At 73.6% G+C, this 57,241-nt stretch carries 49 protein-coding genes, 3 pseudogenes and 1 riboswitch; of the genes and pseudogenes, 38 read left to right on the forward strand and 14 right to left on the reverse strand.

Annotation, left to right across the window (positions count from 1 at the left end):
* The first annotated feature begins 262 nt into the window (after positions 1–262).
* The 14 genes from mraZ (at position 263) to ftsZ (ending at position 17,149) form a co-directional block, all read left to right on the forward strand.
* A complete protein-coding gene (gene mraZ, locus D0D15_RS17610) occupies positions 263–694 on the forward strand; it encodes a division/cell wall cluster transcriptional repressor MraZ (RefSeq protein ID WP_026153053.1) in 432 nt (143 codons plus the stop codon).
* A 179-nt stretch (positions 695–873) separates the two neighbouring features.
* A complete protein-coding gene (rsmH, locus tag D0D15_RS17615) occupies positions 874–1,833 on the forward strand; it encodes a 16S rRNA (cytosine(1402)-N(4))-methyltransferase RsmH (RefSeq protein ID WP_094005921.1) in 960 nt (319 codons plus the stop codon).
* Between the two features lie 100 nt (positions 1,834–1,933).
* Positions 1,934–2,683: a cell division protein FtsL gene (ftsL, locus tag D0D15_RS17620; protein ID WP_094005922.1), complete on the forward strand. Its 750-nt coding sequence runs from the start codon at positions 1,934–1,936 to the stop codon at positions 2,681–2,683.
* On the forward strand, positions 2,683–4,572 hold the full coding sequence (locus tag D0D15_RS17625) for a peptidoglycan D,D-transpeptidase FtsI family protein (RefSeq protein WP_115944580.1): 1,890 nt from the start codon (positions 2,683–2,685) through the stop codon (positions 4,570–4,572). The genes ftsL and D0D15_RS17625 overlap by 1 nt, the downstream gene beginning before the upstream one ends.
* Positions 4,573–4,683: 111 nt before the next feature.
* Complete coding sequence (locus D0D15_RS17630; RefSeq protein ID WP_162830600.1) at positions 4,684–6,273, forward strand: UDP-N-acetylmuramoyl-L-alanyl-D-glutamate--2,6-diaminopimelate ligase; 1,590 nt, start codon at positions 4,684–4,686, stop codon at positions 6,271–6,273.
* The gene (locus tag D0D15_RS17635; protein WP_115944581.1) at positions 6,270–7,739 is read left to right on the forward strand and encodes a UDP-N-acetylmuramoyl-tripeptide--D-alanyl-D-alanine ligase; all 1,470 of its coding nucleotides are present in this window, start codon (positions 6,270–6,272) and stop codon (positions 7,737–7,739) included. The genes D0D15_RS17630 and D0D15_RS17635 overlap by 4 nt, the downstream gene beginning before the upstream one ends.
* Complete coding sequence (gene mraY / locus D0D15_RS17640; RefSeq protein ID WP_094005925.1) at positions 7,736–8,824, forward strand: phospho-N-acetylmuramoyl-pentapeptide-transferase; 1,089 nt, start codon at positions 7,736–7,738, stop codon at positions 8,822–8,824. The genes D0D15_RS17635 and mraY overlap by 4 nt, the downstream gene beginning before the upstream one ends.
* 190 nt (positions 8,825–9,014) lie before the next feature.
* Positions 9,015–10,412, forward strand: coding sequence for a UDP-N-acetylmuramoyl-L-alanine--D-glutamate ligase (gene murD, locus D0D15_RS17645; RefSeq protein ID WP_162830601.1), 1,398 nt, complete (start codon positions 9,015–9,017; stop codon positions 10,410–10,412).
* Entirely contained in the window at positions 10,399–11,829 is a 1,431-nt protein-coding gene (ftsW, locus tag D0D15_RS17650; RefSeq protein WP_094005926.1) for a putative lipid II flippase FtsW, read from the forward strand. Before murD ends, ftsW begins: the two co-directional genes overlap by 14 nt.
* 6 nt (positions 11,830–11,835) lie before the next feature.
* Complete coding sequence (gene murG / locus D0D15_RS17655; protein ID WP_094005927.1) at positions 11,836–12,939, forward strand: undecaprenyldiphospho-muramoylpentapeptide beta-N-acetylglucosaminyltransferase; 1,104 nt, start codon at positions 11,836–11,838, stop codon at positions 12,937–12,939.
* The gene (murC, locus tag D0D15_RS17660) at positions 12,936–14,345 is read left to right on the forward strand and encodes a UDP-N-acetylmuramate--L-alanine ligase (RefSeq protein ID WP_115944582.1); all 1,410 of its coding nucleotides are present in this window, start codon (positions 12,936–12,938) and stop codon (positions 14,343–14,345) included. Before murG ends, murC begins: the two co-directional genes overlap by 4 nt.
* A complete protein-coding gene (locus D0D15_RS17665) occupies positions 14,346–15,140 on the forward strand; it encodes a cell division protein FtsQ/DivIB (RefSeq protein WP_094005929.1) in 795 nt (264 codons plus the stop codon).
* Positions 15,141–15,181: 41 nt separating this feature from the next.
* Positions 15,182–15,676 (forward strand): DinB family protein, encoded by a 495-nt coding sequence (locus tag D0D15_RS17670; RefSeq protein ID WP_094005930.1) that lies wholly within the window; start codon positions 15,182–15,184, stop codon positions 15,674–15,676.
* 189 nt (positions 15,677–15,865) lie between these two features.
* Positions 15,866–17,149 carry a cell division protein FtsZ gene (gene ftsZ, locus D0D15_RS17675; protein ID WP_115944583.1) on the forward strand — a complete coding sequence of 428 codons (1,284 nt, stop codon included), beginning with the start codon at positions 15,866–15,868 and terminating at the stop codon, positions 17,147–17,149.
* A gap of 24 nt (positions 17,150–17,173) precedes the next feature.
* On the opposite strand, the gene D0D15_RS17680 is transcribed toward ftsZ, so the two are convergent.
* Positions 17,174–18,007, reverse strand: a complete 834-nt coding sequence (locus D0D15_RS17680; RefSeq protein WP_094005932.1) for a hypothetical protein — start codon at positions 18,005–18,007, stop codon at positions 17,174–17,176.
* A gap of 77 nt (positions 18,008–18,084) precedes the next feature.
* Here D0D15_RS17680 and pgeF point away from each other — a divergent pair, with 77 nt between their 5' ends.
* The 6 genes from pgeF to D0D15_RS17710 all read left to right on the forward strand — a co-directional run bounded on the left by pgeF (position 18,085) and on the right by D0D15_RS17710 (position 22,245).
* On the forward strand, positions 18,085–18,786 hold the full coding sequence (gene pgeF / locus D0D15_RS17685) for a peptidoglycan editing factor PgeF (protein WP_094005933.1): 702 nt from the start codon (positions 18,085–18,087) through the stop codon (positions 18,784–18,786).
* A complete protein-coding gene (locus tag D0D15_RS17690; RefSeq protein WP_094005934.1) occupies positions 18,783–19,517 on the forward strand; it encodes a YggS family pyridoxal phosphate-dependent enzyme in 735 nt (244 codons plus the stop codon). The genes pgeF and D0D15_RS17690 overlap by 4 nt, the downstream gene beginning before the upstream one ends.
* A gap of 65 nt (positions 19,518–19,582) precedes the next feature.
* Positions 19,583–20,203 carry a cell division protein SepF gene (locus D0D15_RS17695; protein WP_094005935.1) on the forward strand — a complete coding sequence of 207 codons (621 nt, stop codon included), beginning with the start codon at positions 19,583–19,585 and terminating at the stop codon, positions 20,201–20,203.
* A gap of 178 nt (positions 20,204–20,381) precedes the next feature.
* Positions 20,382–20,666, forward strand: a complete 285-nt coding sequence (locus D0D15_RS17700; protein WP_026153057.1) for a YggT family protein — start codon at positions 20,382–20,384, stop codon at positions 20,664–20,666.
* A 53-nt stretch (positions 20,667–20,719) separates the two neighbouring features.
* A complete protein-coding gene (gene wag31 / locus D0D15_RS17705; protein ID WP_094005936.1) occupies positions 20,720–21,550 on the forward strand; it encodes a DivIVA-like cell division protein Wag31 in 831 nt (276 codons plus the stop codon).
* A gap of 77 nt (positions 21,551–21,627) precedes the next feature.
* Positions 21,628–22,245: a hypothetical protein gene (locus D0D15_RS17710; protein WP_094005937.1), complete on the forward strand. Its 618-nt coding sequence runs from the start codon at positions 21,628–21,630 to the stop codon at positions 22,243–22,245.
* A 66-nt stretch (positions 22,246–22,311) separates the two neighbouring features.
* Here the strand turns inward: D0D15_RS17710 and D0D15_RS35965 are convergent, their stop codons facing one another.
* Together D0D15_RS35965 and D0D15_RS17715 are read right to left on the reverse strand one after the other, a co-directional pair.
* Complete coding sequence (locus tag D0D15_RS35965; protein ID WP_162830602.1) at positions 22,312–22,464, reverse strand: hypothetical protein; 153 nt, start codon at positions 22,462–22,464, stop codon at positions 22,312–22,314.
* A 108-nt stretch (positions 22,465–22,572) separates the two neighbouring features.
* A complete protein-coding gene (locus D0D15_RS17715) occupies positions 22,573–23,331 on the reverse strand; it encodes an ArsR/SmtB family transcription factor (RefSeq protein ID WP_115944584.1) in 759 nt (252 codons plus the stop codon).
* 94 nt (positions 23,332–23,425) lie between these two features.
* On the opposite strand from D0D15_RS17715, the gene D0D15_RS17720 reads away from it, so the two are divergent.
* From D0D15_RS17720 to D0D15_RS17755, 8 genes are all read left to right on the forward strand, one after another.
* Positions 23,426–24,748 carry an MFS transporter gene (locus D0D15_RS17720; protein WP_115944585.1) on the forward strand — a complete coding sequence of 441 codons (1,323 nt, stop codon included), beginning with the start codon at positions 23,426–23,428 and terminating at the stop codon, positions 24,746–24,748.
* 271 nt (positions 24,749–25,019) lie between these two features.
* Complete coding sequence (gene ileS / locus D0D15_RS17725; protein WP_094005940.1) at positions 25,020–28,190, forward strand: isoleucine--tRNA ligase; 3,171 nt, start codon at positions 25,020–25,022, stop codon at positions 28,188–28,190.
* A gap of 58 nt (positions 28,191–28,248) precedes the next feature.
* Positions 28,249–29,826 carry a penicillin-binding transpeptidase domain-containing protein gene (locus tag D0D15_RS17730; RefSeq protein ID WP_115944590.1) on the forward strand — a complete coding sequence of 526 codons (1,578 nt, stop codon included), beginning with the start codon at positions 28,249–28,251 and terminating at the stop codon, positions 29,824–29,826.
* Between the two features lie 44 nt (positions 29,827–29,870).
* Positions 29,871–30,560, forward strand: a complete 690-nt coding sequence (locus D0D15_RS17735) for an ArsR/SmtB family transcription factor (protein WP_094005942.1) — start codon at positions 29,871–29,873, stop codon at positions 30,558–30,560.
* Positions 30,561–30,847: 287 nt separating this feature from the next.
* Positions 30,848–32,326, forward strand: coding sequence for a potassium/proton antiporter (locus tag D0D15_RS17740; protein WP_094005967.1), 1,479 nt, complete (start codon positions 30,848–30,850; stop codon positions 32,324–32,326).
* Positions 32,327–32,372: 46 nt separating this feature from the next.
* Positions 32,373–32,487: riboswitch (SAM riboswitch) on the forward strand.
* Positions 32,488–32,522: 35 nt separating this feature from the next.
* Complete coding sequence (locus tag D0D15_RS17745) at positions 32,523–33,845, forward strand: aminotransferase class V-fold PLP-dependent enzyme (RefSeq protein ID WP_094005943.1); 1,323 nt, start codon at positions 32,523–32,525, stop codon at positions 33,843–33,845.
* A 72-nt stretch (positions 33,846–33,917) separates the two neighbouring features.
* The gene (lspA, locus tag D0D15_RS17750) at positions 33,918–34,493 is read left to right on the forward strand and encodes a signal peptidase II (RefSeq protein ID WP_094005944.1); all 576 of its coding nucleotides are present in this window, start codon (positions 33,918–33,920) and stop codon (positions 34,491–34,493) included.
* A complete protein-coding gene (locus tag D0D15_RS17755; protein ID WP_115944586.1) occupies positions 34,490–35,416 on the forward strand; it encodes an RluA family pseudouridine synthase in 927 nt (308 codons plus the stop codon). The genes lspA and D0D15_RS17755 overlap by 4 nt, the downstream gene beginning before the upstream one ends.
* 19 nt (positions 35,417–35,435) lie before the next feature.
* Here D0D15_RS17755 and D0D15_RS17760 read toward each other — a convergent pair whose 3' ends face one another.
* From D0D15_RS17760 to D0D15_RS17770, 3 genes and pseudogenes are all read right to left on the reverse strand, one after another.
* The gene (locus D0D15_RS17760; RefSeq protein WP_094005946.1) at positions 35,436–36,377 is read right to left on the reverse strand and encodes a LysR family transcriptional regulator; all 942 of its coding nucleotides are present in this window, start codon (positions 36,375–36,377) and stop codon (positions 35,436–35,438) included.
* A gap of 38 nt (positions 36,378–36,415) precedes the next feature.
* Positions 36,416–36,638, reverse strand: a pseudogene (locus D0D15_RS37835) (IS982 family transposase); the annotation flags it as partial.
* Between the two features lie 128 nt (positions 36,639–36,766).
* Complete coding sequence (locus D0D15_RS17770; protein ID WP_094005947.1) at positions 36,767–37,825, reverse strand: AsnC family protein; 1,059 nt, start codon at positions 37,823–37,825, stop codon at positions 36,767–36,769.
* 98 nt (positions 37,826–37,923) lie between these two features.
* Between D0D15_RS17770 and D0D15_RS17775 the strand changes: the two genes are divergently transcribed.
* From D0D15_RS17775 to D0D15_RS17785, 3 genes are read left to right on the forward strand one after another with little or no spacing between them, the layout of a single operon-like run.
* Positions 37,924–39,579, forward strand: coding sequence for a DUF885 domain-containing protein (locus tag D0D15_RS17775; protein ID WP_115944587.1), 1,656 nt, complete (start codon positions 37,924–37,926; stop codon positions 39,577–39,579).
* On the forward strand, positions 39,576–41,207 hold the full coding sequence (locus tag D0D15_RS17780; protein WP_115944588.1) for a DUF885 domain-containing protein: 1,632 nt from the start codon (positions 39,576–39,578) through the stop codon (positions 41,205–41,207). The genes D0D15_RS17775 and D0D15_RS17780 overlap by 4 nt, the downstream gene beginning before the upstream one ends.
* A 50-nt stretch (positions 41,208–41,257) precedes the next feature.
* Positions 41,258–42,298, forward strand: a complete 1,041-nt coding sequence (locus tag D0D15_RS17785) for an LLM class F420-dependent oxidoreductase (RefSeq protein ID WP_094005950.1) — start codon at positions 41,258–41,260, stop codon at positions 42,296–42,298.
* Here D0D15_RS17785 and D0D15_RS17790 read toward each other — a convergent pair.
* Positions 42,291–42,671 (reverse strand): nitroreductase family deazaflavin-dependent oxidoreductase, encoded by a 381-nt coding sequence (locus tag D0D15_RS17790; protein ID WP_094005951.1) that lies wholly within the window; start codon positions 42,669–42,671, stop codon positions 42,291–42,293. The two genes, D0D15_RS17785 and D0D15_RS17790, sit on opposite strands and share 8 nt — an antisense overlap.
* Positions 42,672–42,756: 85 nt before the next feature.
* Between D0D15_RS17790 and D0D15_RS17795 the strand changes: the two genes are divergently transcribed.
* Together D0D15_RS17795 and D0D15_RS36340 are read left to right on the forward strand one after the other, a co-directional pair.
* Positions 42,757–43,536, forward strand: coding sequence for a DNA-formamidopyrimidine glycosylase family protein (locus tag D0D15_RS17795; protein WP_094005952.1), 780 nt, complete (start codon positions 42,757–42,759; stop codon positions 43,534–43,536).
* Positions 43,537–43,578: 42 nt separating this feature from the next.
* Positions 43,579–43,752 carry a hypothetical protein gene (locus tag D0D15_RS36340; RefSeq protein WP_167481517.1) on the forward strand — a complete coding sequence of 58 codons (174 nt, stop codon included), beginning with the start codon at positions 43,579–43,581 and terminating at the stop codon, positions 43,750–43,752.
* Positions 43,753–44,079: 327 nt separating this feature from the next.
* Here D0D15_RS36340 and D0D15_RS17800 read toward each other — a convergent pair whose 3' ends face one another.
* The 3 genes from D0D15_RS17800 to D0D15_RS17810 all read right to left on the reverse strand — a co-directional run bounded on the left by D0D15_RS17800 (position 44,080) and on the right by D0D15_RS17810 (position 47,614).
* A complete protein-coding gene (locus D0D15_RS17800) occupies positions 44,080–46,461 on the reverse strand; it encodes a glycoside hydrolase family 65 protein (protein ID WP_094005953.1) in 2,382 nt (793 codons plus the stop codon).
* The gene (locus D0D15_RS17805; RefSeq protein WP_094005954.1) at positions 46,458–47,192 is read right to left on the reverse strand and encodes an HAD family hydrolase; all 735 of its coding nucleotides are present in this window, start codon (positions 47,190–47,192) and stop codon (positions 46,458–46,460) included. Before D0D15_RS17805 ends, D0D15_RS17800 begins: the two co-directional genes overlap by 4 nt.
* 71 nt (positions 47,193–47,263) lie before the next feature.
* Positions 47,264–47,614, reverse strand: coding sequence for an ArsR/SmtB family transcription factor (locus tag D0D15_RS17810; RefSeq protein WP_094005955.1), 351 nt, complete (start codon positions 47,612–47,614; stop codon positions 47,264–47,266).
* 51 nt (positions 47,615–47,665) lie between these two features.
* On the opposite strand from D0D15_RS17810, the gene D0D15_RS17815 reads away from it, so the two are divergent.
* Positions 47,666–49,081 (forward strand): amidase, encoded by a 1,416-nt coding sequence (locus D0D15_RS17815; protein WP_094005956.1) that lies wholly within the window; start codon positions 47,666–47,668, stop codon positions 49,079–49,081.
* Positions 49,078–49,901: pseudogene (locus tag D0D15_RS17820) on the forward strand (SCO6745 family protein). The gene D0D15_RS17815 and the pseudogene D0D15_RS17820 overlap by 4 nt, the downstream one beginning before the upstream one ends.
* 484 nt (positions 49,902–50,385) lie before the next feature.
* Here the strand turns inward: D0D15_RS17820 and D0D15_RS17825 are convergent.
* From D0D15_RS17825 to D0D15_RS17835, 3 genes are all read right to left on the reverse strand, one after another.
* Positions 50,386–50,640 carry a DUF6480 family protein gene (locus D0D15_RS17825; RefSeq protein ID WP_094005957.1) on the reverse strand — a complete coding sequence of 85 codons (255 nt, stop codon included), beginning with the start codon at positions 50,638–50,640 and terminating at the stop codon, positions 50,386–50,388.
* A gap of 7 nt (positions 50,641–50,647) precedes the next feature.
* Positions 50,648–53,152 carry an ATP-dependent Clp protease ATP-binding subunit gene (locus tag D0D15_RS17830; RefSeq protein WP_094005958.1) on the reverse strand — a complete coding sequence of 835 codons (2,505 nt, stop codon included), beginning with the start codon at positions 53,150–53,152 and terminating at the stop codon, positions 50,648–50,650.
* Positions 53,153–53,271: 119 nt separating this feature from the next.
* Positions 53,272–54,066 (reverse strand): SigB/SigF/SigG family RNA polymerase sigma factor, encoded by a 795-nt coding sequence (locus tag D0D15_RS17835; RefSeq protein ID WP_094005959.1) that lies wholly within the window; start codon positions 54,064–54,066, stop codon positions 53,272–53,274.
* 138 nt (positions 54,067–54,204) lie between these two features.
* Here D0D15_RS17835 and D0D15_RS17840 point away from each other — a divergent pair, with 138 nt between their 5' ends.
* From D0D15_RS17840 to D0D15_RS17850, 3 genes are all read left to right on the forward strand, one after another.
* Positions 54,205–54,609 carry a DUF4383 domain-containing protein gene (locus D0D15_RS17840; RefSeq protein WP_094005960.1) on the forward strand — a complete coding sequence of 135 codons (405 nt, stop codon included), beginning with the start codon at positions 54,205–54,207 and terminating at the stop codon, positions 54,607–54,609.
* A 235-nt stretch (positions 54,610–54,844) separates the two neighbouring features.
* On the forward strand, positions 54,845–55,669 hold the full coding sequence (locus tag D0D15_RS17845; protein ID WP_094005961.1) for a glycosyltransferase: 825 nt from the start codon (positions 54,845–54,847) through the stop codon (positions 55,667–55,669).
* Positions 55,666–56,901, forward strand: a complete 1,236-nt coding sequence (locus tag D0D15_RS17850; protein ID WP_094005962.1) for a glycosyltransferase — start codon at positions 55,666–55,668, stop codon at positions 56,899–56,901. Before D0D15_RS17845 ends, D0D15_RS17850 begins: the two co-directional genes overlap by 4 nt.
* Positions 56,902–56,954: 53 nt before the next feature.
* Here D0D15_RS17850 and D0D15_RS17855 read toward each other — a convergent pair.
* Positions 56,955–57,241 (reverse strand): annotated as a pseudogene (locus tag D0D15_RS17855) (manganese catalase); the annotation flags it as partial.

Genomic DNA, 57,241 nt, shown 5'->3' on the forward strand with positions numbered 1-57,241 from the left:
GCCCCCACCAGGCCCCGGAACGGGCCTCACGGGCCCTCCGAGGTACCCGGCGTGGGGGAGGCCCGGCGCGGCTCCCCACGATCTCCCCACTTCGCCCCCCTCGCGCTGACCTGCGTAAATACCGCGAGGATCGCCCGGTCGGGCAGCTTCGCGGCGTTGACTGTGGGGAAAAGTGGGGTACGGTGGTGCGCAGTGGGGCAGTAGGGATGCCCCAGGGGCCGCATCCGGTGGAGCACCGGGTGCGGTGGGGAGGTGAGTGCCGGTGTTCCTCGGCACGCACACCCCCAAGCTGGACGACAAGGGGCGGCTCACGCTGCCCGCGAAGTTCCGCGACGCGCTGGCAGGTGGGCTGATGGTCACCAAGGGGCAAGATCACTGCCTCTTCGTCTTCCCGCGCGCCGAGTTCGAGCAGCTGGCCCGCAAGGTCGCGGAGGCGCCCTTCACCAACGAGGCGGTGCGGGCCTACCAGCGGTACCTGTTCGCGGGCACCGACGAGCAGCGTCCGGACGGCCAGGGGCGCATCGCGATCGCGCCCGAGCTCCGGCGCTACGCCGGGCTCAACAAGGAGTGCGTGGTGATCGGGGCGATCACGCGCCTGGAGATCTGGGACGCCCAGCGCTGGGAGTCCTACCTGGAGGAACACGAGGACAGCTACGCGCAGGCCCAGGAAGAGGTCCTGCCGGGAGTCTTCTAGGTGACCCGCGCCGTCGGGGGGCGCGGGTGGCGACAGCAAGTGGGGGCGGGATCCGGCGACGGATGTCGTGAGGCCTCTGTCCGCTCAGTGGCCCTGGTGCACCTTCCCCGGCACCAGGTCCGCAGCGGGCGGGCGGGGACCTGACGGCATCCGCGCGACGGCTTAAGGGGGTGGGAGAAGTGGCAGCCGAAGCCGCGCACGTGCCGGTGATGACCGAGCGCGTGCTGGAACTGTTCGCTCCCGCGCTCGAGGGCCGCCCGGCCGTCGTGGTCGACGCGACCACCGGCCTGGGCGGGCACTCCGAGGCACTGCTCACCAGATTCCCCCAGCTGAAGCTCATCGGGCTGGACCGGGACCCGCACGCGCTGGAGCGCGCCGGCGCGCGGCTGGCGAAGTTCGGCGACCGGGCCGAGCTGGTGCACGCCGTCTACGACACCCTGCCGGACGTCCTCGACCGGCTCGGACTGTCCCGTGTGGACGGTGTGATGTTCGACCTCGGCGTCTCCTCGATGCAGCTCGACGAGGAAGAGCGCGGCTTCGCCTACGCCCGGGACGCCCCGCTGGACATGCGGATGGACCCCACCACGGGACAGACCGCCGCGGACGTCCTCAACACCTACGAGCCGGGCGAGCTGGTCCGGATCCTGCGCGAGTACGGCGAAGAGCGGTTCGCCCAGCGGATCGTCAAGGCGATCGTCGCGGAGCGGGCGCGGCAGCCGTTCGACCGCAGCGAGCGCCTGGTGCGGCTGCTCTACGACGCGGTGCCGGCCGCGAGCCGCCGCACCGGCGGGCACCCGGCCAAGCGCACGTTCCAGGCCCTGCGCATCGAGGTCAACGGCGAGCTGGAGGTGCTGCGCCGGGCGATCCCCGCGGCGCTGTCCGCGCTGGCGGTGGGCGGCCGGATCGTCGTGGAGTCCTACCACTCGCTGGAGGACCGGATCGTCAAGCAGGCCTTCGCGGAGCTGGCGAAGTCGCGGACCCCGCCCGGCCTGCCCGTCGAACTCCCCGGCCACGGGCCGGAACTGAAGCTGATCACGCGCGGCGCCGAGAAGGCGAGCGAAGACGAGATCGAACAGAACCCGAGGGCCGCGTCGGTGCGCCTGCGGGTCGCCGAACGGATCAAGGAGGCCGACGCATGATCGACAATCGCGCAGCCCCGGTCATGCGGCCAGCCCGGGTGCGTGGCCCGGGTGCGGGTGTCCCGCAACAGCACCGTCGCAAGACACAGGAGGCGGACGCATGACAGCGCCTACGCGGGCACGCAGGCAGGCCGGTGCCGAGCCGCGGCGGCGTCCGCGCCGTTCGGACGCACCCGCCGAGGAGGGCCTGGGCACACCGGTACCGGCCAGGCGCCGCCCCCGGCGGCAGCCCACCCGGCAGGCTCAGCGCACCACCGCCGCCGAGCGCGCCTACGCCCGGCGGGCCCAGCGCGCCGAGGGCCTGAAGCGCGCGCCCGAGCCCGAGCGCCAGAAGATCCGGCTGAAGCTGCGGCTGCCGCGTTCGCGCGCCACGTTCGTGATGCTGGTGATGGTGCTGCTCGCCGCGGGTGTGGTGGCGACGCTGCTGCTGTCCACCCAGGCGATCGCCGACTCCTACCGGCTCGAGCAGCTGCGCGACGACAACGCCGCCCTGGCCGAGCGGGTCGAGCAGCTGCAGCAGGACGTCAGCGGCGCGGAGTCGCCGTCGTCGCTGGCCGAGCGGGCCAAGGCGCTGGGCATGGTGCCCGCCAAGGACCCGGCGCACCTGGTGCTCAACCCGGACGGGTCGGTGACCGTGGTCGGCGAGCCGAAGAAGGCCGAGGGCGCCCCGGTCACGCAGGAGCCGGTGACGCCGGTGGTGCCGCAGGGCACGCCGGTCGGCGGCCGCCCGATCGAGGGTGACGTGCCGCAGGGCGACAGCCAGGTCGTCCAGCCGCAGGACCAGGCGCAGGTGCCGCCGTCCGGCGGGCAGACCCAGGCGCCGGGACAGCAGACCACGGGAGGGCAGTGATGGCGCGGCCGGGACGCCGCAGCTACGGCGCCCGCATGCGCCAGGTGGCCGGCCAGCCCAACGCCGCCACCGGCAAGGGGCGCTACGTCGGCGTGCGCGTGGTGCTCGTCGCGGTGCTGGTGCTGGCCGGGCTCAAGCTCGTGCAGGTCCAGGGCTTCCAGGCGGCGGCCCTGTCGGCGAAGGCGGAGAGCCAGCGCAGCACCACGATCCCGATCCCGGCCAAGCGCGGGTCCATTGTGGACCGCAACAACGTCAAGCTGGCGTTCACCGTGGAAACCCGCGCGCTGTCGGTGAACCTGCGCGCGATGCGCAAGGCGTGGGACGAGGTGGCGGCCAAGAACCCGGCGGGGGGCCAGAGCTTCGAGACCCGCGCGGCGGACGCGGCGCGGTTCATCGCCGCCAAGCTGCCCGGCCGGGTCACCCAGGCCGCGCTGCTCGCCGACTTCCGCAAGACCACGTCGTTCACCTACCTGGTCGACGGGGTCGAGCCGTCGATCGCCGAGGAGATCACCACCGCGTTCCCGGAGATCGGCGCCGAGGTGCGGGCCGCCCGCGAGTACCCGGGCGTCACGCTGGCCTCCAACGTCGTCGGCCTGGCGAACTGGCGCATGGACGACCCGGACGTGTCCAAGCACAGCCTGCAGGGCCTGGCCGGGCTGGAGTACACGCTCAACGCCGACCTGGCCGGCCGGCCGGGCCGCTACGTCGCCGACACCAAGCAGGGCAACGACAACGTGATCATCCCGGGCACCGAGCGGGACGTGCAGCCCGCCACCCCGGGCAACGATGTCGTGCTCACGCTCGACTCGGACACCCAGTACTTCCTGCAGAACGCGCTGGCCGACTACGTGCGGCAGTCGCGCGCCAAGGGCGCCAGCGCGGTCGTGATGGACGCGAAGACCGGCGAGATCTACGCGATCGCCGACGACTCCACGTTCGACCCCTACGACAACAAGACCTACACGCAGTCGCTGATGGACCTGCAGGCGGTGTCCACGCCGTTCGAGCCGGGCTCGGTGAACAAGATCGTGACCGCCACCGCGGCGATCGACCAGGGCCTGGTCACGCCCGAGTCGGTGCTGCAGGTGCCCGGCGCGCTGAAGGTCGCCGACCACACCGTGCACGACGCGTGGGTGCACGGCACGCAGAACTTCTCGGTCACCGGCATCTTCGCGAAGTCCTCCAACGTCGGCACGCTGCTGCTGGCCCAGCAGCTGGGCCCGGACAAGTACCTGGACTACCTCAAGCGCTTCGGCGTCGGGCAGAGCGCCGGGCTGGGGCTGTCCGGGGAGAGCCGTGGGTTCGTGCCGCCCCGCAACACCTGGACCGGCACCACGTTCGGCAACCTGCCGATCGGGCAGGGCCTGTCGATGACCGTGGTGCAGATGACCGCGATGTACCAGGCGATCGCGAACAACGGCCTGCGCGTGCAGCCGAGCATCGTCAAGGAGGAGATCCGCCCGGACGGCACCGTGGTGCCCAAGGCGGCGCCGCAGACCACGCAGGTGGTCAGCCCGGAGACCGCGACGACGGTGCGGAACATGATGCGCGCGGTCACCCAGACCGGGAAGAACGGCAACAGCGGCACGGCGCCCACGGCGGCGCTGGAGGGCTACCAGATCTCCGGCAAGACCGGCACCGGCCAGCAGGTCAACCCGGCGACCGGCGCGTACAGCGACACCCTGTACAACATCACCTTCGCCGGGATCCTGCCCGCGGACAGCCCGCGGTTCGTGGTGGGCATCCGGCTGGACGCCCCGGACACGACGCTGCCCGCCGGCCACTCCGCGGCGCCGCTGTTCCACGACATCGCCTCGTACCTGACGCAGCGGTTCCAGCTCCCGCTGTCCGAGGGCGCCGCGCCGTACGTGCCGCTCGTGCTGCCGTGACGGTCGCTGTCCAATCGAGACACAAGCGCTAGGAGTACCGGGCCGCAAGAGGGGAATCCCGGCTCGGTAACCTTCCGTGCTGTGTCGGTGGAAGCGTCTGGAAGCAGCACCATGTCGCAGGAAGCGAAGGGGCGGGTACCGGACAGCCCGGTGAAGGCGGCGGTGGCGCCGCCACGGCCGGCCCGCATCGAGCCGGTCCCGCTCACCACGCCGGTCGCGCGCGCGGCCGCGCGCCTGGTCGGCGAGCCGCGCTGGCCCGGCGACACGGTCGTCACGGGGGCCACCCTGCGGGCCCAGCACGTCCTGCCCGGCGACCTGTTCGCCGCGCTGCCGGGCGCGCGGGCGCACGGGGCCGACTTCGCCGCGGAGGCCATCTCGGCCGGGGCTGCGGCGGTGCTCACCGACGAGGCCGGAGCGGACCGGCCGGCGCTGCGTGAGGCGGGCGTCCCGGTGCTGGTGCACCCGGACCCGCGCGGGGTGCTCGGCTCGATGGCCGCCTGGATCTACGGCGAGCCGTCGCTGGAGCTGGCCGTGCTGGGCATCACCGGCACGTCGGGCAAGACCACCACCACCTACCTGGTCGAGTCGGGCCTGCGCGCCGCCGGGCACGTCACCGGCCTGATCGGCACCATCGAGACCCGCATCGCGGGGGAGCGGCTGGCCAGCGCGTTCACCACACCCGAGGCGCCGGACCTGCAGGCGCTGCTCGCGGTGATGGTCGAGCAGGGTGTGACGCACGTGCCGATGGAGGTCTCCAGCCACGCGCTCGCGCTGGGCCGGGTCAACGGCACCCGGTTCGCGGTCGGCGCGTTCACCAACCTCTCCCAGGACCACCTGGACTTCCACCGCGACATGGAGGAGTACTTCGCCGCCAAGGCGCTGCTGTTCGACGGCCGCTCCACCACCGAGGTGGTGTGCATCGACACCGCCTGGGGACAGGCGCTGGTCACGCCGCACACGATCACCGTGACCACCGAGCCGGGCGTGGACGCGAGCTGGACCGCCACCGACTTCGCCACCACGGCCACCGGCGAGCAGAGCTTCACCCTGCACTCGCCGTCCGGGCGCACCGCGCGGGCCACGCTGCCGCTGCCGGGCACGTTCAACATCGCCAACGCGCTGCTCGCCGCGGCGATCCTGGAGACGTGCGGCGTCAGCCTGGAGGAGACCGTCACCGGCCTGGCGCACGTCGAGGTCCCCGGCCGGATGGAGCGGGTGTACCTGGGCCAGGACTTCACCGCCGTCGTGGACTACGCCCACAAGCCGGCCGCGGTGGCGCAGGCGCTGGACGCGCTGCGCGCCCGCACCGAGGGCCGGATCATCACGGTCCTGGGCTGCGGCGGCGACCGGGACACCGCGAAGCGCCCGATGATGGGCGAGGCCGCCGCCAGACGCAGCGACGTCCTCATCGTCACCGACGACAACCCGCGGTCGGAGGACCCGGCCGCGATCCGCGCCGCGATGCTGACCGGCGCCCGCGCGGCCGGTCCCGGCTCCGGCGAGGTGCTGGAGATCGGCGACCGGCGTGAGGCGATCGTCCGGGCGGTCGGGCTGGCCCGCGCCGGGGACGTCGTGCTGATCGCGGGGAAGGGCCACGAGACCGGCCAGGAGGCCGCGGGCGTCGTGCACCCCTTCTCCGACCGCGACGAGCTGGCGGCGGCGATCCGGCACCGGCTCGAAGAGAACCAGGAGACCCGTTGATCCCGCTGACCCTGGAGCAGATCGCCGCCGTCACCGGCGGCCGGCTGCACCGCACCGACGGACGCGAGACGGTCACCGGCAGCGTCGAGTTCGACTCGCGCCGCCTCACCCCGGGCGGGCTGTTCGTGGCCCTGCCGGGGGAGAAGGTCGACGGGCACGCCTTCGCCGCCAAGGCGGTGGAGAGCGGCGCCCCCGGGGTGCTGGCCGCCCGCGAGGTGGACGCGCCCGCGGTGATCGTGCCGCCGCTGCCACCCGGCCAGGCGCACGAGCGCGCGCTCGCGCTGGCCGGCGACAAGGACGGCTCCGGCGCCGCCGTGCTGGCCGCCCTGGCGAAACTGGCCCGGCACGTGGTGATCGAGCTGTCCCGCGGCGGGCTCACCGTGGTCGGCGTGACCGGCTCGTCCGGCAAGACCTCCACCAAGGACCTGATCGCGCAGCTGCTCGAGCCGATGGGCCCGACGGTCGCGCCGCCCGGATCGTTCAACAACGAGCTGGGCCACCCGTGGACGGCCCTGCGCGCCGACGCGACCACGCGGCACCTGGTGCTGGAGATGTCCGCCCGCGGCCCGGGCCACATCGCCCACCTCGCGGAGATCGCCCCGCCGCGCATCGGCGCCGTGCTCAACGTCGGCAGCGCCCACGTCGGCGAGTTCGGCTCGCGCGAGGGCATCGCCAAGACCAAGGGCGAGCTGGTCGAGGCGCTGCCGTCCGCGGAGCAGGGCGGGGTCGCGGTGCTCAACCTGGACGACCCGCTGGTCGCCGCGATGGCGAGCCGGACCACGGCGCGGATCGTCGGCGTCGGCGAGCACCCGGACGCGCAGGTGCGCGCCGAGGACATCACCCTCGACGAGCAGGCCCGCGCCTCCTTCCGGCTGATCACCCCGGCCGGACAGGCGCCGGTGAAGCTGTCGCTCTACGGCGAGCACCACGTGGGCAACGCGCTGTCGGCCGCCGCCATCGCGCTGGAGCTGGGCGCGAGCGTCGAAGAGGTCGCGCAGCGCCTGTCGGCCGCCCAGCGCCGCTCCGCGCGCCGCATGGAGGTCACCACCAGGGCCGACGGCGTCGTGGTGATGAACGACTCCTACAACGCCAACCCCGAGTCGATGCGCGCCGCGCTCAAGACCCTGGCCTCGGCCAGCCGCGGGAAGCGGTCCTGGGCGGTCCTCGGTGTGATGGGCGAACTCGGTGCCGATAGCGTGTCCGCGCACGACGAGATCGGCCGCCTCGCGGTCCGGCTCAACATCAGCAGGCTCGTGGTGGTCGGGGACGAGGCGGCCGCGATGCACCAGGGCGCCAGCCACGAGGGTTCGTGGGGCGAGGAGTCCGTGCTGGTGCCCGACGCCGACGCCGCGATCGCCCTCCTGCGCGAGCAGCTGGAACCCGGTGACGTCGTGCTGGTGAAGGCTTCGAAGGTCGCCGAGCTCTGGCTCGTCGCTGACGCACTGCTCAAGGAAGGTGTTGCGTGATCAGCATTCTGATCGCGGCCGCGATCGGTCTCCTGGTCTCCATCCTGCTCACGCCCTACCTGATCCGGGTCTTCTCCCGGCAGGGCTTCGGCCAGGAGATCCGCGAGGAGGGCCCGCAGGGCCACAAGTCCAAGCGCGGCACGCCCACGATGGGCGGGGTCGCGATCATCATCGCGATGGTGGTCGGCTACTTCGCCGCGCACCTGATGAACTGGATCGGCTCGGGCAGCTCCGCCGACGACGGCCCGTCCGCGTCCGGCCTGCTCGTGCTGTTCCTCGCGGTGGGCCTGGGCGTGGTCGGGTTCCTCGACGACTTCATCAAGATCCGCAAGCAGCGCAACCTGGGCCTGAACAAGACCGCGAAGCTGGTCGGCCAGCTGGTGGTCGCGGTGGCGTTCGGCATCCTGGCGCTGCAGTTCGCCGACCGCTACGGCCTCACCCCGGCCTCGCGCAACCTCAGCTACGTGCGCGACCTCGCGCTGATCACCTTCCCCGCGGTGATCTTCGTGATCTTCTGCTACGTGGTCATCTCCGGCTGGTCGAACGCGGTGAACTTCACCGACGGCCTGGACGGCCTGGCCGGCGGCACCTCGGCGATGGTGCTGGCCACCTACGTGGTGATCGCGTTCTGGCAGGCCCGGCTGTCCTGCGTGGTGACCCCGCAGGCGGCCTGCTACGACGTGCGCGACCCGCTGGACCTCGCGGTGGTCGCGGCCGCCGCGGCCGGCGCGTGCGTCGGGTTCCTGTGGTGGAACGCCGCGCCGGCGAAGATCTTCATGGGCGACACCGGCTCGCTCGCGCTGGGCGGCCTGGTGGCCGGCCTGTCCATCACCACCCGCACCGAGCTGCTCGCCATCGTCATCGGCGGCCTGTTCATGGTCGAGATGATCTCGGTGGTGCTGCAGATCGCGGTGTTCCGCACGACGCGGCGGCGCCTGTTCCGGATGGCCCCGTTCCACCACCACTTCGAGCTGGCGGGCTGGGCCGAGACGACGGTGATCATCCGGTTCTGGCTGCTCGCCGCCATCTGCTGCATGTTCGGCCTCGGCCTCTTCTACTCCGAACAGCTGGGCGCGGGAGGCTGACAATGGTCGGAAGCGGTCTGCGTAGCGGTGCGGGTGGCGGAACCTCAGAAACCCCCTCGCTCCGGGATCGCCTCCTCATGAATGCCAATTCACCACGTCGGCGCTGTCCTCGCGAGGGGGCTCCTGAGAACCCGCGGCGGTGCCGGCTGACGGCCCACCCCGCGCGGCTCCGCCGCGCAGAAAGCGAGTGATGGTGTTCGCCGGACGCAACGTGCTCGTCGCCGGCGCCGGGGTCACCGGGCGCTCGGCGGTGCGGGCCCTGACCGAGCGCGGCGCCCGGGTGACGGTGACCGACGGCAACGCCGAGCGGCTGGCCGAGCTGGACGGCCTGGGCGCCGAGCTGGTGCCCGGCCTGGCCGAACCCCCGGCCGGGACCGACCTGGTGGTCACCAGCCCCGGCTGGCGGCCGACCGCGCCGCTGCTGGTCGCCTCGGCCGCCGCCGGGATCGAGGTGATCGGCGACGTCGAGCTGGCCTGGCGCGCCTCCCGGGACCTCCCGAACCCGGCCACCTGGCTCGCGGTCACCGGCACCAACGGCAAGACCACCACGGTCGGCATGCTGGAGTCGATGCTGCGCGCGGGCGGGGCGCACGCGCTGGCCTGCGGCAACATCGGCCTGCCCGTGCTGGACGCGGTGTTCTCCGGCTACGAGGTGCTGGCGGTGGAGCTGTCCAGCTTCCAGCTGCACTGGTCCTCGACGCTGGCGCCGCACGCGTCGGTGGTGCTCAACCTCGCCGAGGACCACCTGGACTGGCACGGCTCGATGGAGTCCTACGCGGCCGCCAAGGGCACCATCCACGCGCACTCCTCGGTGGTCGTGCACAACGCCGACGACCCGTGGTCGGTGCGGCTGGCCGGCGAGTACGCGCCCGCCGGGGCCAAGCGGGTCGGGTTCCGCCTGGACACCCCGCGCCCCGGTGAGCTGGGCCTGGTCGAGGACCTGCTGATCGACCGCGCCTACGGCCCGGACCCGCAGCACTCCGCCGACGAGCTGATCTCGGTGAGCGAGGTGCGCCCGGCCGGCCCGCACAACCTCGCCAACGCCCTGGCCGCGGCCGCGCTGGCCCGCGCGTACGGCATCGACCCCGCTGGGGTCGCCAAGGGCCTGCGCGAGTTCCAGCCGGGCGCGCACCGCGCGGTCGAGGTGGGCGAGTTCGGCGGCGTCCGCTACGTCGACGACTCCAAGGCCACCAACCCGCACGCGGCCGCCGGGTCGCTGCTCGCGCACTCCAGCGTGGTGTGGATCGCCGGCGGGCAGCTCAAGGGCGCCGCGGTCGACGAGCTGGTCGAGGTGGTCGCCGGACGCCTGCGCGGCGCGGTGCTGATGGGCGCCGACGCCCCGGTGATCGCCGCCGCTCTCGCGCGACACGCGCCCGATGTCCCCGTCCATCGGGTCGCTTCGGGTGACGATGAGGCCATGAACGAGGCGGTCTCGGTGGCCAGCGACCTGGCCCGGCCCGGTGACGTGGTGCTGCTGGCGCCCGCCGGGGCGTCCCTGGACATGTTCCGCAACTACGCCCATCGGGGCGACGCCTTCGCCGACGCGGTCCTGGCCCGTGCGACGGGGTCTGCCGATGACGGTCGTTGAGGAGCCGGACCAGAAGCAGGACCGCGAGCCGCGCAGGCGGGACCGGGGCGACCGGCAGAGCCCGGCGCGCGCCACATTCACCGCGCTGACCGCGTGGCTGTCGCGCCCGCTCGCCGACTTCCACCTGGTGCTGGCCCTGACCGGCCTGCTCACCTCGATCGGCATCGTGATGGTGCTGTCGGCGTCCTCGGTCGCCTCGGTCGACCCGGACACCGGCTCCGGCGTGTACGCGCTGTTCAAGAAGCACCTGATCTTCGTGCTCACCGGATCGGTGGTGTTCTGGGTGGCGCTGCGGATGCCGCTGAAGCGGACCCGCGCGCTGTCCTCGATGGCCGTGCTGGTGTGCCTGGTGATGCTGGCGCTGGTGCTGACGCCGCTCGGGTCGGCGGGCGGTGGCGCCCAGCGGTGGTTCGCCCTCGGTGGCTTCTCGGTGCAGCCGGTCGAGTTCACCAAGGTCGCCTTCGCGTTGTGGGGCGCGCACGTGCTGGTCACCAAGTACCACGTGCTGCACCAGTGGCGGCACCTGATGGTGCCGGTGGTGCCGGTCGCGCTGCTGATGTTCGCGCTGGTCATGGCCCAGCCGAACCTGTCCGGCACGATCACGCTCGGCGTGGTGCTGATGTCGCTGCTGTGGTTCGCCGGCGCGCCGAAACGGCTGTTCGCGGTGATCCTCGCCGGTGGCATCGCCGGGGCCGTGGTGCTGGCGCTGACCGCGTCCTACCGCATGTCGCGGGTGATGTCGTTCCTCTCGCCCGGCTCGGACACCAGCGGCGCCGCCTACCAGGCCACGCAGGCCAAGTACGCGCTGGCCGACGGCGGGCTGTTCGGCAAGGGGCTCGGGCAGGGCCCGTCGAAGTGGTCCTACCTGCCGAACGTGCAGAACGACTTCATCTTCGCGGTGATCGGCGAGGAGCTGGGCTTCATCGGCTGCATCGTGGTGATCGGCCTGTTCGTCGGGCTCGCCATCGTGGGCCTGCGCATCGCCATGCGTAACCTGGACCCGTGGATCCGGATCACCTCCGGCACGCTCACGGTGTTCACGGTGTCCCAGGCCGGGATCAACATCGGGTACGTCGTCGGGCTGCTGCCGGTCACCGGCGTGACGCTGCCGCTGATCTCGGCGGGCGGCACGTCGATCTGGGTCACCATGTTCCTGATGGGCCTGCTGGCCAACGCCGCCCGGCACGAGCCGGAGTCGGTGGCGGCGCTGCGGTCGCAGGGACCGGGTAAGTTCGGCCGTCTCCTGCGCCTGCCGGCGCCCGAGGTGTACCGGCCGCCGACGCGGCGGCGGGGCAGCGGCCGTGCGGCACCCCGCGGGGACCGGCCCTCGGCCCGCGGGGCACGATCGGCGCAGGCGCCCGAGCGCCGGCGCGCGGCGCCGGGCAGACGGGGAAGTTCAGTGCGGAGAGGGACGTAGGAGCAAGTGAGCAAGGCGGTTACCGGCGTGGCTCCCACCGTGGTGGTGGCGGGCGGCGGCACGGCCGGACACATCGAACCCGCGCTGGCGCTGGCCGACGCCGTGCGGCGGCTGCGGCCGGACGCCACGGTGGTCGCGCTGGGCACGTCCCGGGGGCTGGAGAACAAGCTGGTCCCGGCGCGCGGCTACCCGCTGGAGCTGATCCCGCCGGTGCCGCTGCCGCGCAAGCCGACCACCGACCTGCTGCGGCTGCCGCTGAAGATCCGGGATTCGGTCAAGCAGACCCGCGAGATCCTGGACCGGGTCGGCGCGGACGTCGTGGTCGGGTTCGGCGGGTACGTGTCGCTGCCGGCCTACTTCGCCGCGCGCGGCCGGGTGCCGATCGTGGTGCACGAGGCCAACCAGTCGCCGGGCCTGGCCAACCGCGTCGGGGCGCGCTTCGCGAAGCGGGTCGCGGTCGCGGTGCCCGGCACGCCCCTGCCGGGCGCGGAGGTCGTCGGCATCCCGCTGCGGCGCTCGATCACCTCGCTGGACCGGGCGGCGCTGCGGGCGGAGGCCCGGGCGCACTTCGGGCTCGACCCGGACGCGCCGACGCTGCTGGTGTTCGGCGGTTCGCAGGGTGCGCAGTCGATCAACAACGCGGTGTCCGGCGCGGCCAAGGAGCTGGCCGACGCCGGGATCGGCGTGCTGCACGCGCACGGGCCGAAGAACAGCCTGGTGGTGCAGGAGTTCCCGGGCCGCCCGGCCTACGTGCCGGTGCCCTACCTGGAGCGGATGGACCTGGCCTACGCGGCGGCCGACGTGGTGCTGTGCCGGTCGGGCGCGATGACCGTGGCCGAGGTGTCCGCGGTCGGGCTGCCCGCGGTGTTCGTGCCGCTGCCGCACGGCAACGGCGAGCAGGCGATCAACGCCCGGCCCGCGGTCGACGCCGGCGCGGCGCTGATGGTCCAGGACGCGGACCTGAGCCCGGCCAAGGTCGCCGAGCTGGTGATCCCGCTGGTCACCGACCCCGCCCGGGTTACGAAGATGGGGGCCGCGGCGGTCGGGCTGGGCCACCGCGAGGCCGACGAGGTGCTGGCGCGCATCGTCCTGGAGGTGTGCGGCAAATGAGCGAAGTCCCCGCCGAGCTGGGCCGGGCCCACCTGATCGGGATCGGCGGTGCCGGCATGAGCGGCATCGCGCGGATCCTGCTGGCGCGCGGCGCCCGGGTGTCGGGTTCGGACGCCAAGGACTCCCGCGCGTTCCTGACGCTGCGCGCGCAGGGCGCCGAGATCGGCATCGGGCAGCGCCCGGAGAACCTGGACGCGCTGCCCGGCGGCCCGTCCGCGCTGGTGGTGTCGACCGCGATCAAGGAGAGCAACCCGGAGCTGGTGGCCGCCCGCGAGCGCGGCATCCCGGTGCTGCACCGGGCGCAGGCGCTCGCGCTGCTGATGGCCGGGCACCGGGTGGCCTGCATCGCCGGCACCCACGGCAAGACCTCGACCACGTCGATGCTCACGGTCGCGCTGCAGCACTGCCGGCTGGACCCGTCGTTCGCGATCGGTGGTGACCTCAACGAGTCCGGCGCGAACGCGCACCACGGCGAGGGCGGGGTGTTCGTCGCCGAGGCCGACGAGAGCGACGGCTCGTTCCTGAGCTACTCGCCGTCGGTGGCGGTGGTGACCAACGTCGAGCCGGACCACCTGGACCACCACGGCACCGCCGAGGCCTACACCGCGGTGTTCACGCAGTTCACCCGCCGGATCGAGCCGGGCGGCCTGCTGATCGTGTGCGCCGACGACGAGGCCGCGAACGCGCTGGGCGACCACGCCGCGGCCGAGGGCGTGCGGGTGCGCCGCTACGGCCGCTCGGTGACCGGCGCCGGGGACGCGAAGGTGCTGGACTACCGGCCCGCCGACGGCGGCGGGGTCATCCGGATCGCGCTGGACGGCGCCGAGACCGACGTGCGGGTCGCGGTGCCGGGCGAGCACATGGCCTTCAACGCCGTCGCCGCGGTGCTGGCCGGCCTGGAGCTGGGCGCGCCGCTGGGCGGGCTGGCCGAGGGGCTGGCCGCGTTCGGCGGGGTGCGGCGGCGGTTCGAGTTCAAGGGCCGCGCCGCCGACGTGCGGGTCTACGACGACTACGCCCACCACCCGACGGAGGTCGCCGCGCAGCTGCGGGCGGTGCGGCACGCGGCGGGCGGGGGCCGGGTGGTCGTGGTGTTCCAGCCGCACCTGTACTCGCGCACGAAGCTGTTCGCCGCGGAGTTCGCCGACGCGCTCGGGCTGGCCGACGAGGTCGTGCTGCTGGACGTGTACGGCGCGCGGGAGGAGCCGGAGCCGGGCGTCAGCGGCGCGCTGATCGCGGAGCGGATCACCGGGGCGGGGGTGCACTACGAGCCGGCGTTCGACCGGGCCGTGACGCTGGCCGCCGACCTGGTCAAGCCCGGGGACCTGCTGGTCACCATGGGCGCGGGCGACGTGACCCAGCTGGGGCCGGAGATCCTGGCGGAGCTGGACCGGCGGGCCGGGGGCTAGGTGGCGACGCGAGCGCGGAGCGACGAGCGCAGCCGGCCGTCCACGCGGCGGTCGTCGTCGGCGGTGCGCAGCCGCCGGGGACGGCGCCCGCTGACCGCCCGGCGGCGCACCGGCACGGGCGTCTCGCGGCGCCGCGCGTTGCGGCGCCGGTGGGTGGCGACGCTGAGCGTGCTGACGGTGCTCGGGCTCGGGTACGTCGTGATGTTCACGTCGCTGCTGGGGGTACGTTCGGTGGAGGTGCACGGCGCGCACAGCGTGCCGGGGGACCAGATCCTGGCCGCGGCGGCGGTGCCCGATCTGAAACCGATGCTGCTGCTGGACACCGACGAGATCGCCGCCCGCGTCACGGCGATCCCCGGAGTGGCCACTGTGGACGTCTCCCGGTCGTGGCCCTCCACTGTGGACATCACGGTGACGGAGCGGTCGCCGATCGGGTTCGTGGCCGGCCGGGACGGCTTCCACCTGGTCGATTCCGGCGGCCTGGACTACAAGACGGTGCAGAACAAGCCGGAGCGCCTGCCGGAGCTGCAGGTGGCGGTGGTGTCGCCGGAGGACGCGGTGACGCGGTCGGTGGTCGCGGTGCTCGCGACGGTGCCGGAGCCGCTGAAGGGCCAGATCGCCGTGGTGCGGGCCGGCACCCCGGGCGGCGTGGAGTTCACGCTGACCACGGGCAAGACGGTCCGCTGGGGCGACGCGTCGAACGCCGAGCGCAAGGCCAGGGTGCTGGGCGTCCTCCTGACACGCGAGGGCCGGATCTACGACGTGGCGAGCCCCGAGCTGCCGACGGTCTCCTGAGGACGGAGACACCGGCGGGGACGCTGTGCGAAGCTGTGCGCATGATCAGGACGGAACCGCCCTTCGACGGCGGCGAGCGCGAGCAGCTGACCGCCTTCCTGGACTTCCTGCGCGAGGCCGTCGTGCTCAAGTGCGCGGGCCTGACCGACGAACAGGCCCGCCGCAGCCTGGTCCCGAGCGAGCTGACCACGATCGCCGGCCTGGTCGGCCACCTGACCTACGTGGAGCACTACTGGTTCGAGGCGGTGCTCGCCGGCCGTCCCAACCGGTGGGCGGAGAAGCTGGCGGACGACCGCGACGCCGACTTCCGCGAGGCGCTCACGGTCCCGCTCGCGGACCTGGTGGCCGCCTACCGCGCGCAGTGCGCCACCAGCCGCGAGATCGCGGCGGAGCTGGCGCCGGACACCCTGGTGTCCTTCAAGGACGGTTCGGTCAACCTCCGCTACGTGCTGATCCACATGGTGGAGGAGACCGGGCGGCACGCCGGGCACCTGGATCTGCTGCGTGAGCTGACCGACGGCCGGACCGGCGAATGAGGCGTCCGGCGCGGTGATTTTGCAACGCCACGGACGACACGCGGCGTGGCTACTGGATTCCGCTTCGCCGGATCCCTACCTTCGGCGGACGGAGTGGGGAGTTGACATAACTCTGAACCTTGAGTTTAGGTTGAGGGTTTTTCGCTCCCGGCGAGCGGTACGAGGAATCACGATAGGAAGGCGGACCCGATGACGCCCCCGCACAACTACCTCGCGGTGATCAAGGTCGTCGGCATCGGCGGTGGTGGCGTGAACGCCGTCAACCGCATGATCGAGGTCGGCCTCAAGGGTGTCGAGTTCATCGCGATCAACACGGACGCGCAGGCGCTGCTGATGTCCGACGCGGATGTCAAGCTCGACATCGGCCGCGAGCTGACCCGCGGCCTGGGCGCCGGCGCGAACCCCGAGGTGGGGCACAAGGCCGCCGAGGACCACCGCGAGGAGATCGAGGAGGTGCTCAAGGGCGCCGACATGGTCTTCGTGACCGCGGGGGAGGGCGGCGGCGCCGGCACCGGCGGCGCGCCGGTGGTCGCCTCGATCGCGCGCAAGCTCGGCGCGCTCACGATCGGCGTGGTGACCCGGCCGTTCACCTTCGAGGGCAAGCGCCGCGGCAAGCAGGCCGAGGACGGCATCCAGGCGCTGCGCAACGAGTGCGACACCCTCATCGTCATCCCCAACGACCGGCTGCTGCAGCTCGGCGACATCGGCGTCAGCCTGATGGACGCGTTCCGCTCCGCCGACGAGGTCCTGCTCTCCGGTGTCCAGGGCATCACCGACCTGATCACCACGCCGGGTCTGATCAACCTGGACTTCGCCGACGTGAAGAGCGTGATGTCCGGCGCGGGCAGCGCGCTGATGGGCATCGGCTCCGCGCGCGGCGAGGGCCGGGCGGTGCAGGCCGCGGAGAAGGCGATCAACTCGCCGCTGCTGGAGGCTTCGATGGAGGGCGCGCACGGCGCGCTGCTGTCCATCGCGGGCGGCTCCGATCTCGGCCTGTTCGAGATCAACGAGGCCGCCTCGCTGGTGCAGGAGGCCGCGCACCCCGAGGCGAACATCATCTTCGGGACGATCATCGACGACTCCCTCGGCGACGAGGTGCGCGTGACGGTGATCGCGGCCGGGTTCGACTCCGGCTCGCCCACCCACAAGAAGCTCGAGCCGCCCGCCGTGGGCACCCGCTCGACGACGGCGTCCGCCGAGGCCAGGCAGGTCCGCCAGCCGGCGCCCCCGGCAGCGACGCCGCCCGCCCCGCCCGCCGGTGGGGGCTTCCCGGTCACGCCGCCGCGGACGCCGCCGTCGGGCACCAGCTACGGCACGCCGCCCAGCGGGCTGCCGCAGCCCGGTGGCGGCAGCCGCAGCTACCCGGCGCCGCGCACGAGCACCAGCCAGGGCAGCCTGCCCAGCCGGGCCGTCCCGGTCACCGACGACCCGTCCGACGACGACGTGGACGTCCCGCCCTTCATGCGGCGCTGACCCCGCGCCGGGCCTGACCCGCGGTCAGGCCCGGTGGTGCTGTTCGAGTTCGTCGATGGCGCGGGACAGCGTCCAGCGTTCGTCCTCGGACAGCTCCCACGGCAGGTGGTCCCGCAGCGCGGCGTCGAGCCGCTCGGCGACCACGACCTCCAGGATGTCCGGCACCCCGGCGCCCATCAGCAGCTCGGCCAGCGGCACCGACCAGTGGGGGTGCGGGAACCGCGCCGCGTGGCGGCTGGCGCGCGCCTCCTGCCAGATCCGCCGCGTCGCCTCGGGCCCGTCGAACCGCACGGCGTCCTGCAACAACCGGCACCAGCCGAGGTCGGCCATGTCCATCGCCCCGCTGAACTCGCCCCAGAGGTCGGCCTCGCCGACCTCGCGGAACAACACCAGCGCTCCGGCTCGGTCGCCCGCCGCGTAGCGCGCGTCCGCCTCGTCCAGCTTGGCCTTGAGGCGCTGGCCCGCGGTCGCGCCGTGCTTCGCGAGGTACTCCTCGCGGTCGCGGGCGAGATGGGCGACCTCCGGCACCCGGCGGGTGACCTCCCACAGGTCCTCCGCCTCCTCGTCCGGGACGCCGTGCTCCAGCGCCCTCTCGAGCAGGGCGATCGCGCGGTCGTTGTGCTCGGCCATCTCCCCGGAGGAGAGGAATCCGATGTCGTCCAGGTGGCCGTAGGCGCCGGCGAGCGCGAACGCGCCCCGCACCGCCGGGTCCACCTCGTCCAGGCGCTCGTCCACGGCTTCGGCGATGCGGGTCCACTTCTCCTGGCCGGGCGGGGTGAACAGCGCGGCCAGCTCCGGCGGCAGCTTCCCGGAGGTGGCCAGCGCGCGGACGCTCGGGGGCACGGGTGGCAGATCCATGGCGGTGAGACCGGCCGAGCACGGTGTCCGGTTCCCAGTAGGCTCAGGGCAAACCAGGCGAGTGGAGGTAGTGGGACTTGCGCATCCGTCGGGTGGTCACGACCAGGGCGGGTGGCGTTTCGGCGCCGCCGTACGACACGTTCAACCTCGGTGACCACGTCGGTGACGATCCGGCCGCCGTCGCGGCCAACCGCAAGCGGCTGGGTACCGAGCTGGGTGTCGAGCGGGTCGCCTGGATGGAGCAGGTGCACGGCCGCACGGTCACCGTCGTCGACGGCAGCGAGACCGCGCCCGCCGAGGCCACCGACGCGCTCGTGACGAAGACCCCCGGCCTGCCCGTCGCCGTGCTCGTCGCCGACTGCGTGCCGGTCCTGCTCGGCGACCCGGAGAGCGGGGTCGTGGCCGCGGTGCACGCCGGCCGCGTCGGCGCCCGCGTCGGGGTGCTGCCCGCCGCGCTGGAGGCGATGGTCGCGGCCGGCGCCGAGATGGGCCGCATCGAAGTCCTGCTCGGCCCGGCGATCTGCGGCGAGTGCTACGAGGTGCCCGCCGGGATGGCCGCCGACGTCGACCAGCACCTGCCCGGCAGCGCGACCCGCACCCGCACCGGCAAGCCCGGTCTGGACCTGCGCGCCGGCCTGTGGCGCCAGCTCGCCGAGGCCGGGGTCGGCAAGGTCGGCGTCGACCCGCGCTGCACCGCCGAGGACCCCACGCTGTTCAGCTACCGGCGCGACGGCACCACCGGCCGCATCGCCGCGCTGACCTGGGCCGAGCCGGAATGAGCGACGAGCAGCGACGGGAGGGGATCGCCAAGGCGCTCGAAGCCGTCGAGGCGCGCGTCGCGCAGGCGTGCGCGGCGGCCGGGCGGCCACGGGCGCAGGTGCGTCTGCTCGCCGTCACCAAGACCTTCCCCGCCACCGACGCGGCCCTGCTCACCGACCTCGGCCAGACCGACCTCGCGGAGAACCGCGACCAGGAGGCCGGCGCCAAGGCGGCCGAGGTGCGCGTGCTGCGGCCGGAGGCGCGGCCGCGCTGGCACATGATCGGGCGGCTGCAGCGCAACAAGGCGCGCTCGGTGGTGCGGTGGGCCGACGAGGTCCAGTCGGTCGACTCGATCCGGCTTGCCGACGCGCTCGCCAAGGCGCTGCGCAACGCGCACGAAGCGGGGGAGCGGTCCGGGCCGCTGGACGTCCTGATCCAGGCCAGCCTCGACGACGATCCGTCACGAGGCGGCTGTCCGCTCCCTCGGCTGGGTGAGCTGGCCGATCACATCGCCGGGCTGGACGGGCTGCGGCTGCGCGGCCTGATGGCGGTCGCGCCGCTCGGCGCGGACCCCGCGCCGGCCTTCGCGCGCCTGGCCGGAGCGGCCGATGACCTCCGCCGGAACCACCCGGAGGCGGTCGAGCTGTCCGCCGGGATGAGTGGTGATCTGGAACCCGCCATCGCGCACGGTTCGACATGTGTGCGTGTCGGAACCGCGTTGCTCGGCGCCCGCGGTTTAGCCTCGCCGTAGCGAGATCACCCGGAAGTGAGCGATCGCGTCCGGGTAGTCAGGTGAGGGAGCGGCTAGGGAGAGGCATGAGCGCGCTGCAGAAGCTGAAGGCCTACTTCGGCATGATCCCGGCCGACAGTGACGGTTACGACGGCTACGACTCCTACGAGGCCGCCGACCGGTACGACGACGACTACCGGCGCGACTACGCCGACGAAGCCTACGACGGCTTCGACGAGGAGCCGCCGCCGCGTGCCCGCCGACGGTACCGCGACGGGTCCGGCTACGACGAGGAGGGCCCGCTCCGCGCGCGGCCACGGGCGCCGGAGCCGCCGGTGCACGGCGCGCTGGCGGTCGAGCGGCAGCCGGAGCCGGTGGCGCGGCTGCGGCCGGTACCGGAGCCGGCCCGGGCGTCCGCGCGGGACGCGCTGGGGCGGATCACCACGCTGCACCCCACGAGCTACGTCGAGGCGCGGGGGATCGGCGAGGCGTACCGCGAGGGCATCCCGGTGATCATCAACCTGACCCAGATGGAGAACGCGGACGCCAAGCGTCTCGTGGACTTCGCGGCCGGGCTGGCGTTCGCGCTGCGCGGCTCGATGGACAAGATCACCAGCAAGGTGTTCCTCCTCTCGCCGCCGGACGTGGAGGTGACCGCGGAGGAACGCCGCCGGATCGCCGAGGGCGGGCTGTTCCTCCGTCACTGAGGGCGACCACCCGGTCCGGAAAATGACCCGGAACAGGGTGATGGCCCAACTACTATTCGTAGCAATTTAGGCCGAACGGGTGAAACCGTTGGCTAAATCACAGTTCGATTACGTGACCCGGACAGACCGGGTGTTCCGGGTGCTCCCGGGGTCACGGTGATGTGGCAGAGTGGTGTTCGTGGATGCGGTCCGGCTAGTCCTCTACTACGTGCTGTTCGTCTTTTGGCTGCTGCTCACAGCACGTGTCGTGGTGGAGCTCGTGCGTGCCTTCGCACGGGATTGGCGCCCCGCCGGTGGGGTTGCGGTGACGCTGGAGACCATCTACACAGTGACCGATCCTCCGGTCCGCGTGGTGCGGAGGATCATTCCGATGGTTCGCATTGGCGGCGTCGGACTGGACTTATCGATTATGGTGCTGCTGTTGGTTGTGTTCATACTGATGCAACTGGCGCTTCCTGGGTGACTTCGGGGGAACCCAGGTGTCGGAGCAGGCCATGGAGTGCGTGAGGTGATCTGATGTCGTTGACCCCCGCTGACGTGCATAACGTCGCGTTCAGCAAGCCACCCATCGGCAAGCGGGGCTACAACGAGGACGAGGTGGACGCGTTCCTCGACCTGGTGGAGACCGAGCTCGCGCGGCTCATCGAGGACAACAACGAGCTGCGCCAGCAGGTCGAGCAGCTCGACGCCGAGCTCGAAGGCACCCGTGCCGACCTCGAGGCCGCCCGCGCCGGAGCCGGACCGCAGGAGCGCCGCCTGGCGCCCGTGCCGCCGCCCTCGGCCGCCGAGCAGACCCAGGCCCACCCGATGTCGGACGGCGGCGAGCCGAACGTCCAGGCGGCGAAGGTCCTCGGCCTGGCCCAGGAGATGGCCGACCGGCTGACCGCCGAGGCCAAGACCGAGTCCGACGGCATGCTGGCCGAGGCTCGCGCGAAGTCCGAGCAGCTGCTCTCCGACGCCCGCACCAAGGCCGACTCGATGGTCAACGAGGCGCGCACGCGAGCGGAGAACATGCTCAACGACGCCCGCACCCGCGCCGAGACGCTGGAGCGGCAGGCGCGCGACAAGGCGACGACCATGGAGCGCGAGGCGCAGCGCAAGTACACCGAGACCATGAACACGATGAACAGCGAGAAGACCGCGCTGGGCAAGAAGATCGAGGAACTGCGCACCATCGAGCGCGAATACCGCACGCGGCTGCGCGGGTTCCTGGAGTCCCAGCTGCGCGAGCTCGACGATCGTGGTTCCGCCGCGCCCGCGTCGGCGTCCTCGAACTCGGGACAGGCGAGCGCGGGATCGGGCAGCGGCCAGGGCTACTCGTTCGGTCCCCGCGCCGAGGCCGGCTGAGCTTCCCGGTGACGGTTCCGGCACTCCGCGTGGGAGGGTCGGAACCGTTCCGGGCGTGGTTCGTGTTGTAATTCACCGTGCTCTTCATCGTTCTGATCCTGGTTCTGGCCGCGCTGGGGCTGCTGATCGCGGCTCTGGTCACGGCGAACTCGCTGTGGGCGTGGATCTCGATCGGCCTGTCGGTCGCCGCCGGGCTGCTGCTGGTGGCCGACTTCGTGCGGCGCCGGGTGGCCCGTCGCCGCGCGGCCGCCGCGCTGGTGGCGGAACCGGATGAGGAGCCCGCGGCGGAGTCGTCGGCCGCCGCGGTGGACGAGGAGCCGTCGGCCGCCGAGGTCGCGGAGGACGCGGAGAAGCCGGCCGGGGAGCCGTCGACGGCGGACGCCGAGGTGGACGAGGCGCCGGTGGACCAGACCGCGCTGCTGCCGACCGCCGGTGAGCTGGTCGGCACCGCCGAGGAGGGCGAGCCGGGCGAGGAGCCCACGGCCCCGGCGGACGCGGAGATCGTGGACGAGCTGGACGCCGAGGTCGTGGTCGTGGACGAGCACCCGCGCTACCACCTGACGGACTGCGGCTGGCTCGCCGACCGCGACACGATCCCGATCTCCGTGAAGGAGGCCCGAGACCTCGGGTTCACGCCGTGCGCCCGCTGCACCCCCGACGCCCACCTGGCCGAGGCCCACCGCGCCAAGGCCTGAGGGAGGCTCACCGCGCGAAGGCCTGAGGCGCCTCCGGCCGAGGCCCACCGCGCGAAGGCCTGACGCTCACGCCATCCGCACGCCGAGGAGATCGGCGAGCGCGGTGGTGCCCGTGCTGGTCAGCCGTGCCCGGGCCGGTGCCGCGTCACCCAGCCCTGCTTCAGGAACACGCGCCGCGAGCGCGGCGTCCAGCGCGCCCGCTGCACCCCCGACGCCCACCTGGCCGAGGCCCACCGCGCGAAGGCCTGACGCACCTCCGGCCGAGCCGCCCCCGAAACCAGGATCCGAGCCCACGCGGCCCGATTTCCCCGAGGCGCTGCCGCGGCTTCAGCCGGCGACACGCACTCCCAGCCGTCCGGCGAGTGCGTCCGCTCCCGTGTCGGTCAGCCGGAGTGCCCGGTGCCCGGGCCGGTGCCGCGTCACCCAGCCCTGCTCCAGGAACCGCGCCGCGAGCGCCGCGCCCAGTCCGCCCGCCAGGTGGTGCCGCTGCTCGGACCAGTCCAGGCAGAACTTCAGCAACGGCCGCCGCCCGCGGGCGGCGGCCACGGCGTCCACGTCCAGCCCGAGCAGCGCCAGCACCTCCGGCGCCTCCGGCCCCAGGGCGTAGGGGTGCTCGGCCAGCGGCTGGGACAGCGCGTCGCCCGGGCGGCGGCTCGTGCCGGGGACACCGTCCGTCGTGACCAGCGCCCCGCGCTCCACCAGCGCCGCCGTCACCGAGACGCCCAGCCGCCCGGCGACGTGGTCGTAACAGGTCCGGGCGAACCGCAGCGCCCGCGCCCGCGTCCCCGATCGCAGCGAGGTGACCGGCCGGGCGGGGGAGAAGCGGGCGAGCGTTTCGAGGATCTCGACGGCGTCCGGCCGCAGCCGGTAGAAGCGGTGCCGCCCGGACCGCTCCGCCTCGACGAGCCCCGCCTCCCGCAGCTTCGCCAAATGCGCACTGACCCCCGGCGCGGACAACCCGGCCTCGGCCGCGAGCACGGACGCCGCGAGAGCCCGCCCGTCGGCCAGCGCCGTGAGCACCCGCACCCGGGCCGGATCCGCGAACAGTGCCGCGGTGCGCGCGATGTCGGCGTCCCCTCCACTCATGGCTCCAGCATGCCGCGCCGACACTTCCACCGGCGCCGAAGCGTCCCGGCACACTTCCACCCACCCGGAAACGAATCCGGGGTCTCCTGGACCCATGCCCGACAAGCGTTCCGCCGTCCTGCTCACCCAGTGCGCCGGCATGTTCCTGGTCCAGCTCGACGTCACCGTGGTCAACGTCGCCCTGCCGAGCATCGGCGCCCGCTTCCACGCCGGCGTTCCCGCGCTCCAGTGGATCGTCGACGGCTACACCGTCGTGCTCGCCGCGCTGCTGCTGTCCGGCGGGGCACTCGGCGACGTGCTCGGCCACCGCCGGGTCGTGCTCGCCGGCCTGGGGATCTTCGGCCTCGCCTCCGCCGGGTGCGCCCTGGCGCCGGACAGCGCGACCCTGATCGCCGCCCGCGTGGCCCAAGGCGCCGGGGCCGCGCTGCTGCTGCCCGGGACGCTGGCGGTGATCACCCGCACCTTCCCCGGCCGCCACGAACAGGCCCGCGCGCTCGGCGTCTGGGCCGGCGTCTCCGCGCTGGCACTGGCCGCCGGCCCGCTGCTGGGCGGGCTGCTGGTCACGGCCACCGGCTGGCGCTCGCTGTTCTGGATCAACGTGCCGCTGACCGCGCTGGCCGCCGCCGGCACCCTGCTCGTCCCGGCGGATCCGCCCACCACCGGCCGCGTGGACGTCAAGGGCGTCCTCACCGGCGCCACCGCCCTCGCCGCCCTGGTCTACGCGGTCATCGAGTCCAGCATCCCGGCCGCCGTCCTCGGTGTCGCCGCCGCCGCGGCGTTCCTCGCCGCCCGCCGGACCGGCCCGGCGCCGATGCTGCCGCTGACCCTGCTGCGGTCACGCACCTTCGCCGCGGCCAACGTCGTCGCCGGCGCGATGAACTTCGCCGGCCTCGGCACGATCCTGCTCGCCACCCTCTACCTGCAGGGCGTCCACCACGCCGGCCCGCTGACCGCCGCGCTGGCGATGCTGCCCGGATTCCTGCCGCTGTCGCTGCTCGCCCCGGTCACCGGGCGGCTCACCGCGCGGTTCGGCCCGCGGCCGGTCATGATCGCCGGGCTGCTCACCGGCGCGACCGGCCTGCTCGGCCTGCTGCGCGTCACCGGGCACAGCACGATCGCCGGCTCGTTCCTGCCCGCGTTCGCCCTGTTCGGCGTGGGACTGGGCCTGCTGACCGCGGCCGTCGTCGCCGCGGCGGTCGGCGGCGTCCCGGCCGGCCGGGCCGGCATCGCCAGCGGCGTCAACAACACCGCGCGCCAGGCCTGCGGCGCGCTCGGCATCGCCACGTTCGGCGCCATCGCGGGCAGCCCGGCCCAGCCCGCGGCGTTCCTGCACGGGCTGCACGCCGCCGCGGTGCTGGGCGCCGGGATGTGGCTGGCCGCGGCCGTCCTCACCGCCGTCGCCGTCGGCCGACCCTGAGCGAAACCGGCTTGCGGGAGGCGGCTAACCTGGACGGACACGGCGTCGATCCGGCCATCACCGGGGAGCCTCCGGAAGAACGGGACCGGGTGGTCCTCAGTAGAACCGGACGGGTACGGCCCGTCACAGCCGTCAACGAAGGGGCCCGCTCGGTGAGCGGGCAAACGGGGTGGTACCGCGGAAGCGCGCTCAGGTGGCGCCTTTTCGTCCCCGTGCTGGATCCGCCGAGGATCCGCCACGAGAGCGACGAGCACCCGCGAGGAGCGCACCGATGTACCCGAAGGCTCAGCTCGGCGACGGCCCGGCCGGCCAGGTCCCGTCCCAGCCGTCCTTCCCGGCGCTGGAAGACAGCGTGCTGGCCTACTGGGAGTCCGACCGGACCTTCCAGGCCACCATCGACGCGCGCGAACCGGGGACGAACGGCAGCAACGAGTACGTCTTCTACGACGGCCCGCCGTTCGCCAACGGCCTGCCGCACTACGGCCACCTCCTGACCGGTTACGTCAAGGACATCGTGCCGCGGTACCAGACCATGCGCGGCCGCCGCGTCGAGCGCCGCTTCGGCTGGGACACCCACGGCCTGCCCGCCGAGCTGGAGGCCGAGCGGCAGCTCGGGATCACCGACAAGTCGCAGATCGACGAGATGGGCATCGCCGCGTTCAACGACGCGTGCCGCGAATCCGTCCTGCGCTACACGAACGAGTGGCGCGACTACGTCACCCGCCAGGCCCGCTGGGTCGACTTCGAGCACGACTACAAGACGCTCGACATCACCTTCATGGAATCGGTGATCTGGGCGTTCAAGCAGCTGTGGGACAAGGGCCTGGTCTACGAGGGCTACCGCGTGCTGCCCTACTGCTGGCGCGACGAGACCCCGCTGTCCAACCACGAGCTGCGGATGGACGAGGACGTCTACGCCAGCCGCCAGGACCCGGCCGTGACGGTCGGGTTCCGCGCCGAGGGCAACGGCACCGAGCTGGACGGCACGTACCTGCTGATCTGGACCACCACGCCGTGGACCCTGCCGTCGAACCAGGCGGTCGCGGTGCACCCGGACGTGGACTACGCCGTGGTCGAGCGCGACGGGAAGCGCTTCCTGCTCGCCGAGTCGCGGCTTCCCGCCTACGCCAGGGAACTCGGCGAGGAGCCGGTCGTGGTGGCGCGCCACCGGGGCGCCGAGCTGGCGGGCGTGAAGTACGCGCCGCCGTTCCCGTACTTCGTCGGCGCCGAGAACTCGCACCAGGTGCTGCTGGCCGACTTCGTCACCACCGACGACGGCACCGGCATCGTCCACATGGCCCCGGCCTACGGCGAGGACGACAAGGCCGCCGGCGACGCCGCCGGCATCACTCCGGTCACCCCGGTGGACGCGCGCGGCCGCTTCGACGCGACCGTGCCGGACTACGAGGGCCAGCAGGTGTTCGACGCCAACGCCGACATCATCAAGGACCTCAAGTACGGCACCGGTTCGGCCGCCCGGCAGGGTGCGGTCCTGCTGCGGCACGAGACCTACGAGCACTCCTACCCGCACTGCTGGCGCTGCCGGAACCCGCTGATCTACCGCGCGGTGTCGTCGTGGTTCGTCAAGGTGACCGCGTTCCGGGACCGCATGGTCGAGCTGAACCAGCAGATCACCTGGTACCCCGAGCACGTCAGGGACGGCCAGTTCGGCAAGTGGCTGGAGAACGCGCGCGACTGGTCGATCTCGCGCAACCGCTACTGGGGCACGCCGATCCCGGTGTGGATGTCGGACGACCCCGCGTACCCGCGCGTGGACGTGTACGGCTCGCTCGACGAGCTGGAGCGCGACTTCGGCGTGCGGCCGACCGATCTGCACCGCCCGCACATCGACCAGCTCACCCGGCCGAACCCGGACGACCCGACCGGGAAGTCCACCATGCGGCGGGTGCCCGAGGTGCTGGACGTGTGGTTCGACTCCGGCTCGATGCCCTACGCCCAGGTGCACTACCCGTTCGAGAACGCGGAGTGGTTCGAGCACCACTACCCGGGTGACTTCATCGTCGAGTACATCGGGCAGACGCGCGGCTGGTTCTACACGCTGCACGTGCTGGCGACGGCGCTGTTCGACCGGCCGTCGTTCCTCACCTGCGTCGCGCACGGCATCGTGCTCGGCTCCGACGGGCAGAAGATGTCGAAGTCGCTGCGCAACTACCCGGACGTCAACGAGGTGTTCGCCCGGGACGGCTCGGACGCGATGCGCTGGTACCTGATGTCCAGCCCGATCCTGCGCGGCGGCAACCTGATCGTCACCGAGAAGGGCATCCGCGACGCGGTGCGCCAGGCCGTGCTGCCGCTGTGGAACTCCTACTACTTCCTCGCGCTGTACGCCAACGCCGAGGGCGTGGAAGGTCAGTGGCGCACCGATTCCACGCACGTGCTGGACCGCTACATCCTCGCCAAGACCGGTGAGCTGGTCACCGACGTGCAGTCCGCTTTGGACACCTGCGACATCGCGGGCGCGTGCGCGACCACCCGGGACTTCCTCGAGGTGCTCACGAACTGGTACGTGCGCCGCTCGCGCGAGCGGTTCTGGGCCGGCGAGAAGGACGCGATCGACACGCTGCACACGGTGCTGGAGGTGGTGTCGCGGACGATGGCGCCGCTGCTGCCGCTGACCACCGAGGTGGTGTGGCGCGGGCTGACCGGTGGCCGGTCGGTGCACCTGCAGGACTGGCCGCTGGTGGACGAGCTGCCCGCGGACGCGGCGCTGGTGACGGCGATGGACCGGGTGCGCCAGGTGTGCTCGTCGGCGCTGTCGCTGCGCAAGGCGAACAAGCTGCGGGTGCGGCTGCCGCTGGCGAAGCTGGTCATCGCGGCCGGTGACGCGGACGCGCTGGCGGACTTCACCGACATCATCGCCGACGAGGTCAACGTCAAGGCGGTCGAGCTGAGCACCGACGTCGCCGCGCACGGCCGGTTCGAGGTCGCGGTCAACGCCCGTGCCGCCGGGCCGCGCCTGGGCCGCGACGTGCAGAAGGTGATCAAGGCCGTCAAGGCGGGCGACTGGACCACCTCGCCGTCCGGCGCGGTGGTGGCGGCCGGCATCGAACTCGCCGAGGGCGAGTACGAGCGGCGCCTGGTCGCCAAGGAGGAGAGCGCGGCCGCGGAGCTGCCCGGCGGCTCCGGCCTGGTGCAGCTGGACACCGCGGTGACCCCGGAGCTGGCCGCCGAGGGCGTGGCGCGCGACCTGGTCCGCGTCGTGCAGCAGGCGCGCCGGGACGCCGGGCTCGACGTGGCCGACCGCATCGCGCTGACCGTGGACGCGCCGGAGGACGTGGTGGCCGCCGCGACGCTCCACCAGGAGTTCATCGCGGGCGAGACGCTCGCCGGCGAGGTGGCGTTCGCGCACGTCGACGGCGGGTTCTCGGGTGCGGTCGGCGACGGGGAGAAGATCACCGTGGCGGTAACGAAGGCACCCTGATGCCCGACAGACCGGGAAACACCAACAGGGGGTATCGCCGGTGACGTGGCGCAGGTGGGTGCTGGCGGGTGGCGCGGCCGCGGTCGTCGCGATCGTCGTGGCGGCCGTGGTCGTGGTGTGGGGTGGCTCCTCGCCGGAGAAGCCCCAGGCCAGTGGTTCGGGCGCGGAGGACGCCGGCACCGTGGCGGCCCGGTTCCTGCGCGCCTTCGCCGAGGGCGACGCCGACGCGGCCGCGGCGCTGACCGACGACCCGCGCGCGGCGAGCGTGCTGCTGGCCGACGGACGCCGCGGCCTGGCCCCGGTGTCGGTCGCGGCGCGGCTGGGCCAGGTCACGCCGGGCGCCACCCGGGCCACCGCGGCGTTCCAGGTCGGCTGGACGATCGCGGCCGGGCAGGTGTGGTCCTACGACAACACCCTCGACCTGGTCTCCGCCGACGGCCGCTGGCTCGTGCACTGGAGCCCGGCGGTGGTGCACCCGAAGCTGCGCACCGGGCAGCAGCTGGCGGTGCGCACGCGCGCGGGCAAGCTCGCGGTGGTCGACCGCAACGGCCGTCCGGTCCTGGCCTGGCAGTCGTCGGGCACGCGGGCGGCCGAGCCGGGCGCGGGGCCGCTGCTGGTGCCGGCGATGCAGCGGACGGTGTCCGAGCGGTCGCAGGACGGCTGGTCGGTGGTGAGCACCGACCTCGACGGCGCGGTGCAGGAGACGCTGTTCGGCCAGGGCGAGGTCGAGGTGGCGCCGCTGACCACGACGCTGAGCCTGCCCACGCAGGCGGCGGCGCAGCGGGCGGTCGACTCGGCGGCGGGCCCGGCGATGCTGGTGGCGATCCAGCCCTCCACCGGTGACCTGCTCGCGGTGGCGCAGAACGCGGCGGCCGGGGCCGAGCCGAAGGCGCTGAACGGCCTGTACGCGCCGGGGTCGACGTTCAAGATCGCCACGGCGGCGGCGCTGCTGGAGTCCGGCACGGCCACCGCGGACACGATCGCCGACTGCCCGGCGACCGCGCGCATCGGGCAGCGCACGATTCCCAACGACGACCAGTTCTCCTTCCCGCCGCTGCCGCTGCACTCGGCGTTCGCGCACTCGTGCAACACCACGTTCGCCCAGCTCGCCTCGACGTTGCCGGCCGACGCGCTGGCCGACGCGGCGAGCGGGTTCGGCCTCAACGCCGACTTCACCATCCCCGGCATCACCACCGAGGCCGGCAAGGTCGTGCCCAGCACGAGCGGGGCGGAGCAGGTCGAGTCGGCGATCGGGCAGGGCACGGTGCAGGCCAGCCCGTTCGGCCTGGCGCTGATGGCGGCGACCGTCGCGCGCGGCGACGAGGTGACGCCGCGGCTGTGGCAGGAGCTGGAGACCACGGTGAACACCGGCTACCGGGCGCCGTCCCGGGACGTGATCGCCGCGCTGCGGACGATGATGCGTGAGGTGGTCACCGGCGGCACCGCGACCGGGCTGCGGGACAACGGCGCCGTGTACGGCAAGACGGGCACGGCGCAGTTCGGCGACGGCAGCCGGTCCAACGGGTGGTTCGCCGGGTACCGCGACGACGTGGCGTTCGCGGTGCTGCTGCTCGGGTCGGATTCGTCGAAGCCGGCGGTGACCGTGTCGTCGGTGTTCCTGGGCGCGCTGGGCTGACGTTTCGGCCCGGGCCGATGCGTCCGGTGGCTACGGTGGCCGGTGTGGAGACGATCGCGCTGGCCGAGGTGGCCGCGGTGCTCGCCGACCCGAGCCGGGCGGCGATGTGCCTGGCGCTGCTCGACGGCCGCGCGTGGACGGTCGGTGAGCTGGCCCGCGCGGCGGGGATCGCCCCGTCGACGGCGAGCGAGCACGTCAGCCGCCTGCGGGAGGCCGGGTTCGTCGCGGGCGTGAAGCAGGGGCGGCACTCCTACGTGCGGATCGCCGACCCGCGGGTGGCCGAGCTGATCGAGCACCTGGCGCAGCACGCCGAGCACCGGTCCACCTCGGGCCTGCGCGGGTCCCTGCGCGCCCGGCGGCTGGCGTTCGCGCGCACCTGCTACGACCACCTGGCCGGGGCCGCCGGGGTGGCCCTGCGGGACGGCATGATCGGGACCGGGCTGATCACCGAGCGTGCCGGGCTGGCGCTGACCGCGCGCGGCCGCGAGGTGCTCGGTGAGCTGGGGGTGCGGATCCCCACGGGGCGGCGCCCGCTGCTGCGAGCGTGCCTGGACTGGACCGAACGCCGCGACCACCTGGGCGGCGCGCTCCCGGCGGCGCTGTTCACGCACGGAGTCGAGCAGGGCTGGTTCGAGCGGCGCCCGGACCGCGCGGTGCGGGTGACGCCCGCCGCGGCGGAGCCCCTGGCGCGCCTGGGGGTGGAATTACCGGCCGAGCGCCCGGGGACTGGGTGAGGTGTGGCTTGTCGGCGGCCCGGCCCTCGCCTCGCGTGGCCTTCGCTGGGAGCCGAGTCTGGGAGTCGCGGCCGGGTACTCCTCGTGACCGGCTGCGCACCTGCCGTCGGCGGCGCGGCGGACGGTGCTCGCCCCGGTACTCCGCGTGCGTGTCCGTGATCTCGTTGCCCGGCAAGGGGAACGGCAGCGTGACGAGCTCGTCGCGCTGCCGGGGGACCCACCGGGCGCGGCAGAGCGCCTGGCCTCCCTATTCTGAGAGCCGGAGAAACCGGGCAGGGGAGGTGCGGGTGGGCGAGCTGCCGGTCGTGCTGGGGCTGGGCTCGGCCGTCCTGCTGGCCGCCGTCCTCGCGGTCCGCTTCTCCACCCGCCTGGGCCTGCCGTCGCTGCTGCTGTACCTCGCGATCGGCGTGCTGCTCGGCGAAGCCGGGTTCGGCATCCAGTTCTCCGACCCGTTCCTCACCCAGGCGCTGGGCCTGGCCGCCCTGGTCATGATCCTCACCGAGGGTGGCCTGACCACCCGCTGGTCGGCGGTGAAACCCGCGCTGGGCCAGGGAGTGGCACTGTCCACAGTGGCGGTCGGGCTGAGCATCGCGATCACCGGGCCCGCCCTGCACTGGCTGCTCGGCCTGGACTGGCGGACCGCCCTGCTGTGGGGCGCGGTGCTGGCCCCCACCGACTCGGCCGCGGTGTTCTCCGTGCTGCGCAGCGCGGGCCTGCCGAAACGACTGGTGGGCGCCCTCGAACTGGAATCCGGCATCAACGACGCGCCGGCCTACATCGCGGTCGTCGTGCTGGCCCAGGGCACCCTGGTGGACTGGTCGCTGCCGCTGCTGGTGGTCTACGAACTGGGCGCGGGCCTGGCGCTCGGCCTGGTGCTCGGCTTCGCCGGGGCCTGGGCCCTGCGGCGCGCGGCGCTGCCCGCCACCGGTCTCTATCCACTCGCGACGGTCGCGGTGTGCGTGGTGGCCTACTCGTCCGGGCAGCTGCTGCACGCGTCCGGGCTGCTGGCCACCTACGTCGCCGCGGTGGTGCTCGGCAACGCCCGGCTGCCGCACCGGTCCGACACGGTGTCCTTCGCGGAGGGTCTCGGCTGGCTCGCCCAGATCGGGCTGTTCGTGCTGCTGGGCCTGTTCGCCTCACCCGGGCGGCTGCTGGAGTCGATCGTGCCCGGCCTGATCGCCGCCGCGGTCCTGCTGCTGCTCGCGCGCCCGGTGTCGGTGCTCGTCACACAGCTGCCGTTCCGCGTTCCGCTGCGCGAGCAGGTGTTCCTGTCCTGGGCGGGGCTGCGCGGCGCGGTGCCGATCGTGCTGGCGATGATCCCGCTGTCCGAGCAGATGGCCGGTGCGCAACGGCTCGTCGACGCCGTGTTCGTGCTCGTGATCGTGCTCACCCTCGTCCAGGGGCTGACGCTGGGCCGCCTCGCGCGGATCCTCCGGCTGCCCGGGGACGCGGAGCCGAAGGAGGTCCAGGTCGACGCCGCGCCGCTGGACGAGCTGCAGGCCGAGCTGCTCCAGGTCAAGATCCAGCCCGGCTCCCGCCTGCACGGCGTGTACCTGTCCGAGCTGCGGCTGCCGTCCGGGGCGTCGCTGAGCCTGATCGTCCGCGACGGCCGCAGCTTCACCCCGCAGCGCACCGACCGGCTGCAGCGCGGGGACCAGATCCTGATCGTGAGCACCGAGTCCGCGCGGGAGGCGGCCGAGCGGCGCATCCGCGCGGTGGACCGGGCCGGGCCGCTGGCGCGCTGGAAGGGCGAGTCCGGCACGTGAGACCCGCTGGCGCGCCGCGGGGACGATCGGTTACTGTGTCGGCGTAGGTCATGAGTGCCAGCGCCAAGCCCCGGCTCGCTGGCCGGCAACCCTCCTTCCGCGGTGGGGTGCCCCGGGTGAGGACCTGGCTCGTCGCGAGGTGCGGCGGGCAAGCGCGGACCCCGGTGCGGGTCCCCGGACCCGAGGAGCCGTTCCGATGACTCTCGCTCTCGATCGCGTCACCACCCCCGCCGTCACCGCAGCCGCGGCCGTTCCGCTGGTCACCGGCGGGGAGCTGGACTACGCCAACCTCGACCACGCGGCCAGCGCCCCGTGCCTGGAGTCCGTGCGGCGCGCGGTGGACGAGTTCCTGCCCCACTACGCCAGCGTGCACCGCGGCGCGGGGTTCGCCTCGCAGGTGTCCACAAAGGTCTACGAGCGGACCCGTGACGTGCTGCGCCGGTTCGTCGGCGCGCGGTCCTCGGACGCGGTCGTGTTCACCCGCAACACCACGGACGCGCTGAACCTGCTGGCCCGCAGCCTGCCCCGGCACACGTCGGTGGTGCTGTTCGACACCGAGCACCACGCGGCGCTGCTGCCGTGGCGCGGCCCGAACGTGCGCCGGATCCCGCTGCCGAACACGCGCCTGGCCGCGGTGTCCGCTGTGGACAGTGCGCTGGCGGAGTGCCCGGAGGGGCCGCGGCTGGTGGTCGTGACCGGCGCGTCGAACGTGACCGGCGAGCTGCTGCCGGTGGCCGAGATCGCGGCGGTGGCCCGGCGGCACGGCGCGCGCGTCGCCCTGGACGGCGCGCAGCTGGCTCCGCACCGGCCGATCTCGGTGCGGGAGCTGGACGTGGACTACGTCGTGCTGTCCGGGCACAAGCTGTACGCGCCGTTCGGGGCGGGCGCGCTGATCGGGCGGGGCGACTGGCTGCGCGCGGCGGACCCGTACCTGGCCGGCGGCGGGGCGACGAAGTCCGTGCGCCGCGACGGCGACGGTCTCGGGGTGGCGTGGCAGAGCGGGGTCGAGCGGCACGAGGCCGGTTCGCCCAACACCGTGGGCGTGTACGCGCTCGGTGTGGCGTGCGAGGAGCTGGCCGGGTCGTGGGACGCGGTGGTGGCGCACGAGCGGGAGCTGCTGGAGCGGCTGACGCGGGGGCTGGCGGCGGTGCCGGGCCTGGCGGAGCTGCGGCTGTTCGACGGCGCGGCCGAGCGGGTCGGCACGGTGAGTTTCGTGCTCGACGGGTTCGAGCCGGGCTGGGTGGCGGCGGTCCTGTCGGCCGAGTACGGCATCGGCGTGCGCGACGGCGCGTTCTGCGCGCACATCGCGGTGCGGCGGCTGGTGGAGCGCACCGGCGGGGAGGGGCAGCAGGCGCTGCGGGTGAGCCTCGGGCTGGGCACCACGGCCGAGCACATCGACCGGCTGGTGACCGCGCTTCGGCAGATCGTCGCCCGCGGCGCCCGGTGGACCTACGGGGTGGTGGAGGGCCGGTGGGCGCCGTGCCCGGATCCGCGGCCGTTGCCGGGGTTTCTGGCCTGAGCGGTGTGGGCGGTTCCGGGCGTTTCCCGGCCTGCGCCGGGGGCCCTCCCGGCAGGCGTGGACAATGGCGGGGTGAGCAGTGACCCCCAGCCCTCCCCGAACCCGGACACCGTGCCGGACGAGCAGCCGGCGCCCCCGCCCCGGCGGCGCGCCCTGCTGCTGGCCGTGATCGCGATCGTCGTGTTCGCGGTGGACGTCGTGACCAAGTCGGTCGTCGTGGCGACCCTGGAGGGGCACGAGCCGGTCCGGGTGCTCGGCGGGCTCGTCTACCTGCAGCTCATCCGCAACCCCTTCGCCGCCTTCGGCCTGGGCGTCACCGGCATGACCTGGGTGTTCGCGATCGTCGCGTTCGGGGTGGTCGTCGCGCTGATCTGGTTCGCCAAGCGGCTGCGCTCGGCCGGCTGGGCGATCGGCCTCGGGCTCATCCTGGCCGGCGCGCTCGGCAACCTCGTCGACCGCGTGTTCCGCGCGCCCGGTGTCCTGCGCGGTCACGTCGTGGACTTCGTGTCGCTGTTCGCGCCCGACGGTGACGTGTGGCCGGTCTTCAACGTGGCCGACTCGGCGATCTGCGTCGGCGGCGTGCTGATCGTGCTGCTGTCCCTGCTCGGCCGCGACTACGACGGCTCCGTCAAGAAAGCCAAGCGTTGAGCGCCCGGATGCTGCCCGTCCCGGACGGGCTCGACGGCATGCGCGTGGACGCGGGCCTGGCGAAACTCCTCGGCCTGTCCCGCACGGTCGTCGCGGAGCTGGCCGAGTCCGGCGACGTCCTGCTCGACGGTCGTCCCGCCGGCAAGTCCGACCGCCTCTCGGCCGGGGTGCTGCTCGAGGTGACCCTGCCCGACCCGGACAACCCGGTCGAGGTGATCGCCGAACCGGTCGAGGGCCTGCGCATCCTCCACGACGACGACGACATCGTGGTCGTGGCCAAACCGGTCGGCGTCGCCGCGCACCCCAGCCCCGGCTGGACCGGGCCCACCGTCGTCGGCGCGCTCGCCGCGGCCGGGCTGCGCGTCTCCACCTCCGGCGCGGCCGAGCGCCAGGGTGTGGTGCACCGCCTCGACGCCGGCACCACCGGCGTGATGGTCGTGGCCAAGAGCGAGCACGCCTACACCGTGCTCAAGCGCGCGTTCAAGGAACGCACCGTCGACAAGGGCTACCACGCCGTCGTGCAGGGCCACCCGGACCCGACGCGCGGCACGATCGACGCCCCGATCGACCGGCACCCCCGGCACGACTACAAGTTCGCCGTCGTCGCCGGGGGCCGCCCGTCGGTCACCCACTACGAGGTGATCGAGGCGTTCCGCGCGGCGTCCCTGGTGGACGTCAAGCTGGAGACCGGCCGCACGCACCAGATCCGGGTGCACTTCTCGGCGCTGCGGCACCCGTGCGCCGGCGACCTGACCTACGGCGCGGACCCGGTGCTGGCCCGCAAGCTCGGCCTGACCCGGCAGTGGCTGCACGCGCGCACCCTCGGCTTCGCCCACCCCGCCGACGGCCGCTGGGTCCAGTTCGAGGCGCCCTACCCGGAGGACCTGTCGCACGCCCTGGACGTGCTGCGGGCGGAAAGCTAGGCGGCCCGCCCGTTACGGGTCACCCGGTAGCGCGGTTCCGGGCCCAGGACGGCAGCCAGGCCGGGCCGGTCAGCGGTGGCAGACTCGCGAAGTGCTCGATGACCGCCCGCAGGCCCGGGTGCGGGTTCGTCCGGGGGAGCAGCAGCGAGAGCGGGTAGACCAGCGCCGGGTTCACGATCGGGATGCGGCGCAGGTCGTGCTGAGCCGGCCACAGGTAGCGGTCGCGCGCGCCGACGAGGGTCGCCAGGTCCGCCGACTCGGCGAGGGCGTCCGCGAGCACCTCGTTGCCGAAGTTCGGGCCCGCCGCGTCGATGCGCAGGTCGAACTCCGTGGCGAGCTGGTCGTAGAACACACCCCATTCGCTCCGCGGCGCGATGCCGGGCACCCGGATCGGCAGGCCGCGCAACCGGTCCGGCGTCACCGCGCGTTCGGCGGCGAGCGGGTGCCTGGGGCCGACGAGCAGCTCCAGCGGCGAGTCGAACGCGTGGATCATCCGCACCTCGCCGGGCAGCGTGGCCGGATCGGTGACGCCGCGGAACGCGGCGTCCACCTCGCCGGCCTGCACGGCGGCGGCCACCACGCGCGGGTCGTCGACCCGGAGGGTCACCACATCGAGTTCGGTCCCGGGACGGGACCGCCAGTACTCGTGCAGGACGACGGCCTGGGCGGTGCGCAGGCCGAGCACGTCGATCCGCAGCGCCCGCGAGCCCGGCCGGATCGCGGTGACGGCCCGGTCCACCCCGGCGACGATGCCCCGTGCGTGCGGGAGGAACGCCTGCCCGTCGAGCGTCGGTTCGACGCCGCGGGCGGTGCGGACGAACAGGCGGACCCCGAGTTCGCGCTCCAGGCCGGCGATCCGCTTCGACACCGCCTGCTGCGTCACGCCCAGCTCGTCCGCCGCGTGCTGCATCTGCCGCAGCTCGGCGGCCAGCACGAACGATCGCAGTGCCTCGGTGTCCACCGGGCCAGCTTAAGCAGGCTCAACCACCGGTTGTGGCTCCCCGGGCGGCGGTTGTGCCAGATGAGTTCGAGATCGAGTTGGCCTTTGGGGGTGTTGCTGACCGGTTCGGTCAGTTGCCGGGCCGGCTCGAGCAGGTGCTGGGCGGGGGTGTGGGGTTCGGTTGCGGTAGGACGGTCGCAGCAGCCGCACCCCGCGGTCGGTGCGGGAGGTGTCCGGGTCGCGGGAGGCGTAGCTCTTGCCGGCCAGGGTCAGTAGTCCTGGCCCCGGACTGGCCGGGCCGGTAAGGCAACGCGTCGGGGCAGGTGGCGGGCACACACCGCAACCATCGGGCCTGCGAGCGCGCTCCCGGCAGCACCTGCGCTACCGCCAGCGTCATAGGACTCACTCGTCTAGTCCTCCAGCGACCAGGTGAGGGTGCGGTCGTCCGGTTCCGGGCGGGGGCTCCAGCGCACCGCCACCACCCGGGTGGACTCGGGCAGCACGTAGACCGTGTGCCCGCCCGCCGTCTCGCCGGGCTGGACCCCGATCTTGTGCGGCGGCCGGGACGTCAGCGACACCGGCGCCTTCCCCACCGGCGTGCCGTCCTCGGTGAGCAGCTCCAGGTAGTTGTCCGGCAGCGACACGAACGGGATCGGCCCCTTGTTGGTGACCTCGGTGTGCACCACGACCGCCCGCTCACCCGGTTCGAGCCGGTACCCGGCCGCGCCGAACAGGTAGTCCGCCGGGTCCTGCACCTCCAGCAGCTGCACGGTGAGCTGCTCGCCGTCGAGGCCCTGCCCGGCCAGGCTGTCGCCGATCTTCCCGGTGCGCGGGCCCGCCGGTGGTGCGGGCCGCTGGTCGCCGCGGGCCCAGGACGCCGTCTGCGGCGGGCCCCACGTGCTGATCACCGGGTCCAGCGGCGCCGGATACGGCCCGGACGCGACACCGGCGACCTGGTACGGCCCCGAGCCCCCGGCGGGCGGCGCCGGGACCGGGTACGGCCCGGACGGCACACCACCGGGCGGGACACCGCGGCCGGGGCCGTTCTGCCCAGCGAAACCCGCGGCGGGCCTGGCGGGCGGCGGGTAGCCGGGCGCGGGGGGCGCGCCCGGCGGGGCGAACCCGGCCGGCACCGGTCCGGACTGGGGGTGGGACGGCGCGTTCGGGTACCCGGCCGGCACGGCACCGGACGGCGGTGGGTAGCCGGCGGGCGGAACCGGGTAGGGCGCCGGTTGCGGCGTCTGCGGCTGCGCCGCCGGGAACGCCCCGGCGAGCGCCGCGCGCAGGCCCTGCGGGTCGCTCTCCACACCGACCAGCAGCGGCAGCCCGCTGCCGGAGAGGGCGACCAGCCGGTAGGCGGCCTCCCGCGGGTCCATGCCCACGCGGGCGGCGAGTTCGTGCACGGCCACCTTGCCCAGCTCGGCCAGCGCGGCGAGCAGGCGGGCGTCGGCGGGATCGGTCACGGCCACAGCAGGAAACGCTACCCGCTGGCCTCGGTCACCCCGGCCCGGCCCTCCGAGGTTCTAGGCTGGCGGGACGCGCACCCCGACGACACTGGGACGGATGGATGACCGAGGTCGTGAAGCTCGCCGACGAGTTCGTGGAAGCCCTCTTCGACGCGGAGCCGCTGTGGCCCGCGGTGCTGGGGCTGGAGTCCGCCCGGACCGGGCTCGGTGAGCTCAGTGCCGAGGCCGAGGCCGCCCACCGCGGCCGGCTCGAGGAGTTCGTCCGGCGCGCCGAGGCGATCGAGGCGTCCACGCTGAGCGCCGAGGACCGGGTGACCCGGGACGTGCTGCTCACCCAGGCCCGCGGCAACCTGGACCGGCTGGACACCCACCTGGTCGAGTTCACGATCAGCGACATCTTCGTCGCCCCCGCGGTCGGCCTGCTGACCATCCTGCCGATGATCGGCGTGCCCGACGACGAGCAGGGCCGCCGCCACCTCGACCGGCTCGCCGCGATCCCGCGGTACCTGGAGCAGGCCGCCGACCGGCACCGCGCGGGCGTCGCCGCCGGGCGGGTCCCGGTCGAGCACCTGGTGCGCGCCGCGGTCGCGCACCTGGACCGCTACCTGGCCGCGCCGGACGCCGACCCGCTGCTGCGCCAGCCCGCGCCGAGCGAGGAGTTCGCCGCCGCGCGTGAGCGGGTGCTGGCCGAGGTCGTGCGGCCCGCGTTCGCGGCCTACCAGGACGCGCTGGCGACGGACATCGCTCCGCACGGGCGCCCGCCGGAGAAGCCCGGCGTGTGCTGGCTGCCCGGCGGTGAGCGTATCTACGCCGCCCTGGCGCGCACGCACACCACCACCGACCGCACTCCGGACGAGCTGCACGAAACCGGGCTGCGCCTCATCGGCGAGCTGGCCCGCGAGTACCGCGAGATCGGCTCCCGCGTGTTCGGCACCGACGACCTGGCCGAGATCTTCCGGCGCCTGCGGACCGATCCGGGGTTGCGCTGGCGCAGCGCGGAGGAACTGCTCGGCACCGCGCGGTCGGCGATCAGCCGCGCCGAGGAGGCCGCGCCGCGCTGGTTCGGCCGGATCCCGCCGCACCCGTGGGTCGTGGAGCCGGTGCCCGCGGCCGAAGCGCCCGGCGGGCCGGCGGCGTTCTACCTGCAGCCCGCCGTCGACGGCTCCCGGCCGGGCATCTACTTCGCCAACACCCACGAGGTGACCGAACGGTTCCGGCACGCCGCCGAGGTGATGGCGTTCCACGAGGCGATCCCCGGCCACCACTTCCAGCTCTCCACCGCGCTGACGCTGACCGACCTGCCGCTGCTGCGCCGGATCGGCGACTTCAACGCCTACGCCGAGGGCTGGGGCCTCTACAGCGAACGGCTGGCCGCGGAGATGGGGCTGTACTCCGACGACGTCGCGCTGCTCGGCATGCTCACCATGGACTCGATGCGCGCCGGGCGGCTGGTCGTGGACACCGGCCTGCACGCCAAGGGCTGGAGCCGGCAGCAGGCGGTGGACTACCTGCGCGAGCACACCCCGATGCCGCAGGTGGAGATCGAGTCCGAAGTGGACCGCTACATCGCCTACCCGGGCCAGGCGCTGTCGTACATGGTGGGGCGGCTGGAGATCCAGCGCGTGCGGGCGCGGGCCGAGCAGGCGCTGGGGGAGCGGTTCGACATCCGCGCCTTCCACGACCTGGTCCTCGGCGGCGGCGCGCTGCCGCTGTCGGTGCTGGCGGCCGTCGTCGACGAGTGGATCGAGCGGGCATGAGCGAGGTGGACGCGCTCGCCGAGGAGCTCACCGGCCGGATGTTCGAGGCCGATCCGCTGCGCCCGTCGGTGCTCGGCCTGCCCGGCGACCACGACCGGTTGCCCGACCTCACCGCCGAAGCGGAGGTGCGGCACCGGGCGGCCTACCTGGACATCGCCGCCCGGGCCGAAGCGGCCACCCCGCCGGGGCCGGAGGAATCGCTGACCCGCGACGTCGTGGTCCAGCAGGCCCGGGCCGCCGTCGACCTGCTCGACGCGCGGCTGCCCGAGTTCGCCGTCAGCGACGCCTTCACCGCCCCGGTGCAGCTGCTGCTGATGACCCTGCCGATGATCGACGTGACCGGCGAGGCCCGGGCACGGGGCTTCCTCGCCCGGCTCGCCGCGTTCCCGTCCTTCGTGGACCAGGTGGTGGAACGGCAGTCCGGCGACGTGGTCCCGCCGGACTTCCTGGTCGATGCGGCGATCGGCTACTTCGACCGGATGCTCGCCGCGCCGGAGCTGCCGTCGCTGCGACTCGACGTGGGGTCGGAGACGCCGGCCGCCGAGCGGGACGCGCTGCTGGCCGGCGTCGTGCGGCCCGCGCTGACCCGCTACCGCGAGTTCCTCGCCGGGGAACTGCGGCCGCGGGCCCGGCCCGCGGCGGAGGCCGGGCTGTGCTGGCAGCCGGGCGGCCTGCCGCGCTACGCCGGGCTGATCCGCGCGCACACCACCACCGAGCGCACCGCGCAGGAGCTGCACGACATCGGGCTGGCGCTGATGGCCGACCTGACCGGGGAGTTCCGCACGATCGGCCGCCGGGTGTTCGGGACGGCCGAGACGGCCGAGATCTTCGGCCGCCTGCGCACCGATCCCGCGTTGCGGTGGGGCAGCGGCGAGGAACTGCTGGCCGCCGCGCGCGCCGCGATCGAGCGGGCGGAGGCCGAGGCGCCGCGGTGGTTCAAGACGATCCCGTCCGCGCGGTGCGAGGTGCGCCCGGTGCCCGAAAGCGACGCCGACGCGGGCACCATCGCCTACTACGTCGAACCGGCGCTGGACGGCTCCCGGCCGGGCATCTACTACGCCAACACCTTCCACGCCGGGGAGCGGTTGCGGCACGTCAGCGAGGCGATCGCCTACCACGAGGGGGTTCCCGGGCACCACTTCCAGCTGTCGCTGGCGCTCGGGCTGGACCTGCCGTTGCTGCACCGCGTCGCCGGCGTCAACGCCTACACCGAGGGCTGGGGCCTCTACGCCGAGCGGCTGGCCGAGGAGATGGGCCTCTACACCGGCGACGTGGCCCGGCTCGGGATGCTCACCCAGGACGCGATGCGCGCCGCGCGGCTGGTCGTGGACACCGGCCTGCACGCCCTGGGCTGGTCCCGGCAGCAGGCGGTGGACTACCTGCGCGAGAACACGCCCATGGCGGCGGTGGAGATCGAGGAGGAGACCGACCGCTACGCCGGCTGCCCGGGCCAGGCCCTGTCCTACATGACGGGACGGCTGGAGATCGACCGGATCCGCGCGGGCGCGGTGTGGGCGCTGGGGGAGCGGTTCGACATCCGCGAGTTCCACGACGTCGTGCTGGGACACGGCATCCTCCCGCTGCCGGTCCTCGACCGGGTGGTTTCGGACTGGATTACCAGCCGGTAGGGTGGCTCGCACGACAGGTAAGCGCACGCTTAGGACAGAAGGTGGCATCGATGCGGATCGGCACCCAGATCTCGTACTCCGGCGGGTTCGCCGAGAGCGTCCGCGACGTCGTCGAGCTGGAGAAGGCCGGCCTCGACGTCGTCACCATCCCCGAGGCCTACTCGTTCGACGCGGTCAGCCAGCTCGGCTACGTCGCGGCGAAGACCGAGCGCGTCCAGCTCGCGTCGGGCATCCTGCAGATCTACACGCGCACGCCGACGCTGACCGCGATGACGGCGGCCGGCCTGGACTTCGTGTCCGATGGCCGGTTCATCCTCGGCATCGGCGCGTCCGGGCCGCAGGTCGTGGAGGGCTTCCACGGCGTGCGCTACGACGCGCCGCTGGGCCGGACCCGCGAGATCGTGGAGATCTGCCGCCAGGTGTGGCGGCGCGAGCGCGTGGTGCACGACGGCAAGCACTACCAGATCCCGCTGCCCGCGGACCAGGGCACCGGCCTGGGCAAGCCGCTGAAGATCATCAACCACCCGGTGCGGGAGCGGATCCCGGTGCAGATCGCGGCCATCGGGCCGAAGAACGTGGCGCTGACCGCGGAGATCGCCGAGGGCTGGCAGCCGATCTTCTTCCACCCGGAGCGCGCCGCCGAGGTGTGGGGCGAGGCGCTGGCCGAGGGCCGGGCCAAGCGGGACCCGTCGCTGGGTGAGCTGGACGTCGCGGTCGGGGTGCCGGTGGCGATCGGCGAGGACGTGGGCCACATGCTCGACTGGGTCCGCCCGGTCGTCGCTCTCTACGTCGGCGGCATGGGCGCCCGCGGCAAGAACTTCTACAACGAGCTGGCCTGCCGCTACGGCTACGAGGCCGAGGCCAAGCTGATCCAGGACCTCTACCTGGACGGCAAGAAGGAGGAGGCCGCCGCCGCGATTCCGGCCGAGCTGCTGGAGGCGATCTCCCTGGTCGGCCCGAAGGGGCTGGTCAAGGAGCGGCTGGCCGCCCTGCGCGCGGCCGGGGTCACCACCCTGCAGGTCACGTTCCTCGAACCCGACCCGGCCCGGCGCGTCGGCGTGGTGAGCGAGCTGCGCGAACTGCTCAGCTGACCCGGTCCAGGAACAGGAAGTCGGTCACCCCGACGACCGACAGGATCTGGCGCACGCCGGGCGGCATGCTGGTGCGCTGCTCGTCGTGCACGACGCGGGGCCGGGTCGTCCGGACGGACCGGCCCCGCGTCTCGATCTCGCAGCCGCCCGCGGCGAGGATGTTGCGGACCCAGTCGGTGTCCGGCCCGTAGGTCAGCGCCAGGACGTAGCCGCCGTCGGCGCGGAAGACGTTCACCGGCGTCCGGTAGGTCGTCCCGGACTTGCGGCCCCGGTGGACGATCGTCCCGAACCCGGGCAGCCTCTTGGTCAGCGGGCCCAGGACGCGGTTGGTCGCGACGCGGTTGAACCGGGCGATCCTCTTCGGCAGCACCATGCGAACAGCATGCCCGCGCGGCCGCCAGAAATCAACACGTGATGAATTGACGTTTGGGTGCGCGGGCGCGGTGGAACGCTGCGGCATGCCCGAGCTGCCGGACGTCGAAGGCTTCCGCCGCACGCTCGCCGCGCACGGGGTGGGCAAGCGGATCACCGGCGTGACCACGCTGGACGCGGGGGTGCTGCGCGGGGTGAGCGCGCGCCGGTTGCGGGAGGCGTTGCGGGGCCGGCGGTTCGGCGAGCCCCGGCGGCTGGGGAAGTGGCTGGTCGTGCCGGCGGACGGCGGCCCGGAGACGGTGGTGCTGCACTTCGGCATGACCGGGTCGCTGGAGTGGTCCGGTTCGGACGACCGGCAGCGGCACGACCGGGTGATCTTCGCCTTCGACGACGGGGAGCTGCGGTACCGCGACATGCGCAAGCTGCAGGGCCTGCGCCTGCTCGCCGACGACGCGGAGCTGGACCGGCTGCTGGCCGGCACCGGGCCGGACGCGCTGGAGGTGCCGCGGGAGCGGTTCCGGGACCTGCTCGGCCGCCGCCGGGGCCTCAAGCAGCTGCTGACCGACCAGGCGGTGCTGGCCGGGCTGGGCAACCTGCTGGCCGACGAGATCCTGTGGCGGGCCCGGATCGCCCCGCGGGCCCGGGCCGCGGACCTGGACCGCGCGGCGGCCGACCGGCTGCACCGGGAGATGCGGAAGGTGCTGCGCGAGGCGGTGCAGGCCGGGCGGGTGCCGCCGCGCAAGACGTGGCTGACCGGACGGCGGGACGAGCCGTCGGGGTCGTGCCCGCGGTGCGGTCGTGCGCTGGCCCGTGGCCGGGTCGGCGGGCGGGGCACCGTGTGGTGCCCGCGGTGCCAGCCCGGTTGACAGCGCGGTTGACAGTGCGGGGAAATGGGGTAAGCCGGTGCCATGAACGACAAGGACGACGAGAAGAAGCCGGTCAGCCCGGAGCCGCCGCTGTCCCCGGACTTCCCGGAGGTGCGGCACCCCGATCTGGACCTCGGGCCCACCGACGACGTGGAGAAGCCGCCGAACTCGGAAAAGATCGAGGTCGAGGAAGGAGTGCCCGAGCCACCGGACTGAGCCCGGGCGGCGGGCACCGGGCGGAGCCCGGCCCGCGCTGGGAAGCAGCAGCCATCCGGCGCCGGCGGCGCTGGGCGCGGGGCCTGATGGCCGTCCGGCCGTGCCGGTACCGGCGGCGCTGGGCGGGGGCTGGCGGCCATGTGGCCGTTGCCCGGCGCCCATCGCGTCGAGCGTGGGGCCCGACGGCCACCCGGCGGCGGGGCCCGGGGTCCCGCGGGAAGGGCGGCCTCGGTGGGACCCCGGCTGCCGCGGTCGGCGTGCCGATCTCAGCGGCGGGGAGTCCCGGCGGCTGGTTCCGGTACGAGTGGCATCACGGCGCCCGCGAAATCAGCGCGAAGCGGCGATGTTCCGCCGCACCTGGGCGGGGTCCCGGTGGGCCGGCTCGCGGCCCACCGGCTGGTGCGGCGCCGGGCCGGGGTCGATCGGCGGGATCGGCTTCGTCGTCGGCGTCCCGGTCACCGACATCGGCTCGCCGTGGTGCCGGATCTCCACCTCCTTGCCGGACAGCAGCCGGTACGTCGCGTCGTCCCGGTGGATCTCCACCGCGAACCGGCTGCCGCGGAAGCACATGCGGAACTGGATGCGGTCCAGCGCGGGCGGCAGCCGCGGCGCGAAGCTCAGCTTGCCGTCGTGGTCGCGCATCCCGCCGAAACCCGCGACCACCCCCATCCACGCCCCGGCCAGCGACGCCATGTGCAGTCCGTTCCGGACGTTGTTGTGCACGTCGTGCAGATCGGTCAGCGCCGCCTCGCCCAGGTAGTCGTAGGCGAGGTCCAGGTGGCCCACCTCGGCCGCGATCACCGACTGCGTGCCTGCCGACAGCGACGAGTCCCGCACGGTCCTGGCCTCGTAGTAGGCGAAGTTGCGCTGCTTCTGCTCCGGCGTGAACGCATCCCCCCGGAAATGCAGCGCCAGCACCAGATCCGCCTGCTTGACCACCTGCTTGCGGTACAGGTCGAAGTACGGGTAGTTCAGCAGCAGCGGGTAGTTCTCCAGTGGCGTGCCCGCGAAGTCCCAGTCCAGGTGCTCGGTGAACCCCTCCGACTGCGGGTGCACCCCCAGCTCTTCGTTGTACGGCACGAACATCCGCTCGGCCGCCTGCCGCCAGGCCGCCAGCTCGGCTTCGTCCACACCGTACAGTGCCGCGACCTCCGGCACCCGCTCGCAGGACGCCGCCGCCTCGCGGAGGTTCCGTTGCGCCATCAGGTTCGTGTAGACGTTGTTGTCCGCGACCGCCGAGTACTCGTCCGGCCCGGTCACGCCGTCGATGCGGAAGCGGCCGTGCCGGTCGAAGTGGCCCAGCGACATCCACAGCCGCGCCGTCTCCAGCAGCAGCTCGGTGCCACACTGGCGCTCGAACTCCGCGTCACCGGTGGCCCAGTAGTAGCGGGCGACCGCGTCGGAGATGTCGGCGCTGACGTGGAACGCCGCGGTGCCCGCCGGCCAGTACGCCGAGCACTCCGCGCCGTTGATCGACCGCCACGGGAACGCCGCGCCGCGCAACCCCAGCTGCCGCGCCCGTTCCCGCGCCTTGGGCAGCGTGGAGTGCCGCCACCGCAAGGCATCCCGTGCCGCCTCCGGCACGCTGTAGGTCAGCACCGGCAGCACGAACGACTCGGTGTCCCAGAAGGCGTGGCCGTCGTAGCCCGGCCCGGTCAGCCCCTTGCCCGGGATCGCGCGGCTCTCCCCGCGGGCCCCGGCCTGCAGGATGTGGAACAACGCGAACCGGGTCGCCTGCTGCAGCTCCGGGTCGCCGTCGATCTCGATGTCGGCGGTCTCCCAGAAGTCGTCCAGGAAGGCGCGCTGCTCGGCCAGCAGGCCGTCCCAGCCGGTCTGCAACGCCCCGGCCAGCGCGGCGTCCACCTGCGCCCGCAGCGCCGGCACCGAACGCTGCGCCGACCACCCGTAGCCGACGAACTTCGTCAGCCGCAGCACCTTGCCCTGCGGCACGTCCACCGCGATGCTCAGCCGCGCCAGGTCCTCCTCGGCGAGGATGTCGGTGCGCAGCCCGTCCGGCGACTCGATCTGGTGGTCCATCGCCGCGGCCACCCGCAGCCCGGACCGCCGCGTCTGGTGCACCAGCACCGCGCGGTAGCCCTCGGCGAGGAAGAACTCCGACTGGAGCGGCGACTGCAGCGCCGCGGCCACCCGCGGGTCCTTGCTGTCCGACTCGATCGGCTCGTTGGCCAGCAGGTCCGACTGCAGCACCAGCTGCATCTTCCCGTCCAGCGGCTCGACCTCGTACCGGATCGCCACCACCGCCCGCTGGGTGAACGACACCAGCCGCTGGGTCCGCACCCGCACGCACCGGCCGGTCGGCGACGACCACTCGGTGGTCCGGCTCAGCGTGCCCGTCCGGAAGTCCAGCACCCGCTCGTGCGCGGTCGCGGTGCCGTAGCGCATGTCGAACGGCTCGTCCTCCACCAGCAGGCGGATGATCTTGCCGTCGGTCACGTTCACGATCGTCTGCCCGGCCTCCGGGTAGCCGTAGCCGGCCTCCGCGTAGGGCAGCTCGTGTTCCTCGTAGAAGCCGTTCAGGTAGGTGCCGGGCAGACCGCGCGGCTCGCCCTCCTCGAGCGTGCCGCGCAGGCCGATGTGCCCGTTCGACAACGCGAACGTCGATTCGGTGCGCTGCAACTGGTCCACCGCCAGCCCGCGCCACCGCAGTTCCCACGGCGCGCATTCGTAGCCGCGCGTCACCAGGCTCATGCCTTGTCCCCCAGCAGTTCCGCGAGATCGTCCACCACCACGTCGGCGCCGTGCTCCCGCAGCGCCTCCGCCTGGTCCGCCCGGTTCACGCCGACGACGAACCCGAAGTTCCCCGCCCGGCCCGCTTCGACACCGGCCAGCGCGTCCTCGAACACCGCGGCCCGCTCCGGGCCGACGCCCAGCGCCTCGGCCCCGGCCAGGAACGAGTCGGGCGCCGGTTTGCCGCGCAGCCCGTCGCGGGTGATGACCAGCCCGTCGATGCGCGCCTGCACGAACGGGGTGAACCCGGCGGCGTCCAGGACCGCCTGCGCGTTCGCCGACGACGTCACCACCGCGATCGCCAGTCCCGCGTCCCGGGCGGCCTCCAGGTACCGGCGGGAGCCCTCGTAGGGATTCGGGCCGCGCTCGGCGATGATCCGCAGCACGAGATCGTTCTTGCGGTTGCCCAGCCCGTGCACGGTGTGCTCGGTGGGCGCGTCGCCCGGATCGCCCTCGGGCAGGTCGATCCCGCGCGAGGCGAGGAACGTGCGCACCCCGTCCAGCCGCGGCCGCCCGTCCACGAAGCGGGCGTAGTCGGCGTCGGTGAACGGGTGGAAACCGCTTCCGTCCCGTTCGCGCAGGAACTGGTCGAACGTCTGCTTCCAGGCCTCCCGGTGCAGCGCGGCGGTGCCGGTGAGGACACCGTCCAGGTCGAACAGGCACGCGGTGATGCCGTCGGGCAACCCGATCATGCCTGCACGGTACCTGCGAACCGGTGCGCTCGCCGCGCTCCGCTGCGTATAACGACCTATACCGGGCGGCGCTAGTGATCCGGGTGCGGGCGGACGTGGTGGATCAGCTCGTGGACGGTCGCGTCCGCGAGCCGGTACCGCACGATCCGGCCGGTTCGCCGCGCGGTGACCAGGCCGTGCGCGCGCAACAGCCGCAGCGCCTGGGAGACCGCGGTGTCCGTCATGCCGGCCGCCACCGCCAGGTCGGAGACGCAGATCTCCCGCGCGTAGTGGATGCACACGAGCAACGTCAGGCGCGACGGGTCGGCCAGGACGGAGAACCGCTCGGCCCACTCGCGCACCACGTCCCGCTCGCCGAGCCCGGCCAGCGCCGCCTCGACGGCCGGGCCGTCGATCACCCGGCGATCCGCCCCGTTCGTCACCCCGGCATCGTCTCATCCGCCCGCGGCCCGCGTTGCTGGCAGGATCGACGCGTGACCGACATTCCCTTCCGCACCGCACGGGAACTGCGCGCCGCGCTCGGGGCGCGCGAGCTGTCCGCCCGCGAGGTCGTCCAGGCGCACCTCGACCAGATCGACCGCGTCAACCCACGGGTCAACGCCGTCGTCACGGTCGTCGCCGAGCGGGCGCTGGCCGAGGCGGCCTCGGCTGACGAGCGCGCCGCCCGCGGCGCGGACCTGCCGCCCCTGCACGGCATCCCGGTCGCGCACAAGGACACCCACGAGACGGCCGGCATCCGCACCACGTTCGGCTCGCCGCTGCACGCGGACCACGTGCCCGAACGCGACGAGCTGGTGATCGAGCGCATGCGGGCCGCCGGGGTGATCAGCCTCGGCAAGACCAACGTGCCGGAGTTCGCCGCCGGCTCGCACACCTTCAACCCGGTCTTCGGCGCCACCCGGAACCCCTACGACCCCGGCCGGTCCGCGGGCGGGAGCAGCGGTGGCGCCGCGGCCGCCCTGGCCACCGGGATGCACCCGCTCGCCGACGGCAGCGACCTCGGCGGGTCGCTGCGCAACCCGGCGTCGTTCTGCAACGTCGTCGGATTCCGGCCGTCGACCGGGCGAGTGCCGTCGTGGCCGGCGCCGCTGGGCTGGTCCGGGCTGGCGACGGCGGGCCCGATGGCCCGCACCGTCGCCGACGCGGCGCTGCTGCTGTCGGTGCTCGCCGGGCCGGACCCGCGGTCGCCGATCGCGCTGGACGCGCCGGGGGAGGTCTTCGCCCGTCCGCTGGACCGCGACGTGCGCGGCCTGCGGATCGCGTGGTCGCCCGACCTGGGCGGGAGCGTGCCGGTGGAACCGGAGGTTGCGGACGTGGTCGAGGCGTCGGCGAAGGCGTTCGCGGACATGGGGTGCGTGGTGGAGCGCGACTGCCCGGACTTCACCGGCGCGGACGAGGCGTTCCGCATCCTGCGGGCGTGGCAGTTCGCGGTGAAGTTCGGGCCGCTGCTGGCGTCCGCGCGGGACCGGCTCAAGGACAGCATCGTGTGGAACACCGAGGAGGGGCTGCGGCTGTCGGCGACCGACGTGGGACGCGCCGAGGTCCGGCGCACCGAGCTGTTCCACCGCTTCCGCGAGTTCTTCACCCGCTACGACTTCCTGGTGCTGCCGGTGAGCCAGGTGCCGCCGTTCGACGGGGAGCTGGAGTACCCGGTGCGGGTCGCGGGCCAGGACATGGAGACCTACCTGGACTGGATGCGCTCGGCCTACTTCGTCACGGTCAGCGGTTCGCCCGCGTTGTCGGTGCCGGCCGGGTTCACGCCGGACGGCCTGCCGGTGGGGGTGCAGATCGTGGGGCCGCACCGCGCGGACTTCGCCGTGCTGCAGCTGGGGCACGCGTTCGAGCAGGCCACCCAGGTGGGCCGGCAGCGCCCGGCGGTGGCGCGATGAGGGCGCGGGAGCTGTGGGTGGTGCTGGAGACGCTGCACGACGTCACCTACTTCGCCCCGCAGGCGAAGGCGGCGCACGAGGCCGCGGGGCTTCGCGGGTTCTGGCGCGGGTACGTCGGGACGCGGGCGGCGCCGCTGGGCGCGGCGGGGCTCGGGGTGGTGACGGCGGTGTTCTACAACTTCGCGCCGTCGTTCCTGGCGCGGTCGGTGCCCGCGATCTGGGAGGTGGTGTCCCCGGCGGACGCGCTGGCAGCCCGGAGCGCGGGTGCGGTGGCGGCGCTGCGGGCACACGTGCCGGAGGTGCCGGGGCCGGTGCTGTCGGTGTTGCGGCGGATCGTGGAGGCGGCCGGCTGGGCGGGGCGGCCGCTGGGGCGGCGAACGCCGCGCTGCCGTGGCCGGACGAGGCGCTCGCCGCGCTCTGGCAGGCGGCGACGACGTTGCGCGAGCACCGCGGCGACGGCCACGTGGCGGTGCTCGCCGCGGAGGGGATCGACGGCCTGGAGGCCCACGCCCTGCGCGACGCGGGGGACGGCAGCGGGAGCGTGGTGGCACCCCACCGCGGCTGGACGGACGAGGAGTGGACGGCGGCACGCGAGCGCCTCACCGCGCGGGGACTCGTGCGTGCGGACGGACTGACCGACGAGGGCGCCCGGCTGAGGGACCACATCGAGCGGCGGACGGACGAGCTGGCGGCGGCGCCGTACGCGGTGGCGGACGCGGACGAGCTGGCCACGCTGGATGGCTGGCTGAGGCCGATCGCGCGGGGGCTGGTGCCGGCGCCGGTGCCACACCCGAACCCGGTGGGGGCGCCCGCGCCCTGAGCCGCTGCGCGGGGCTGACCGCCGGGCGGCCGGAGGGCGGTTGGGCCGGGTGGCGGGATCGGTGGCGGAGCCGCCGTGCTTGCGCAGCTGCACCATCGCCGGGGCTGACGGCCGGGGAGCCGCAGCGCGGCGTTGCGGCGGCGCCGGTGTGCGGCGCTGTCGCGGCGCGGTGGTGCGTAAAGGCGCTGGGTGGCGGTGCCGGAGGGTGGTCAGGCCGGGGCGGTGATCGCGGAGCCGCCGTGTTGTGAGCTGCACCGCCGCCGGGGACTGCCGCGGAGCCGAGCCGCAGTGCGGCCTGCCGCGGCGTTGTGACGGCACCGGTGTGCGGCGCTGCCGTGCCGGCCTGCTGCGTTCCCGTCGGAGCCGCCCCTGCCGCCGGTGCCGCCAGGGCGCCGTTGTCGCCGGGCTGCCCCTGCCGCCCAGCGCCGGAGCGCCGTCGCCGGAGCGCCGCGCCGCCGCCGGGGCGTCGCAGGCCGGCTTGGGTTCAGAACTGCAGCCAGCCCACCGCCGACGCCACCAGCAGCGCCGCCACCAGCACTGCCAGCACCACCGAGATCACGATCGTCGCGACGGGGAGGGCTCGTGGTGGTTTCTGCTGGTGGTGCGAGAGGCCGGAGGTCTGCCCCGAGTCCGGCGGCGTGTCACCGGGGGCGACGCCTCCGCCGGGCTCCAGCCCCGGCGTCCGGGCCGGGTCGGGGTCGGGCGGGGTGTCGCCCGGCCGCGGATCGGGACCGCTCATCGCACACTCACCTTCCCACCGACGCCGACACGTCGAACGACAAGCCCTTGTCCCCGCCGGCCACGCGCACCCGCGCGCCCGGGGACAGCTCGCCGCGCAGCATCATCCTCGACAACGGGTTGTCGACCTCGCGCTGGATCGTGCGGCGCATCGGGCGCGCGCCGAACTCGGGCTGGTACCCGGCCCGCGCCAGCCACGACACCGCCTCCGGCGTGAACTCCAGCGTGATGCCCTGCGCGTGCGCCCGCCGTTTCGTCTGCTCCAGCATCAGCTCGGTGATCTGCTCCAGCTGCCGGGCCGCCAGCTTGCGGAACACGATGATCTCGTCGATCCGGTTGAGGAACTCCGGCCGGAACGACTCCCGCAGCCGCCGCATCAGCCGGTCCCGCAGCGGCCCCTCGGCGTCGCCGCGGTCGGTGCCGAACCCGAGCGCGCCCTGCGTGCTGCTGGAGATGATCTCCGACCCGATGTTGCTGGTCATGATGAGCACGGTGTTGGTGAAATTCACCGTGCGCCCGCGCCCGTCGGTGAGCCGGCCGTCGTCGAGGACCTGCAGCAGCACGTTGAAGATCTCCGGGTGCGCCTTCTCGATCTCGTCGAACAGCACCACCGAGTAGGGCCGCCGCCGCACCGCCTCGGTCAGCTGGCCGGCCTCCTCGTACCCGACGTAGCCCGGGGGAGCGCCGATCAGCCTGCTGACCGTGTGCCGCTCGCCGTACTCGGACATGTCCAGCCGGATCATCCGCTCCTCGTCGCCGAACAGCGCCGCCGCCAGCGCCCGCGCCAGCTCGGTCTTGCCGACCCCGGTCGGGCCGAGGAACAGGAAACTGCCGTAGGGCCGGCCCGGCGGGGCGAACCCGGCCCGCGACCGGCGCACCGCCTCGGCGACCGCGTCGACCGCCTCCTCCTGCCCGATGACCCGTTCGTGCAGGTGCTCCTCCAGCCGCAGCAGCCGGTCGCGCTCGTCCTCGGTCAGCTGGTTCACCGGCACCCCGGTCAGCCGCGAGATCACCTCGGCGATGTCCTCGCGCGTCACCTCCTGCGCCCCGCCGGGCCGCCCGTCGCTGTCCGCGGCGCGCAGCTGCTCACGCAGGCCGGCGATCTCGTCGCGCAGGGCCGAGGCGCGCTCGAAGTTCTCCTCCGCGACGGCCTGGTCCTTGTCCCGGGACAGCTCCTCCAGCCGGGCCTGCATCTCACGCACGTCGTGGGGACGGCGGCCGGCGCGCAGCCGCACCCGCGCGCCCGCCTGGTCGATCAGGTCGATCGCCTTGTCCGGCAGGAACCGGTCGGTCAGGTAGCGGTCGGACAGGTCGGCGGCCGCGGCCAGCGCCTCGTCGGTGAACCGGACCTGGTGGTGCGCCTCGTACCGGTCGCGCAGGCCGTGCAGGATCGCGACGGTGTCGGCCACCGACGGCTCGGGCACCAGGATCGGCTGGAACCGCCGCTCCAGCGCCGGGTCGTTCTCGATGTGCTGCCGGTACTCCTCCAGCGTGGTCGCGCCGACGATGTGCAGCTCGCCGCGGGCCAGCGCGGGCTTGAGCATGTTGCCCGCGCCCATCGAGCCCTCCGACGCGCCCGCGCCGACCACGGTGTGCAGCTCGTCGATGAACACGATCAGCTGGTCGCGGTGCGCGCGGATCTCGTCGAGGAGGTTGGTCATGCGCTCCTCGAAGTCGCCGCGGTAGCGGGTCCCGGCGACCATCGCGGTCAGGTCGAGCCGCACCACCTGGCGCCGGGCGAGCAGGTCGGGCACGTCGCCGTCGCAGATGCGCTGCGCCAGGCCCTCGACGATCGCCGTCTTGCCCACGCCCGGTTCGCCGATCAGGACCGGGTTGTTCTTGGTGCGCCGCGACAGCACCTCGATGGTCTGCTCGATCTCCTCGTCGCGCCCGACGACCGGGTCGATGTTGCCCTCGGCCGCCTCGGCGGTGAGATCGCGGCCGTACTGGTCCAGTGTCGGCGTGCCGGTGCGGGCCGGCCGCTGCTCGGGCCGGGCGCCCTGCGGTGACGGCCCCTGGAAGGCCTCCGGGGTGACGCCCGCCCGCGCGAGGATGCGGCCGGCCGCGGAGTCCGGGTTGGCCACGAGCGCGAGCAGCAGGTGCTGGGGCCCGATGTAGGTGGAGCCGAGGGTGCGGGCGATGCCGTGCGCGTCCAGCAGCGTGCGCTTGGCGCCCGGCGCGAGCATGGCCGGCGTGCTGCGCTGACCGGCGCCGTTGCCGTGCCGGTCGATCTCACGCGCGATGTCGTCGGGGTCGGCGCCCGCGCTCTCCAGCAGCCGGCGCGTCGGCGAGGCCTGGGTGGCCGCCCACAGCAGCTGTTCGGTGTCGACGTCGGTGCGGCCCTGCTCGGCGGCCTTCTCGGCGGCGTGCGCGACGAGTTCCCGCGCCTGGTCGGACATGAGGCGGGTGATGTCGACCGCGTTCGGCCGCCTGCTGGGCACGGCGTTGCCGAAGAACTGGGCCAGGAACTGGTCGAACGGACTGCCGGGCCCGCCCGCGAAGAAGCCGGTCATGTGCGCGGAACACTCCTTAGCCGTGGGGGTGCGCGCCCGGCGCTCCACATCGGACGGAACGGGCCCGGGCGATCCACCGCCGTCGGCTACCCGGGGCCGGGCGGGGTGAAACCGCGAGGTCAGGGCTCTTCGGTGAGCTTCTCGCGCAGGTGCTGCAGGGTCTGCGCGAGCAGCCGCGACACGTGCATCTGGGAGATGCCCACGCGCTTGGCGATCTGGGTCTGCGTCATGTTGCCGAAGAACCGCAGCATGAGGATGGTGCGCTCGCGCGGGGCCAGGTCGCGCAGCAGCGGCTGCAGTGCCTCGTGGTTCTCCACGGTCTCGATGCCGTAGTCCTCTTCCCCGAGGGTGTCGGCCAGCGACGCGGCGTCGTCGTCCTCACCGGCGGGTTTGTCGACCGACACGGCGTAGTAGGCGTTGCCGGCCTGCAGGCCCTCGCTCACCTCGTCGGGCGTGAGGTCCAGCTCGCGAGCGATCTCGGTCGGGGTCGGCGCGCGGCCCAGGCGCTGGCCCAGCTCGCCGCTGGCCTGCCCGATCTGCAGGTGGAGTTCCTTGAGCCGGCGCGGCACCCGCACCGACCAGCTGGCGTCGCGGAAGTGCCGCCGCACCTCGCCCATGATCGTGGGCACCGCGAAGGACAGGAAGTCGGTGCCGCGTTCCGGCTCGAACCGGTCGACGGCGTTGATCAGCCCGACCCGCGCGACCTGCAGCAGGTCCTCGTACGCCTCGCCGCGCCCGCTGAACCGGCGCGCGATGTGCTCGGCCACCGACAGGTACTGGGTGACCAGCGCGGTGCGGAGCCGCTCGCGGCGCGGATCCTCCGGCGGGGTGGCCGCCAGATCCGTGAAGGTGGGGGTGTCGTCCACCGAGGAATCGTTGTCCTCGACGGTGCCCGCGAGGCGCGTCTCAGCCAACGTTCCGCTTCCCCCCGCTGCTTCGTCCCGGCCTGGTCATGGCCCGGGCTACCCCGTCCCGCCGTTCGCCACACCTGGTTGCGGCCGACCGCCGCGGGGAACCCCGGGCGGACGAGCCGGAACGAAGGAGGTCTTTCCATGGCTGCACACACCACGGGGCGGGCGCCGGTGGCCCAGGGTTTCGCGCTACTGGTCGGCGTGGTGTTCCTGGCACTGGGGATCGGCGGGTTCGCCACGTCCGGCGAACTCCTCGGGTTCCACACGGGAACGCTGCTGAACCTGACGCGCACCGCGGTCGGCCTGCTCGCGCTGGTGGCGGCCTGGAAGGGACCGTCCGCGCGGATCCTCGGCCTGGTGGTCTTCTTCGGACTGCTGGGCATCACCGTGTGGGGCCTGCTGTCGGCGGGCACCGGCGGCCCGGGTGACGTCCGCCGCCTGTTCGACCCGGCCTGGACCGACAACGCCCTGCACGGTGTGGTCGCGGTGCTGGGACTGGTCGTCTTCCTGCTGCCCACCCGGACGAGGAACACCGAAGGCGTGTGACGACTACGGAGAGTAGCAGTGCTGCGTAGCGTGTTTAGTTCCTCTGCCAGGGTGAAAGAACTCCTCCATGAGACGGGGAGAGGACGATCCGCTGCGAATCCTGGTGTGGCACGTGCACGGGTCGTGGACCAGTTCGTTCGTGCGCGGGCGGCACGAGTACCTCCTTCCGCTGTTGCCGGAGGGTGGTCCCTGGGGCCGGGGGCGTTGTGACCGAGCGTGGCCGTCGGCGCGGGAAGTGAGCCCGGCCCAGCTGCGCGACGCCGACATCGACGTGGTCGTCCTCCAGCGCCCGGAGGAGATCGAGCTGACCGAGCGCTGGACCGGGCGGAAGCCCGGCCGGGACGTGCCGGCGGTGTTCGTGGAGCACAACACCCCGACCGGCGACGTGCCGCGCACGCGGCACCCGCTGGCCGGCCAGGACGAGATCCCGCTGGTGCACGTCACCCACTTCAACCACCTGATCTGGGACTCCGGCCGGGCGCCCGCCACGGTCATCGAGCACGGGGTGGTCGACCCGGGTGAGCTCTACACCGGCGAGGAGGCCTCGATCGGCCTCGTGATGAACGAGCCGGTGCGGCGGGGCCGGGCGGTGGGCACCGACCTGCTGCCCGCCTTCGCCGAGGTCGCGCCGCTGGACGTGTGGGGCATCGGCGTGGAGAAGCTCGAGGAGCACTTCGGCTTGGGCGAGCGCCTGCGCACGCGGGGTGATCTCGGGCAGGACGCCCTGCACACGGGACTGGCGCGGTGCCGGCTGTACCTGCACACGCCACGCTGGACGTCGCTGGGCCTGTCGCTGATCGAGGCGATGCACCTGGGGATGCCGGTGGTGGCGGTGGCCGGCACGGAGGCGTCCCGGGCAGTGCCGCCGGAGGCGGGTTTCGTCTCGGCGGACGTGAACGAACTGGTGCGGGCGGCCGCCGAGCTCATGGCGGACCCGGAACTGGCGCACCGGATGGGCAAGCAAGCGCGCGAGCACGCGCTGGCCAGCTACGGCCTGGACGCCTTCCTGCGCAACTGGGACGTCCAGCTCGGCCGGGTGACGAGTGGAGGTAGCGCATGAAGATCTCGATGGTGTCGGAGCACGCCAACCCCCTGGCCGTGCTGGGCGAGGTGGACGCGGGCGGGCAGAACCTGCACGTGGCGGAGCTGTCCGCGGCGTTGTGCCGCCAGGGCCACGACGTCACCGTCTACACCCGGCGCGACGACCGCGCGCAGCCGGAGCAGGTCCGGGCCCTCGCGGGCTACCGGGTCGTGCACGTCCCGGCCGGCCCCGCGGAGCGCCTGCCCAAGGACGAGCTGCTGCCGCACATGACCGAGTTCGGGCGCTACCTGGCGAAGTCGTGGCAGCGGGACACCCCGGACGTGGTGCACGCGCACTTCTGGATGTCCGGGCTGGCGTCGCTGCTGGCCACCCGCGGCACCGACGTGCCGGTGGTCCAGACCTTCCACGCCCTCGGTGTGGTGAAGAAGCGCTACCAGGGCACCGCCGACACCAGCCCGCCCGAGCGGGTGCAGCTGGAGCGGCTGATCGGCAAGAACGCCGCCCGCGTCGCCGCGACCTGCTCCGACGAGGTCTTCGAGCTGGCCCGGATGGGCCTGCCGCGCGCACGCATGTCGGTCGCCCCGTGCGGGGTGGACCTGGAGCGCTTCACGCCGGACGGGCCGGCCGCCCCGCGCGGCACCCTGCACCGGATCGTCAGCGTCGGCCGGCTGGTGCCGCGCAAGGGGTTCGCGACGGCGATCGCCGCGCTGCCCGCCGTGCCCGGCGCCGAGCTGGTGATCGCCGGTGGCCCCGAGCAGGGACGGCTCGCCGACGACCCGGAGGCCAAGCGCCTGCTGGAGCTGGCGCGGCGGCTCGGTGTCGCCGACCGGGTCCGGCTGCTGGGCCAGGTGACGCGCGACGAGATGCCGTCGCTGCTGCGGTCGGCGGACCTGGTCGTGTGCACGCCGTGGTACGAGCCGTTCGGCATCGTGCCGCTGGAGGCCATGGCCTGCGGGGTCCCGGTGGTGGCGGCCGCGGTCGGCGGGCTGATCGACACCGTGGTGGACGGCGTGACCGGTGAGCTGGTGCCGCCGAAGCGGCCGGAGGCGCTCGCCGCGACCCTGCGGCGGCTGCTGGGCGACCCCGCGCAGCGCGAGGCGTACGGGATCGCCGGATGCGACCGCGCCCGGTCGCGGTACTCGTGGGACCGCATCGCGGTCGACGTCCTGCGCATCTACGAGAAGGCGCTGGGGGACAAGGTCCCGGCCGGTGCGGTGGTGCCCGCGGACGCCGCGGCGAGCCCGGTCTGACGCGAGCGAGCGGAAAGCCCCCTCGGGAGTGGTTCCCGAGGGGGCTCTTTCCGTCAGGTCAGCTTGTTGACCGCGGACTGGGCCTTGCCCTTGACCGTGCCCATCGCGTCCTGCGTGGGCGAGTAGGTCGCGTAGAGCTGTGGGTCGGGTTTGGGGGCGCTGCCGGGGCCGCCGAGGGGTTTGGGGTCCATGAGGTAGTCGATGCGGTCTTCGCCGGTGGACCAGGAGCCTTTGTTGCCGTCGGGGCCGTCGGAGAGGTGCCAGATGGTGTTGTTGTGGGTCTGGTCTTCTTCGTCGAGCAGGGCGTTGGGGGCGATGTCGCTTTCCAGGCCGTCGGCTT

This window comes from Amycolatopsis thermalba (assembly GCF_003385215.1).
In the GTDB taxonomy this organism is placed as follows: Bacteria; Actinomycetota; Actinomycetes; order Mycobacteriales; family Pseudonocardiaceae; genus Amycolatopsis_E; species Amycolatopsis_E thermalba.

Bases quoted from the DNA above. Each gene is read 5' to 3' on its own strand.
- ftsL (WP_094005922.1), top strand. From the start codon at position 1,934: ATGACAGCGCCTACGCGGGCACGCAGGCAGGCCGGTGCCGAGCCGCGG.
- D0D15_RS17625 (WP_115944580.1), top strand. From the start codon at position 2,683: ATGGCGCGGCCGGGACGCCGCAGCTACGGCGCCCGCATGCGCCAGGTG.
- D0D15_RS17630 (WP_162830600.1), top strand. From the start codon at position 4,684: ATGTCGCAGGAAGCGAAGGGGCGGGTACCGGACAGCCCGGTGAAGGCG.
- murD (WP_162830601.1), top strand. From the start codon at position 9,015: ATGGTGTTCGCCGGACGCAACGTGCTCGTCGCCGGCGCCGGGGTCACC.
- ftsW (WP_094005926.1), top strand. From the start codon at position 10,399: ATGACGGTCGTTGAGGAGCCGGACCAGAAGCAGGACCGCGAGCCGCGC.
- murC (WP_115944582.1), top strand. From the start codon at position 12,936: ATGAGCGAAGTCCCCGCCGAGCTGGGCCGGGCCCACCTGATCGGGATC.
- D0D15_RS17670 (WP_094005930.1), top strand. From the start codon at position 15,182: ATGATCAGGACGGAACCGCCCTTCGACGGCGGCGAGCGCGAGCAGCTG.
- ftsZ (WP_115944583.1), top strand. From the start codon at position 15,866: ATGACGCCCCCGCACAACTACCTCGCGGTGATCAAGGTCGTCGGCATC.
- D0D15_RS17680 (WP_094005932.1), bottom strand. From the start codon at position 18,007: ATGGATCTGCCACCCGTGCCCCCGAGCGTCCGCGCGCTGGCCACCTCC.
- D0D15_RS17690 (WP_094005934.1), top strand. From the start codon at position 18,783: ATGAGCGACGAGCAGCGACGGGAGGGGATCGCCAAGGCGCTCGAAGCC.
- D0D15_RS17695 (WP_094005935.1), top strand. From the start codon at position 19,583: ATGAGCGCGCTGCAGAAGCTGAAGGCCTACTTCGGCATGATCCCGGCC.
- wag31 (WP_094005936.1), top strand. From the start codon at position 20,720: ATGTCGTTGACCCCCGCTGACGTGCATAACGTCGCGTTCAGCAAGCCA.
- D0D15_RS17715 (WP_115944584.1), bottom strand. From the start codon at position 23,331: ATGAGTGGAGGGGACGCCGACATCGCGCGCACCGCGGCACTGTTCGCG.
- D0D15_RS17720 (WP_115944585.1), top strand. From the start codon at position 23,426: ATGCCCGACAAGCGTTCCGCCGTCCTGCTCACCCAGTGCGCCGGCATG.
- ileS (WP_094005940.1), top strand. From the start codon at position 25,020: ATGTACCCGAAGGCTCAGCTCGGCGACGGCCCGGCCGGCCAGGTCCCG.
- D0D15_RS17745 (WP_094005943.1), top strand. From the start codon at position 32,523: ATGACTCTCGCTCTCGATCGCGTCACCACCCCCGCCGTCACCGCAGCC.
- D0D15_RS17775 (WP_115944587.1), top strand. From the start codon at position 37,924: ATGACCGAGGTCGTGAAGCTCGCCGACGAGTTCGTGGAAGCCCTCTTC.
- D0D15_RS17780 (WP_115944588.1), top strand. From the start codon at position 39,576: ATGAGCGAGGTGGACGCGCTCGCCGAGGAGCTCACCGGCCGGATGTTC.
- D0D15_RS17785 (WP_094005950.1), top strand. From the start codon at position 41,258: ATGCGGATCGGCACCCAGATCTCGTACTCCGGCGGGTTCGCCGAGAGC.
- D0D15_RS17790 (WP_094005951.1), bottom strand. From the start codon at position 42,671: ATGGTGCTGCCGAAGAGGATCGCCCGGTTCAACCGCGTCGCGACCAAC.
- D0D15_RS17795 (WP_094005952.1), top strand. From the start codon at position 42,757: ATGCCCGAGCTGCCGGACGTCGAAGGCTTCCGCCGCACGCTCGCCGCG.
- D0D15_RS36340 (WP_167481517.1), top strand. From the start codon at position 43,579: ATGAACGACAAGGACGACGAGAAGAAGCCGGTCAGCCCGGAGCCGCCG.
- D0D15_RS17800 (WP_094005953.1), bottom strand. From the start codon at position 46,461: ATGAGCCTGGTGACGCGCGGCTACGAATGCGCGCCGTGGGAACTGCGG.
- D0D15_RS17805 (WP_094005954.1), bottom strand. From the start codon at position 47,192: ATGATCGGGTTGCCCGACGGCATCACCGCGTGCCTGTTCGACCTGGAC.
- D0D15_RS17825 (WP_094005957.1), bottom strand. From the start codon at position 50,640: ATGAGCGGTCCCGATCCGCGGCCGGGCGACACCCCGCCCGACCCCGAC.
- D0D15_RS17830 (WP_094005958.1), bottom strand. From the start codon at position 53,152: ATGACCGGCTTCTTCGCGGGCGGGCCCGGCAGTCCGTTCGACCAGTTC.
- D0D15_RS17840 (WP_094005960.1), top strand. From the start codon at position 54,205: ATGGCTGCACACACCACGGGGCGGGCGCCGGTGGCCCAGGGTTTCGCG.
- D0D15_RS17850 (WP_094005962.1), top strand. From the start codon at position 55,666: ATGAAGATCTCGATGGTGTCGGAGCACGCCAACCCCCTGGCCGTGCTG.